Source organism: Neobacillus sp. BF23-41 (assembly GCF_041106275.1).
Map to the genome: position 1 here is coordinate 1 of NZ_JBGBPR010000034.1, position 43,119 is coordinate 43,119.

A 43,119-nucleotide genomic window follows, 5' to 3' on the forward strand; every position below is an offset into this window, starting at 1 on the left:
AGTAACCCAAACACAAGTATTTCATTTTAACATCTCCTTTTTATGGCAGCAGTTTTTGATTCCAATGGTATTTTTTCAATTAAGTAAAATTCAACTAATCTTTATAAAATCCTTCTTCAACTATCCTGACCGTTAGTGGAACAAGAAAAAAAAGCTACCTAAATAGCTACCGATCTTAAACTCTTGCTTCCGTAAGTCGAAGAACCGTTCTTCTGTTTCATATATTATCGTATACAGAGCCAAAATCCTCTTTTGCTTGCTGTATAGCTTCTTCCCAGTATATTATGTCAGCTTGATGTTTTTTTAACTTTACTGTTTGTTTTGTGTACTTGGCTAACACCTTGTGGTAATTAAGTTTTTCTTCCATATTTCTAATAACTTTTTTACAATCTTCGTATGTCATTCCCATTGATAATTTGTCCTTCCATCGAAATAACTACAAATAGTGAGATAGAATTACCTTGCTTTTCTTCAGCTAACCTGCTTCTTTAGTTAAATAAGAGTAATGAAAAAGGACTAGTTAAAACAGTCCAGTTGTTGTCAAAATAAAACTAATCAGTTGATAAAAGGAAAGCGAGTAAATGAAGATCAATGAAGTATCTTCTCATTATTTTTTAAATTTACGGTTTCAGTTTTATCATTCCAAGTTATGGTTGCCGTTATTTTTTCATTTTCTTGGGTAATTGAACAACCACTGCAAGAATCTTCGCCTTCATCCAATTTGTAAGGAGCATAAATCTTATATGAACCAGTTTGCTCTTTTCTAATACCCAAAGCAGTAGCTGTCGTTGGCCAGCTATCTATAGCAGTTTTCAGTGATTTATATGGTTTAATTGAAAAGCCGAACTTTTTCTCATACCATAAATGAACTCCTGCCTCATTTTTCACATCTAGCTTAAATGGAAAATCTCCTAGTTTACATACCAATTCATCCCTATACTTTTGTTCGCTCTCTGGACTCAAATCTTCTCCATCATAGTACACTACGTCCACATCAGAAATACCATATTTAAGAGGAAAACCAGATTGGTAGTTCCATACAGTGTTTGTAATACATCCTGCACCAATATAGTAATCAAAAGGGAGTTCTGAGTGTTGCAGAACCTTAAATACCCTTCTTAAAGGTTCACTTTTATTTACAATCTCTAATAAGGTATCTTCATATTTTTCCATACTTCTAAATATCTCCTTATTGTAAGGAATTATTGTACATTGGTATTTTTATTGATCTAACCTGTCAGTTAGTCAAATAGGAGTTGCTCACTCAGCTCCTGCACCCGTTATCTCAAAAAGAAAATAGTCTTTTCTATTGCGAGATAAGATATTTTTCTTTGAAAATTGGACTTAATTCACTCCATATATGGAAAATACTTTGGTTCGCAAAATTAAGAATTGCTTTGTCTTCGTCTTTATTACTTAACTCTGCCCCCAATTTGTTTACATACCATTCAGAAGAAAAAACTTATTAATTATTGCTCTCCTCTTTTTTTTAACGATTGAGCAGGGTCTTCTTAAGTATTGTCATTTTTCTAATGTTGAAGAAACTTATTTTCATGGTAGATTAACAATGAATTCTTTTAAAAATAGTTAGGAATATTAAAAGATATGGACTCAATATGATTTTCTTTTGAATAATACATACATATACTATCCTTATATTTTTGCTTAGATGCAGGTATTTCTATAAAATTAAATTTTTTATAAAAGTCTGACCCAATTTCACTGTAAAGGAAAAAATTATTACAATTTTCTTTTTGCTCCAAACCGTTTATCACTGCTTTAATTAATAATGAAGCATACCCTTTTTTTCTTAAATGTAAAGGAGTGGCGATAGAACCAATCCCTCTTACTATTAAGTTTTCTGAAGGATTTAGCTCATATACAATTTGTGAACTCAACAACTCTTTTGTATCTGTTTCTTCTAATACATACCATTTTCCCCTCTTGTACTTACTGGAATCTTGACACATAGTTAAATAATCTTTAGAAAGCATATTCTCTCCCCAAACGTCATAACCCATCATATAGACTACTTTCATATCCTCGCTTCTTGCTTCTCTAATTATTCTCAAAGTATCTCTCCTTGGGACTTGTTTAGAATTGCCATTTTTCTAATCTTGAAGAAATTTATTTTCATGGTAGTGAAAGAAGAAATCCAATTAAGATTCCCCTTCCATGTAGTATTCACCTGTCGTTTCTAAATTGTCTTCACGAAACGAATAAACTATTCTTTTTTCGAAAATGAAAACAGCATATGACCATATTCCTGTAATTTCATCAATAGCATCACCAGCAACATAACTTAGAAATTCAAGGGCAAGGCATTAGATAATGTTTCACAGAATATGATTATTAGACAATAGGTATTCTTTATTTAATATGGGTGTAACTTGTATAGTGGGGGATAATATGAAAAATAAAATACTTGTTGTCGATGATGAAGAGTCGATAGTTACTTTGCTTCAATATAATTTGGAGCAAGCTGGTTTTGAAGTTATAACGGCCATGGATGGTGAAAAGGGAAAAAAACTAGCTGAAACCGAGTCACCAGATATTATCGTATTAGATTTAAAGCTTCCACTATTAAATGGAATGGATGTACTCAAGCAGCTTAGACAAAAAAAGATCATGACTCCTATTTTAATGCTTACTGCTAAAGATGATGAACTTGATAAAATATTAGGATTTGAGCTTGGCGCTGATGATTATATGATAAAACCATTTAGCCTGAGAGAACTCCTGGCAAGAGTAAAAGCCCTCCTTAGAAGGACTCAGATTCAAACAGTAGCTGCTAATGACAATGGAAAAGATGAGACGAAAATAATAATTGGTAAATTAAAAATATATCCTGAGAAATTTGAAGCCTACTTTCAAGAAAATCTCCTAGAGTTAACAGTTAAGGAATTTGAATTTCTCCTCTATATGGCTCAAAACAAGAACCGAATATTAACGCGTGAACAATTACTCAACGCTGTTTGGAATTATGATTTTTCTGGCGTTCCTAGAATTGTTGATGTACATATCTCGCGTTTAAGAGAAAAAATTAAAGAGGAAACGAAAAAACCAATTTATATCAAAACACTTCGTGGAATTGGTTATAAATTGGAGGAGCCAAAAGATAATGACAAAATTTCGGATTGAGTTACAAATTTCACAACACCTTAAGTATTTTAAACCAATAATGTTTCAATTCATTTGGTGCTAAATTAACCCCTCAATAAGGCTTCAATCCTTGTAATACTAATCTGCCCCTTTAATTCAATAAGAAAAAAGCCACCAAAGTTACTAATTATTTTATATTGAACTTATTCATATACATTCATAATGGGAATCTAATTGCTTCAAAATGCGTGAGAGATGGGTCAGGATCAGTATTACCATCAGTGATAGCTTGGGCAAAAATTTGTACTCTATCACCCTTAGATAATTGAGTTAAAGTAGAAACACTCACATGATTATTATTTGTCAATGGTGCACCAAAAAAATCATTATCAGCATCTGCTACATTTTCATCGTTAATAATGATAAACATCTTCACACCATAATTTCTACCAACATCAGGAACATAAGCAAGTCTTGCTATTATAAAATATACTCCATCTTGTTTTGGCTCAAATGTCGATGTACCTGGGTTATATTCATTGTTCAAATCAAGTATTTGATCTGGATACATAATTTGTGTAATGTCTGCAGGACCCACTTCTTGTGAAGTGGTGGCAGCAGCCATAAAAACTGACTGTTGTGCTTTATGTGGTTCAACCCCCATTATACTCCTTCCTTTCTTTCATAAAGATTACACTATTTATATTAGTGACATTAGAATTTGTATAGGCATTAACACAAAAGAGTTGAATATCAGTTATAAAAAAATACAATACCTAGTTTGGTATCGCATATTTTTACCCATCCATATTCAAGTAATCTGCTCCGTTAGTGAAAAAAGAAAAAAAGTCGCCGGAGCGACCCTTTGTTTAACATAAGCACCCGTTAGCCATCCATGCATCACAAAATCAGTGCTGCACCACAGAGAATGAAAATGGTTAGGAAGTGTCAAAACTGTTACTGACCTTTATCCAGTCAACCCTAATCCATAGACTTATTAATTATCGCTCTCCTCTTTTTTTTACGATTGAGCAGGGTCTTCTTAAGCATTGTCATTTTTCTAATCTTGAAGATAGTTATTTTCATGGTAGTTTAACAAGAACTTTTTAGTTATTCTATCTCCTATAGGTGTAACTATCCCATCCATACTTATAGAATTTTTCTTTTTACGGTATTCTTCTAAATCTTCTTCGCTTTTATTAGCAGCCCACTGTTGAAGAGTATCTCGTTCACCATTGTATGAATAAAATGGCACACTAAATCCACATGATGTTTTTACCGTTTCTATCTCTACATGAATAATTTGTCGAGTACCAGGAAGGATGTCAAAATGCTTTGACATATCATCCCATTCAGGTGTACCAGGTAATATCACTTTACCTTTTCCATAAAGTCGCAAAATCATCGGGGGACCTTCAAAAGCTATGAACATAAATGTTATTCTACCGTTATCTTTTAAATGTGCACTTGTTTCATTTCCACTACCAGTTAAATCTAAATAAGCGACTTCTGTTGGAGAAAATATCTGCATTACATCATGACCTTTTGGGGAAATGTTAACATGTCCGTCTTCTAAGAGAGGTGCTGTACCAACGAAAAAAATTCGTTGCTTTCTTATAAATTCTACGTGGTTTGGAAGTATCGATGAATAAACTGTTCCCATAAAATATTCCTCCTTGTTGAAACTATTGTTTAAAATAAAAAGCCTACCATCTCATAAGGGACGATAGGCTTTAACTTCGTGGTACCACTCTTTTTGATTTGCTTATTAAACAAATCCACTTTATAACTGATTACGGATGTCAACCGTTAAGACCACATATCAGTCTCACCACTCGTGGTTGAGTTGGGGACTTTATTGACTGTCTTTCACCAACCGACAGCTCTCTAAACAATAAACATTCCTTAAAGCTCCCAGTCACTGCGTTTTAATATTTGAAATTTTCTTAATTTTATTATGTGATCTAAAATATGTCAACCATATTTTTCTATTTCTTCTTTAACTAACCTGCCACGTTACTTTAAGTGCATTTCTTTACAATCTTTTATATGAGAATAGACATTTTCAATTTTCACTCACAAAAAAAATCGTCGAAAGACGATCCTTTATAACTAAAGCTCCGTAATGGTGAAGAAAGTTATTTTCATGGTAGTTCAACAAGAAATTAGTCATTCTTCATTTTAACACCTTTGCTTCATTAAAAATTTGTTAACAGAACCATTTTTTCCGTGGTACCGGGTAGTATTCGCCCTCGACGAGTTCTGTAGGTACGGCTTCTTCAATTCGTAAAAGTTCGTCTGAACTTAAATTCAGGTCAACTGCGCCGATTGAAACATGAAGTTGAGACTGCGTTCTTGCACCAATCAATGGGATAACATCCTCACCCTTGGATAAAACCCATGCGATGGCAATCTGCGCAATGGTTACTTGCTTTTCTTCAGCAATTTCACGCAATGCCTCTACAAGGGCTAAATTCTTTTCAATATTTTCGTTGGCAAACCGCGGACCATTACTGCGTTTATCATCCCAACCTAGAACCCGATCTTTTGACCATGTACCGCTCAATAAACCTCTTGAGAGAACACCATAAGCCGAAAGCGAAATACCTAATTTCCGTAGAGTTGGCAAGATATTTGATTCGATGCTCCGATTAAATAGTGAGTATTCCATTTGCAGCCAACTAATAGGATGTATAGCGTGTGCGCGACGAATTGTATCCACTCCTACTTCAGAAAGACCAATGTAACGCACATATCCCTTCTTTACCATATCGGCAATTGCACCAACCGTTTCTTCAATTGGTACGTTGGGATCGATGCAGGCTGTGCCTGGTTGATAAAGATCGATGTATTCAACACCTAGGCGCAGTAGGGTATCCTCAAGGAAATTCTTTACTGTATGAGGGTGGTTATCACTCTCCCGATGACTCTTGCCCTGAGAGTGTAGCTTGCCATCGAATTTTACTGAAATGAACGCATTTTCCCGTTGGATTCCTTGGAATGCTTCACGTAGAAGTAATTCATTGTGTCCATCGCCATAGAAATCCCCTGTATCAAAGAGTGTAATGCCTCCCTCAAGTGCCGCGTGGATTGTTGCAATGCTTTCGCTTCTATCAGCTTTACCATATAGCCATGACATCCCCATACAACCGAGACCAATCTCAGAAACTAAAGGACCTTTATTACCAATTACTCTTTTTTTCATTGTCAAATCCCCCTTATATTCTTCAATCCAATATTTACTACCCTGCAGTCTGTACTGTTATTCTATTGGAAAATAATACAAATACAGGTCTATAACTATTCAGTAATTTGTAATATAAAAATAGTAGAAATTTTAAGTAAGAAATATATGGATTTAATAAAAGCTTCACTACACCCCTTCATTAACTTACGAGCATAAACTTCTTTTTATTAGCACTATTTCCCTTTAAATTGTCTATCTTTCTTCAACTAATCTGCACTTAAGTTCACAAAAAAAAAGCTGCCTCAATGACAGCTCCGATTTTAAACTCTTGCACCCGTTAGCCTAACAAAGATTAATCATACATAAAACTAAATAATTCTTCTTTCCTTGGAAAATACCCAACTATCTTCGAAATAACACTCTTTAATTTTTTAATTTCAAATATATCCCAAATGCAACTAGTTACGTTACCCCTAACTTAATGGTTACTAGGAACCAGGTGGAACGTAAAAAGGTGGTACTTTAATCCATCCGCGTTTACGCATTAAATGTTTTAATCTAGTTGCGAAAGCAAATTTTTCTGTTTGAAACTGAATAAACAATAAACCAACATCTGTACGAATCGATTCAGAGGCAGCACCAGCTGCACGCATAATTAAGCTTACGATTTTTAATGATAATTCGTTTGCTATCACATCATCCGTTAATTTAACTCCAAGAGGGATACTATTAGGGTCTGATTTAGGCATATCTGCAGGGGCAGGAGGTAGCGGAATTCCTTCCTTAATCATGAAATCATGGAGTCGTTCTCTTTGACTGGTACCTAATTTCATATCTTCTTCAAGTATTGCTTTTAATTCTTCATCTTCCGTGGTATTTATACCTGTTTGCACAGATACTTTAGCTAATTCAAGTCCTGCTAAGTAAATCCAGCATGACATCACTTCTCCAACATGAAGTGGTTGGTCTTCGTCTTGAACTGTCAGTGATTTCATAGTATCAATGACAGTTTCCAATATATTCACCATGCGAAACCCTCCTGAGTTGGTAGTATTCATACATATTGTTTGTACGGTAAGATTTTTTATTCAGATGGGTACCACCAACATTTCAGAAATTATGTATACTTAGTAAATTTCAGCCTAAAAAAGAAAAAAGTTGCCCTACAAATAAGGCATCCTTATCTTCAACTCTTGCACCCGTTAGTGTAAGTACATTCCTTCACAATCTTCCAACCGAAAAATATCAAGAGCTGTCCAAGAATAGGACAGCACCTCGTTTTAAATATTTATTTTCGTGGACGATGCATACTCTAACTCAAATTAATAAAGCGAAGAACTTATGAATAGTGGGGTTTTTGTCTCCTGAATAGACACCGAAGGTGTCTATTTTTATATTAAATGGTTTTATATGTTTTGTGAGAATATTGTCCATAATATATTATATGGGTTTCTTTTAACGACGACAGTATATTGTTATTTTATTGCCTTTTTATCACCACATTTAAGTGTTTATTACCACTTTATTGCTACTTTTAATACGACATCAATTATTTATTACCTAAAAATCAATAAATCCCCTGTCAAAAAACACCAGCGACTCAACCGTACTGATGTTTTTTTGACATTTTATTAAAGTAATTTTCCTAAATAATACGGCATTTGGCGTCGCCACCAAATCCAATCATGCGAAACATCTTCGCCCCACTCATCAAACCATGCTGGAATTTGTTTTTCTTCAAAGGCTTCTTTTAATGTATAGTATGAAGGTAGCCCATCCTGTTCCCAATCACCCAGCCCGGTACAAATAATGATATCTGCTGAACGATATCGATCAATAAACCAGCCGTCATTTTGATTCCATATGTAATCACTCGGTGAATTTTCGTATACAAGCGGATCATTTCCGTAATCCCCAAAAAAGAAACGCACATCGTAAACACCGCTAAGTGCAACGGTTGTTTGGAAGACATCCGGATGTCTCAAGAAAAAGTTCAACGCATGATATGCCCCCATACTACACCCCGTTGTCATCATTGGATCAAACCAACCTGTTTTATGTTTAATAAATGGAATAGCTTCTGAAATCACATAACGGTCATATGCCTCATGAGCTAATGCACGGTCATGCGCCGGTTTTGAGTCGTGCAGCCAACTTTCGCTATCTATACTAGCCAATGTAAAAAATTGAACTTTTCCGGATTCAATAAAGTCATGACACACATCAATCATTCCAAAATCATAGTATTCAGAATGCGTCCCTCCAGATGAAGGAAAAACTACGATTGGCATGCCACTGTGTCCATATCTGTTCAACAGCATTTCACGTCCTAATTCGCCACTCCAATGGTTTAACTGTTCTATATGCATAGAAAAATCTCCTTTCCCAAATTTTTTCGTTCATGTACAAAATGGATAATGTCATCCACTTCTTCATGCGAATCTGCATTAATCGCATAAAATTGATTTCCTTGGAGTTCCGCAAACGCATCTGGCATGCGCTGTTCAAACTTCACACGGTCGCCAAATCGTTCATAAATAGCATTCGTATCATGTTTATACTCATACGCATCACGCTGTGTTACACCGACACAAAACTGGTTTTCGGCATCGGACTCCTTAAATTCTCCTCCTGTCACAAGAGAAGCATACTGAGCAAATAAATCAATGGTGTAAGCGAAATTGTACATATCAATCGTGTAGCCGCCAGCCAAGCGGTTATTGTATTCAAGTGCAACATAATCCCCATTTTCTAATTTAAAAAACTCAATATGGAAAAAGCGTTCTTTCATGCCAAAAGCTTTCACAATCGCCTTTCCATAAGTTTCGAGCTTTGGATCAATTTCTTTTTGAATCACATAAGCTAAATCCAACTGACCATTAACGAGTTCCAGAGTTGGCACATTATATGTAAAGCTTGTTTGGAAAACAATGTTCCCTTTCTGATCCACTAAACCATCAAATGTACAAAGCACGCCTCCTTCGACATATGGTTCTAAGAAGTACACTTGTGCTTCTCCCCATTCTTCTTCAAAATGACGTACAGCCTCTTCTGAACTTAATTTAAAGGTTGCAGCTGATCCAACTCCATTATCCGGTTTAGCGATAACTGGCAGTCCTAATTCATCAATGGCATTAGATAACTCCTTTTTAGTTTTAACGATTCTTCCTTCTACAACAGGCACATCTGCTTTTTTAAACAGCTTCTTCATTTCAGATTTATACTTAACTTTTTTCAAGTCATTCGTTTTATTGCCGTACACGTTAAATTGCTCACGCAACTGCGCATCAAGTTCTAACCAGTATTCGTTATTGGATTCAATGCGGTCAATTGGACCATGTTTATAAAATAAAAATGCAACAGCACGTTTCACTTCATCTACATCTTCTAAATTATTCACACGATAATATTCCGTTAAAGAGTTTTGTAATTCGGAACCTAATTGGTCATATGGCTCTTCGCCAATTCCTAAAACATTGACACCTGCGTCTTTTAAACGATGAGCAAATGACTGAAAATTACCTGGATAATATGGTGATATCAAAATATAATTCATAAAAAAAGCTCCTTTCAGAATCAAAAAATTCATTATTTTCACGACTAAAATAAAATTATTTCAATCTATAATCAATCTAAACTTCCAAAAATATTCAAAAAAAGTGATAGATTCCCCCCATGATCAAATTCAGTCAAATATAATTATTCAGTTCATTCAAGACCACTTCTCACTTAAGAAACGTAAACATTCTGGCAAGTGTTTTGCCCAAGCTTTTTCATTATGTTCTTCATCCGCAAAAATATTTAAACGAATGCTATCAATTGGAACAGAGCCTTTTATCAGTTGTTTATAATACTTAAGCGAGCAATCGATATATGCCTGCTTCATATTACCATACATCAATTGTCGATCGGCATCATCGCCTTCCTGAGTCCCAACTTGAATGTACACGCGTTGTTCAGGATCCAACTCTTTTCTAGCAAAATAATTGTCAAAGGCTTTACTTGTAATCCAATTGGCTAAAGAAAAAATGCCTAAACCACCAATTTGATCTTTATATTCAATACCCATAAAAGCCGAAATATTTCCTCCAAGTGAACTGCCAATCATCGCTGTATGATATTTATCCGATTTAGTTCGGTATTGCTTATCGATAAACGGCTTCACGACTGTCATGACAAACTCAGCAAACTCCGCGCCTCTTCCACCTAGTTCAATATCTTCAGGAAGTGGGCTTTCAGTAATTTTCCAAGGCGTATATTCATTAATTCGATCTTGTTCAGCGTTATCTATCCCAACAACAATCATCTTCGGAAAATCGGGGTTTTGTTTAATTGCCGGAATAACTTTCCATGAATACCCGCTATATGCTTCACTACTGTAGAAAACATTTTGTCCATCATGCATATAGACAACTGGATAATTTTTAGCCTCATCTTTATCATAATTTTTCGGCAATAAAACACGCACGCGACGTTTTTCATTTTTATAAGACATATGTAATTGATGTGTTTCTAGTTTTAAATAAAAATAGGATTGATTCATTTTACCTTCCTCACTCCTTTGATATTACTTACTAAAGGTACTTATCCAGAGTAACAAAGTAATCAATTGAGTGAAGTTCCTTATTCAATTCGTGAAGATAATGTGTTACAGCTTCTACTAATACAGTTGTGGAAATGTATTTGTCTGTTTCAAACTCTTGCCAAATTGAATAAATTCTCCAATTATCTTCACCCTCATATAGAAAGTTGATTATAGCCTCGTCATGGTCAATGGTATCAAAGTCCATATTCTCTCTAACACCACTACGAATCTTTTGTAACCATTTGCCCAGTTTCAATCCTAGTTCTGCTAGGTTGGTAAATGGTTCTTCGAAAAATAATTTTTCATCTATATAAATATTTAAATTACCTGTTATATAACCATTCATAAAAGATCCATAATATTCTGGTCCAGTTGGTACATCTGTGTCTAAAACAAACGAAAATCTTATATCCATAGAATCACTCCTCAGAGAAATATTCTACATTAAAATCACAATTCCTTCTTCCACTAACCTGCTCCACCAGATATAAAAGACCATGGGAGCAAATTTATTGGAGAATGTTTTAAGACTTTATTAAGTTTTCCATGCTATAATTCAACAAAATATTAATGATTGTGAGGGGGAAAAATGAAGAAATGGTTTCCTCATGGGAAATGGACGAAATATTATGTATGGCTACACCATTATTCCATTGTATCCTTTTTAGTTCTCATGGTAACAGGACTTGCTCTTTATATCCCATTTTTTCATGTAAGGCTGATACGGTATCTATTCTTCCTTTATGATGTTCATATTTTCTTTGGAATCGTTTTTTTTCTGTCGTTATTTTCTCCTATTGTGAAGAAGTTGCCAAAGGTGAACCGCATACGAAAAGTCGATTGGTTTATGCCAATATTTTTTGGTACAGCAATCGTTTTAACTGGATTTTCTTTGTGGAAGGTCAATTGGTTTCCCGCAAGCATAAGAGAGGCTGCCTTCGCTTGGCATGGGAATTTGTCTTATCTTTTAGGAATTTGGTTTATCTTGCATGGTTTCTTCAAAGCCACCGGAACACAATATCCCCAAACACACGTGACGAAAAAAATGGATTCAGAACGCAGACAATTTCTGCGATGGGGAGTTTCAGGATTAGTGATTGGTGCAATTTCAATGACTCCTTTCTCGAAGCTTTTCACTACACGCGAGAAATTATCAACAGATTCGAGACCGGGGATACATGTGTTTCCGGAATATTTTACTGTGACAGACAACTATCCAAAGGTCTCGCTCAACAAGTACCAGTTGAAAATTGACGGTCTAGTAACTACTAAAAAATCCATTACCTTGGATCAATTGACGTCTTTACCTGTTACAAAACAGATCAAAAATTTCCAATGCGTTACGGGATGGACGGTAACGGATGTGGAATGGGAAGGAATTCACATCCGCGAGCTTGTTTCATTGGTAAAACCCACTTCAGAAGCTTTATTCATCACCTTCTATTCTGCTGATGGGGTCTATACAGAAAGTTTATCCCTTAAAGAAGCGATGGAATCCGATGTTCTTCTAGCTTATAAGATGGACAATCAGCCGCTTCGCGTCGAACAAGGTTTTCCGCTTCGATTGGTGGTGCCAAAAATGTATGGGTACAAATCTATCAAATGGGTAAATCGTGTTGAATTTGCATCCACTCGTATTCAAGGATACTGGGAACAACGAGGCTATCCTGCTGAGGCAACATTTTGAGCAAGTAAAAAATACAAGGTCTTTTTGGAATTACGGCTTTTACTTATTTAAGCCTTCTCTCCAACTCACTGATAGTAAAGAGGTGGGATAAAAGTTTTTTTTAATTATCCGCTGCGAAATTTGGTTAATACGATATCTGGATAATCGTGAAAAGCGGAAGTATCAGGCAGGAATTATACAGAAAGTATTTTTAAATAAAATAAGCAACGCGATTGCGTTGCTTTATTTCACTCTTGGATCCGTTTGTTTAAGTATATTTTTTCACAATCTTGTCAAGCGCGTCAGACCAGCCGTCGTACACGTACTGATCGCCGGGGTGACCGGCGAATCCGCGCAACCAGTCTTCAGGCTTTGATCGCAGGTGGAAAATCATCTCAGTCCGATCGCCGTGTGCGGTGAGGGTTAGGGTCACGACAGGGGAGTTCTCGATGGGATCATCGGGGTAGCCCCAGGTGAAAACGAGCCGTTCGAATGGTACAACATCGAGAAACACACCTCCTGTGGGATACTCCTCGCCGGTCTCGATGTTGACCATCGTGTAGCGGTAGCGTCCGCCTTCGCGAACATCGAAGGAGATGGTCTCCAGAGGTGTAAATTTTCCTTTTTTTACAAATGTTCGATCATTTTCGTTATGGAACTATGCGAGGAATTTTGTCTGTTTCCTCTTCAAGTACATGAATTCCTCCGATTACTTCATAAGCTGAACCAATTGACACAAGCATATCTCCTGTGATGGCGAGTTTTTGTTCTTGCAGCAGTTTAATTAAATCTGTTTCTCCTATTTGACTTGATACAGAAATAGCCTCTAATATTTGTCCAATCGTCTTAATCCAAACACCAGTTAGTATTTGTTGTTCACCTATTGTATTTGCATCTTCCTCAATATGCAAAAGCCCTGTTAAACCTTTAATTTCAATGATCTGACCTATTACTTGAATCCAAAGCCCTAATGCAACCTCTTTTTCCAGTCCTAAAATTTTATTACTTTTTTTCTCGCTGAAATCTTTTCTGTTATTGCTCATATTTTTTGGAAGTTCCATTATTACCAACCCCAAAACTAAAATTTGCTTTATTTTATGTGAATCAAATGGTATTGTGTAGCCAATTTTGCTCATTCTACGCACTTCCATTGTTGTACCGTCTTGAATAACAATGGATAAATCTCCAAGGTTACTTACAATCCACAGAGTTGCTTAAAGTAATTTTTGCCACATCCTTCGGTAAAGGAGGGATTTCATAAGCCACCTTTCTGTCGAAATATATGTCAAAAGCGACAGAAAGGAGTCATTTCTCTTTCTTCAACTAAATTACTTCTTTAATACAATATGAGAAAGCCGCCAAGTATGGCAGCTGGATCTTCGACTTTTGCACCCGTTAATTTCCAAGTATCTGTTCTTCTATAATAAAGCATCTTCGTACTTTGAATTAATGATTATTTTTCATTCCTATAATCATTGTTTCTATTTGTTGTTGTGAAAGTTGCTCACGTTCAATCTCAACATCTTTCCCGAAGCCAATCAAAACTAGATCATCATGTTTTGATAAAGGTTTTCTTCCTCTTGGTACAGATTCTGTGTATTTTTCCCACACATCATTTATCTTAGCGAGTGATACATCACCTCTTTTCATCGTCAAACCACCTATACTTTTCGGCATCATCAAACCACTTATAAATTGTTTTTTTGAGAAATAAAAATCTTCTTCCATTTATTCATCTCCTTAATAGTTAATAGTATATGTAAATTACGTCATTAATCATTTATGAATTTACATCGTTCTTGTTTAACTAACCTGCCCCGATATTCGAATAAGAAAAAGGATTGCCGCAGCAATCCTTTTTCTTCAACTCTTGCACCCGTTTGTTTAAGTATAATTCTTCACATACTCAATTCAATTCAGTTGATTATCATTTAAATCAAATTTATAAATTGGGTTTATACACTCCAAAATAGATACTATTGCATATCGGATTAACGCATTAAGGCACAAAAAAGCCTGTTTTGATACATCAGGCAGGCTACTTGAGTTTTAGCTTTTTAGGATATCTTCAATACGATTCAATTCTTCTTCAGAGAAAGCTAGGTTATTTAATGCTGCAACGTTTTCTTCAATTTGGCTTACACGGCTTGCACCGATCAGGGCGGATGTAACTTTACCACCTCTTAATACCCATGCTAGGGCCATTTGTGCCAGGTTTTGACCACGTTCTACAGCGATTACATTTAACTGCTGGACACGATTAATTACAACTTCCGTTACTTGATCAGTACCCAATGCGCCTGTTGATTTTGCTGCTCTAGAATCAGTAGGAATTCCATGCAAGTATTTATTGGTTAACAATCCTTGTGCTAATGGACAAAAGGAGATCGATCCAACACCGTTTTCCTGCAAAACATCTTGCAATCCATCTTCAATCCATCTATTCAGCATCGAATAGCTAGGTTGATGAATGACAAGAGGAGTGCCTAATTGATTCAATATTTTGATTGCTTCATCTGTTTGTTCAGCACTGTAGCTTGAAATTCCAACATATAATGCTTTACCCTGGCGAACAATTGAGTCTAATGCCCCCATCGTTTCTTCAAGTGGCGTGTTTGGATCAGGTCTATGTGAATAGAAAATATCAACATAATCCAACCCCATTCGCTTTAGGCTTTGGTCTAGACTTGAAATGAGATATTTCCTTGATCCCCATTCCCCATAAGGGCCTGGCCACATATAATACCCTGCTTTTGATGAAATGATCATTTCATCCCGGTATGGAGCAAAATCTGTTTTTAGCATCCTACCAAACATTTCTTCGGCTGATCCTGCCGGTGGGCCATAATTATTAGCTAAGTCAAAATGTGTAATACCTAAATCGAATGCTCGTCTAAGCATGGCACGGCCATTTTCATATGTATCAACACCACCAAAATTATGCCATAAGCCCAGTGATATGGCTGGGAGCTGAAGACCGGAATGTCCGCTACGATTGTATTTCATATTGTCATATCGAGTTTGATCTGCTTGGTAAACCATGATAGCCCCCTCCTTTTTGATTACATGTAATATTATATACGTTCGATTTTATATGTCTATTAAAAGAAAATCTCCCTAGAAAAAATGTATTCTTCTGCCAACCTTAAATTCCCTTTAATCAACTAACCTGTCCGTTAGTCGAAAAAGAAAAAAGGACCGCCTCAACCAGCAATCCTTCTTAAACTCAATTACCCGTTACGTTTATACATTTATTAATTAATATAAAACGTATTTTTTAAAAAAGTATTTTTATCCGTGCCAAAAATCGGTTCTCTTAAATAAAGTTATGAAAGGATAATTGTCTTTTTCACCTGTATAAGGCAAAGTATCCGTATAAATCCACACTGAATCACCTTTATCAATCATAGTTTCTATTTCGTTACCATCAGCGTAAGGGGTTTTATTCCAGTTTTCTAAAAATAGTTCTTCCCAATTATCTTTTATGGGTGCATTCACAGAAAGGTAACTAGTTTAATCATGAGAAAGAAATTGAAGGAGATAGGTAAAGGGGTTATATACTTAATTTGCTCATAAGTTTTATTGTTCAAAAACCGTTCCTTTGTTGCGTGGAAGAACATATAAATTGCAAAAACACCAACTATAAAGCTGAATATGCCCGCATAGAAGTCTCGCCCCATTGGGAACACCCCATAATAAAATCAAAAATTTTTATGTTGAAGTTATGTATTTTTTTTGAGCCCATAAAAAAACATTCGTAATAAATTTTGCAGTTAATAGGACAAAAAGATAAGCAATAAAAAGGTGTAAATAGTTTATTTACCGTACATTCTAAATAAACCTAGTTCAACAAGTAAGGGCTTAATAATAAACGAAAAAATTACTGCTGTAATAATGGAATACACGTAATAATTCTTTTTATTATTTAAAGTCCATTGATAAACTAGCATAAAAGTAACAGGGACAAGACTCGAATCTATCGCTAAACCTGGCAGTGCAGGAATTATTGGGAATGGATAATTCCACAGTCCAGAATGTTTCCCATATGAATCGACGTAGGCAAATATGACGTGAATGCTATACCCAAAAAAACCAACTAAAAAGATTTTATTCTTATCAATTTTAAAGAATAGTATTAAAAGTGGTACTAGAAAAATTGCCACCATCATCCAGTATTCAAATGAAGAATAGAGTGCAAATTCTTTCCAATAATCGATTAAGGCATCTGTTGATCGCTTAGTCATTTTAACAATTTTATCGAATTTATCCATCTGGGCATTCGCCAACTTTATCATCCTTCATATGGTTGCTGTAAAAGTAATTTAAATTATTATTTCCAATTTTTCGTGAAAAATCCGATATATGTATATTCCTAAATATCTTAATTAAAAAGTATTTTTTTAATGGGCTCTTATTAAGCTAAACTGCTCCGTTAGTAGAATAAGAAAAGCTGCCACAATGACAGCTCCGTTCTTCAACTCTCGCACCCCTTAGTTCAATAAGAACTGTTTTAATCTTGTTTTAATTTACGGTCCGAAAATTCCAAAAATTGAAAACCATAATATTGGGACAAATATAAAAAAATTAAAACATATTCCTACAATGCAACAAACTTTACCTGCTTTTGCAATACCAAACGTTTGGGCATTTTGATTATGAATATCTTTTCCTTTAATACCTACTCGGGCGAAATAAAGACCTATTATTGCAAGAATTAATCCAATACTTAGCCCACCAAAATAAAATAAAGGGTTTGGGTAAAGAAAATTTGCTAGAACTGGCACAACTGGAGTACAAACAATCGATAATATCCCTAATATGAGGGAAATAACGGATTTATTAGCTCTTTGCATTTTAAGCCTCCCATAAGTCTGATTTACTACGCACCTTCACCTTCATATCAGATTAGATGGGGATTGCCGATAAACAATTTACGATGAAGGATATTATTTATTTTATGTAGGTTCTGTTATCTTTCGTTGTTGATTTACTTTATTAAACTATTTGGAAGTTTTGTTGAACAAGTTGTAAAATTAACATATTAAAGTAAGAGCATTTCTTTGTAATGAGAAATGCTTTTTATTTTTGTCAAAATTAAAAGGTTATTTCAATAACAATAATAATATAATAAAAAACAATACGATTTTATTGTAAAACGATAAACAATATGATAAAATCATGTTATCATTAAATAAGCGAGGTGCTTTTTATGAAACAAGTTACGACACTCTTTTTAAAGCTAGCTATTATTTTTATAGGAATCCCAGTTCTTGCATTGTGTATATTTTTGGTGCCTAAGGTCGGGAATTTTGCTGGAAAATTGTATCCAGATATTGCTTATATGAAATCTCTCGTTTTAATCGATATGTATGCGGCAGCGATACCTTTTTACTTTGCTCTGTATCAAGCTTTTAAACTTTTAAGCTATATTGATAAGAACCAAGCGTTCTCGGAATTATCGGTAAAGGCTTTAAAGAAAATAAAATACTGTGCCATCACGATCAGTACCTTGTACCTGCTAGGTATGCCACTCTACTATCTCATGGCGGAAAGAGTTGACCCTCCAAGTTTCATACCAATCGGATTGGTCATTATTTTCTCCTCTTTGGTGATCGCCGTTTTTGCTGCTGTTCTCCAAAGACTTTTACAAGAAGCTATTAATATAAAATCAGAAAATGATTTAACGGTCTGAGGTGGAGGATATGGCAATTATTATTAATATTGATGTGATGTTAGCAAAACGAAAAATGAGCGTAACGGAGCTTTCGGAGAGGGTTGGGATTACGATGGCGAATCTTTCCATTCTGAAAAATGGGAAAGCAAAAGCCGTTCGTTTATCAACATTAGAAGCGATATGTAAGACTTTAGATTGTCAACCAGGTGATATTTTGGAGTACAAAAGCGACGAAGACACTTAATAAAAACAGACAACAACTTTCTTCAACCAACGGGATTAGATAGTGAAATAAAGATGAAGGGATAGCGATTAAGCTATCCCTTCTCTGCGTTTATTATTGTTATTTAATTAGAGAATTCCATTGAGAATTGCATTGATATTAGTGACAAAAAATGTGATGTGATTTGAGTAATTAGATACTCACGTTCAAAATCATCAACTGTGATTACTTCGTTTATAAAATCCTCCATTAAGCTCTTATATTTATAAGCAAACATTTCTTACCCTCTTTTTGAATTTTCTTACAATCCATTCTAATGGTATTCCTTCTTCAAGAACCTGTTAGTCGAATAAGAAAAGGATTGCCGCAGCAACCCCCTTTCTTAAATTCAAGGCACCCGATAATGCAATAACACATTGGGTTAATCCTAAATCATTTCTTTGGACATTTTTTCAAAAAGTTCCACTGGCATTGTGAATTTGGTTGTTTTCTCATTACGCACATATGTAACTATTTCTACCTGATTTCCTTTTCTTTCTACTTCTAACAATGAATTCTCACCTTTATCCCTAATTGAAACATATCGACCATTTTTCTTTTCTTTCTCTTTATATTCATAATTCATAAAACCACTCCCTATTTTTATTCTTTTCTATACATTATTTAGAAAATCCTTCTTGAAGTATCCTGCTCGTTACTTGAAGAAGAAAAAAGTGACCCTTGTTATTGAAGGATCGCACCCTTTAAGAACAATCATTCACAATCGCTTAAAATCACTTAACTCTCCATCTTAAGTACAATATTTATAAGATACGGTAGCTTACGGATTTCATACGTCGGCTTAATTCCTATATTGTTTTCCTTTATATTTGGATTGAACCAGCAGGTGTCAATCCCGTAATTTATCCCCCCCTGAATATCGGAGGTCAGAGAGTCGCCCACGATCAACACTTTAGCTTTATCTGTAACCTGAAGCTTGGAAAACGCATAATCGAAAATACCCTTTTCGGGCTTCTGGAATCCAGCCTCTTCAGAAATAATAATTTGCTCAAAAGTATTACAGAGAGGGGATCTCCCGATTCTTGATGTCTGCACATCCCTGAATCCGTTTGTTATAACGGCCAGCCGACAACTGACAAGATTTTCACATAATTTAACGGCTCCCTGTACAAGATGTGTTTCCTTGCCCAAATATCCAAGATAAACACTGCTAAACGTATCTGCATTGATTTCTAGCTCTTGCGTAAGGAACAACCTTCTAAATCTCTCTACTCTCAGTTCTGATAAAGTGGTAAGCCCCTGTTCCAAATCTCTCCATAATACCTTGCTAATCTCTTTATAATTGTCTTCATATTCCGCCAATCCCGTAGGCAATCCGAACTCTACAAAAGCTTTATGTAGTGCCTTTTTTTCCGACAAACTGAAGTCGAACAATGTATCATCCACATCGAACAATATGATTTCGTATTTCATAACTACCTCCATTAATCGGTACCGACCTAATTTGGACACTTATCTCAATTCTTTACATAATATTATACTGTATAGGTAGGATGCCTTGTGCAACTAACCTGCTTCTTTAGTGCAATAAGAAAAAACTGCCCCGTTAGCCATCCATGCAGCACACAATCAGTGCTGCACTACAAAGAATGAAAATGGTTAGGAAGTGTCAATACTGATTCTGACCTTAATCTAGTCAACCCTAATCCATAGACTTATTAATTAACGCTCTCCTCTTTTTTTAACGATTGAGCAGGTCTTCTTAAGTATTGTTTTTTTCTAATCCTGAGGAAATTTATTTTCATGGTAGTGCAATAAAAAAGGCTGCCGAAGCAGTCCATTGATGTTTAACTAACGTATGCGTTAGTTACATTATACAATTCGCAACTTATAGGACTTTTAATTTTGATTCTTTTTAACACTTTCATTGTAAAAATAAGAATCCTCTAAATCATCAACTTTAGGCGTCGCAAGTATGGTATATTTCCCCTTTTCATCCACCTTGAATAAAGCTAAGGTATCCAAATCTCTCCCTACAAAATGATCAGGATTTGAATCATCTACTAAGATTTCAATGTTATAAATTCCTTTCGTTAATACACCACTTTTTTGAAAATCTGATACTATGTCTTTTGCATTTGGAATAGGGTGCTTATTTTTATTTAGGTCAAATTCAAATAAAAAATTCACCACTCCTAAATGCCTATATTAATTGTTCGTGGGTCCATAGGTTCTAATGTAGGTAAAATGGCAATGGTATCAATCTTGTGACTCTTTTTAAAATTCTCTAATAAGACTTGGGGGGAATTTATATTTAACTGAATGTTATCGTAAGGGAACATACACGTAGGTCCATCTGCATCCATTAGATCGACAAAAAACCGTCCAGACGGTATAGTTAATATATAAAAAATTATGGAGGTCATTATGTCTATTTCAAATCATGCTAATAAGAAAAAAAATATATTGATTGCTGCATCTGAAATTGTACAAGAAGAAGGAGTTGTCAAACTCACATTAGAGGCGGTTGCCCAAAGGGCTGGAGTGAGTAAAGGTGGATTATTATACCATTATCCTAGCAAGGAAGCATTAATTAAAGGAATGGTGGAAGATTGGACAAATAATTATTTTGAAAGCATTATAACGTTGGTTAATAACGATAATAGAGAGATAGGAAAATGGAGTAGGGCTTATGTTAATTCTACATTTTCAGATTTAAATAACAACAATCTAAATTCAGCATTAATGGCTGCAATGTTTATTAATCCAGATTTATTAGATGAATTCCGACAGAAATATGATAGTTTGCATACGAAATTAATAAATGATGGGATTGACCCTGTTAAAATAACAATTGCAAGATTATCAATAGATGGTTTATGGTACTCAGAAATATTTGGAATGGCACCATTAAATGAAGAACTAAAAACGCTAGTTTTTGATAAACTAATAAACATGATTAAGGAGGAACTATAACAATGTCTTATCTATATTTAGCACTTGCAATAGTTGGGGAACTTATTGGCTCTTCTTTAATAAAAGCATCTGAAGGATTTTCAAAACTCTTTCCTACAATAGGGTTAATAATAGCTTTCGTAGGTTGTTTTTTCTTTTTGTCATTGTCACTGAAAACAATCCCCTTAAATACTGCTTATGCAATATGGTCAGGATTGGGTCTTGTTTTTACTACTATCATTTCAGTTTTAATTTGGAAAGAAAAAATTAACATGGCTAGCATTACAGGAATAATACTGATTCTTGTAGGAGTTGTAATATTGAATTTGTTTGGACCAGGACATGGAGAATCTGGTCATGGAGCAGGCGAAACTATTACAATCAATGAAAAAATGGAATGACATAAAAAGTCCTTCTTAATAAAGAGAAGGATTTTTTTACTTATTTAATAGTATTTTAAACAGTCCTTCTTTTACTAACCTTCCCCGTTAGTCAATTAAGATACCGATACCCTTCTTCAAACATCGCACCCTATAGTTTAAGTACATTTATTCACAATCTTGCTTCCACAATAAGAAAAGAAAAAGACTGCCACAGCAACCATTTACTTAAATACAAGCACCCCTTAGTTAAAAATAATCTACTCTATATTCGTATTTTTTTGATATAACTTATACCTTCTTTACATTCTCTAACCAGCGAATAAATTTTAGATTACCTAATAACGCCCCATATAAAAAAGGATAAGAAACAGCAGAAAGCCAGATACTCCAATGATCATGATAAATGTATCCCATTTTCACCATTAACCATTCGTAGAGAGTAGAAAACACGGACCAGCAAATTATATAAGATACCTTACTTATTAATGGACGATTAAAGGGATACCAATTAATAATAAGCATAGTTGCTGCTGGGTATATTCCAAAAAGAATAAGCATAGTTTTTGCATCTATAAAATAGTGTGAGAAAAATCCATACAACTGCTTCGTTAGTGGAACAAGCAAAAAAAGCTGCCGAAGCATCATCTGATCTTTAACTCTTTATCGGAAATTCTTTCTATTAGTTGATTTTGTTTGTCTTGCATTTTAAAATTCATAGTAGGGTTTCCTCCTTAAGACTCTGAGTTAGATTGGACTCTATACTCGTATCTTACTGAGGGGCTCTATTTTTTTCAAACCTGATATTTAAGATCTACAGGAATGCTAACCTGCCACGTTAGCTCAATAAGAAAAGCCGCCATAAATGGCAGCTGGATCTTCAACTCTTGCATCAGTTAGTTTAACAAGGAAATGTAGATTAATAAACAGTTTCTTCCGGATTCGACATAAAAAAAGGCCATCGTAGTTTTGTTGACTTTATCATTTCTTAGTTTCATCAAGGTGTTGCGAATAGTATACAATACCGCGTTTGAAATATTGAAGCTTTTCGTCAGAAGTTGTCTCCATCAAATTGGTCAAAAGGATTTCTATCGCTTCCTTGTAACCCTGCGTATTATACAGGGCGATCGCGAGATGAACTTGGATGGCCCGGTTTTGAGGAAATTCTTTTACACCTCGACGTAATGTTTCCTCAGCTTGATTATAATATCCTAAACAACGATAAGTGCTCCCCAAGCCAAGTAAGGCTCTTTCAAGATCTGATTCAGAAAGCCCCAGCTCAAGAGCACGCACGTAGAAAGGAATAGCCTCTATCTCTAATCCGGAATTGTCAAGAGCCACTGCTGTCTGAAAATTGACCTCAGCGTCATCTGGGTAGGCTGCTGCCAAGTCTAAAAGGAGCGTTCGGGCTTCCTCCAAAATAGCTGGATCTTGCTTGGCCCGTCCATCTTCACGTAGTATAATAGCTTCTGCCAAACGTACTCGCATCATTTGCTTCCAACACCTTTCTTGGTTTGCTGGTATTCTCTTATCATAATCGTGTGTGAAAATAGGTTGTATTAACCGACAAAATGATACTGGGGAATATCCATCCGAACTTGACACACGTATTCTACATTAATTTTCCAGTTACTCATAATCAAATAGACCATTGATTTTTTTGGTGGTGTTGATCAAAGAAAAATGCACTATTAAACTAACTTGACTGTTAGTACAATAAGAAAAGGCTGCATCCACACAGCCCTTGTTCTTTAACTCTTGCACCCGTTAGCTGAATAAAATTGTTGTGCGCTATTTGCACCCCTCCAGAAGTCGGAAATAGGGACAAGTTACATACATTGTTGAAGAACAATAACTTAATTCAATAATCAAAGAGAGCATTACAACCGGAAAGATTCCACATCCTCTTTGAATCCATTCGGAGCCCTTTTCAGCAGTCTAAGTCCTGTAAGCCAAACTGCGACCCCGGTTCCCCACAATATCAGGGCTGAGCCAAATCCGACAGTTGCCCACCATACCTCAATTTGATGATGCCCCAAGGTAACTCTCACAGGTAATGTTAGCAATGTGATTGTAGCAAGCAAGCAAAGGAGTGTACCTGCAATATAATGGATTCTTACCCGAAAAAGATGGGCTAGAGGAAAAAAATGAGCACCGACAATAAGGGCCATCACAGGGACAAACAAATCTAAATGATTGGTAGCACTACATATTGCGCTGGCGGCAGCAATCAACACGCCTTCTAAACCAAAAATAATACCGAACATCATACCCATTCGTTTCGAACGACGGGTAGCATCCCCTTCCATCATCGCGTTTGATAACCTTCTTGAATTCTTTAACAATTTGATTCCGCCTATAAGCAGTAAGACACCAATCAACAGGGATAAGATCAAAAGCCAAAGGAATCCCCAGCCCTGCAATCCTCTTATACCAATTCCCGCCCACAGAGTACCGAAAAACGCCATGAAGAGAACTCCGGATGCTGTCCCACGCACAGCAGCTCTGGGAATTATTGTATGCGACATATCATTACTCCTCCTCTTTCAATTGTATTCTAAAAAATGCACCCACAATAAACTGGTAATCCTCATTCTTTGGAATATCTTCGATAAAATCACCTATTTGTCTATATATTTCGTTAGCTACATCCTTATACCTTTTTCCAAAGGAAAATTTACCATTAGAGAAAGTAATCGCAAATATGTATCCTATTTTTATCTGTTTCTATTTTTAAAGAATCTTAAAATTTTTCCTTTAATTCAAATATTAATTACTTACTCTTATTTCACTAATCTGGCCTATTTTTGTTGATGACTCAGAAAACTATTCTTCAGCTAACCTGCTTACGTTAGCTCAATAAGAAAAAGCCACCAAATGGCAGCTTGATCCTCAACTTTAGCACCCTTTAGTTCAAGTAGGCACTAGTGGAACTTTTATTTATTCATCTTCTCCTGCATCTATTTTCCAGCTATTTTGCAACTTCCGGATATAAATGATCTGACCTATGTGATATGCGTTATGAGTTGACACATTTCCGAGTATTGCCCACCATTTCACGTGTCCAGGAAAACCATTAACTTCACTCTCAACTTTTTCTTCAGATAATAACTCTTGCCAACGTAAAAGCAACTCTAATAGTTGTTTCTTTAAGTCAGCAAAAGTATGGTTTTCAGGAATAATAAAGCTGTTATTATTATTTCCTATGGAAGGCACAGCATCAACGTGAGATTTTTGGTACCTTGTTTGCCATGTTTGATTCCAATATAGTAGATGCTGCACAATTTCAGCAATACTATTACTCTCTTCGTTTGGCTTCCAAAATGCATGTTCCTCAGACAATTTTTCTACTGAATCTGAAAATGGTAGGTACCAACTAGGGTCATTGGCATTTGCCAACAACTGATCCGATAAAACATCTTTTGCATGAACCATAACCAACACTCCTAATTTTTATATACTGTTTTTTCTATATATTTATACAACGTCATCTTATTATATTCTACATAGTATATTGATTGTCCTGTTCTTATTAAACTGCTTCGTTGGCTCAATAAGAAAAGGCTGCTTTTTTGGCAGCCAGATCTTTAAGAAAAGCACCCGTAACTTTAAGTACAATTCTTCACAAACTCAAATTGCTCCTCAAAACTGAATCCCCCGCAGAACAAGGAAAAGTTAATTCTTTTTAAATTAGCACACCCATAAATATACAGAAACCCACTAAATGAATTTCTATTTGAATTATTTATTGGAGTAAGAGGAAAGACCCCGACCAATAAGGTTTGCAGAAACAGGCTTTTTTCCGATTTCCCTTGCCCAAATTGATAATTGACCTATATGGTGAATTTCATGAGCAATGGTATGTCGCATGATTTCCCCCCAAGTATCCGTCACAATTTTTCCATCAGGTAAGGTATCGTAAAATAAACGATTTTCCATACTAGCATCCCAGTTGTTCACAAAGTTTTCCACTTCTAAATGAAATTCAGCGTCTAATTTTCGAACCTTATTCAAGTTTTTATAACCATCAAAACCCTCCTGAAAGTCAGTTTTACCTTGTAAAAGACGTATCCAGCTCCATTCGACATCAACTATATGGAAAAGTGTATGCAATATACTTCCCATTCCACCCGTTCGGTTTTGCAGAAGTTCTTCTTCACTTAACTTTTCACACCAACGATACCAGTCTTCTCTTACCATCCAGTTATATCTAAAAAAAATTTGCAAAAAAGCCCCTCCCCATTTTAGAAAATTATTGAACTGTAAAAATACTATAAGTGCAATACTAAATATTGTTAAATATTACTATTTCTACAAATATAAGTTGAATTCCTTCTTCAACTATCCTGCCACGTTAGTTCAACAAAAAAGGGAGTTGTCTCAACAACCCCTTTTTAAACTCTTGCAACCTTTAGTGTAAGTACAATGTTTCACACTAGTCGGCTTTATTTCAGTTTAATTAATTAGCTACACTAGCCCTCACTTCGTTAGAAGAATGATTTGCTGGCTTCTTCCAGAACAATGTTATAACTATTCCCAGAGCTAGTATCACAGTCGCAAGGTAGTAAGGGCTATTAATATCTATATCAAATAATGTACCCCCTAGAATTGGTCCACTAATGTTCGCTAAACTTGTAAACATAGAGTTCATTCCACCAACGAAACCTTGTTCGTTCCCGGCGATATTTGAAAGGTAAGAAGTAACTGCTGGTCGGAATAAATCGAATCCTACAAAAACAATAAATGTAACAAGTAAAATAGAGAAATATGAATGAACAACTGTCATTAAAAAGACAAGTAAGGCTGATAATATTAAGCTGTATCGAATCAGTTTAATTTCACCCCAAATTCGTGTAAGTCTATCAAATAATATGACTTGTGAAACTGCACCAAAAATTGCACCACCTGTGATAACAATGGCTATATCGGATGGTTTAAATTGAAATTTGTGGTCCACAAATAGACTAAAGAACGATTCAAAAGCTGCTAAACCAAATGAGGCAATAAAAATTAAAATAAACGCAAAGAAATATTTTGGTGCAATAATACGTTTGAGTCCAATCTTACCATCTGAGACTTGTTCATTATTATCCTCTTTACGATTCGGCTCAGATAATAAAATAATAGAAAGTATAGCCGCAATTGTACCAAGTGCTCCTGCAAAGAAGAATGGTATATGTGTTCCATATTCCGCTAAAAATCCACCAATACCAGGACCAATAATAAATCCTGTACTAATTGCAGCTGACATATAACCGAGTGCTTTAGGACGAGTATCAAGATTTGTAATATCAGCAATAAAAGCTGTAACAGCTGGCATAATGAAGGCAGCACTAACTCCTCCTAGAATACGAGAAATAAATAACATTTCGATTTCTCTGCCGATCCCAAATAAAAATTCTGAGATGCCGAAAATAAATAAGCCAATTACTATCATAATTTTTCTGCCGAATTTATCTGCTGCTTTCCCTGCAAATGGTGAAACAATCAATTGAGCAATTGCAAACGCTGCTGTTAAATAACCAACTGTGGTTCCAGTAATGCCTAGTTCATTCATCAGCGTAGGTAAGACTGGGATTACAAGACCAATTCCCAAAAAGGCAATGAATAAATTTATTAATAATAATCCTAGGGTGACTTTATGAGTCTTCATCTTTTACATTCTCCTTAACAAAACTAATTCCCGCAAACTTACTTGTATTGTTTTCATTTGTTTACAATTTTCATCCTAGTGTATATAGTAACTATATAGTCAAGGGTGGAGCTGTAAAAAATGAATAAAAAAAATGGAAAATATTTAACTACAGGTGAATTCGCGAAGCTTTGCAAAGTAAACAAACAAACACTTTTTTTTTACGATCAAATAGGGCTTTTGTCTCCGGTATTGAGAAATGAAAAAGGTTACCGATATTATTCAATTCGCCAGATAGATCTATTCTTTGTTATTGATTTATTAAAGGATCTTGGTATGTCGCTAAACGCTATTCAACAATATACGCAAAATAAATCGCCTGAAAGTTTTTTGTCTTTAATGTATCAAAAAAAAGAAGAGATTATGAAAAAACGTCAGGAGATTGAATCGAAGGAAAAAATTATCGAGGCAAAAATAGCATTAATGGAAGAAGCGTCACACCTTGATTTTCATCAAGTTACGCTTGAACAATTACCAGAAGCAACACTTTATTTAAGTAGAAATATTGAAAATATAACCGATGAAGAATTTGTAGAGGTCGTTTCAGATTTTATTAATGAATTGAACGTATCACAACTTGATACAGGATATCCAATAGGTGTTATAACGAAAAGGGAGCAAGTATTAAAGGGAGAATTCACTAATTATAGCTATTTATATATTGAGCAACCAAATCCCAAGGAAGGATATCCGTATTTTAAAAGTGTTAAGGGTGATTTTCTCAGTGGATATCATATAGGAGATGAGAAAACAATACATAAAACATATAAGCGACTTTTTTCAGAGATGGAACGTTTAAATTTAGGCTTAGGTGATTATGTTTTTGAAGAGTATATTTATGATACAGTTGTAATGAATCATAAGGAACATTACGTCACCAAAATTATGATACAAGTCGATCGAATAGAGAGTTTATTCTACAATAATTCTTGTATAGATGAGCTTAGGAAAATTTAACCCAAGCTTTTTTTATTTTGACATTAAGCAACTCTTGTTAAACTCACTTTGTTGGGGTCCATCCTGATTTCAGGAAACAGAATATATGACTCATTTGATTCGGATTGGGAGAGAAATCCAATAAGAAAACCTACAATTTGCCCATCCTTTTCTGCAATAAAACTTGTATTTGTAAAATGGTCGAAAAACAATTTTGGTAACATATCAGACATATTTCTTCCACCCCACCACTGATTGATTAGTGGAGATATAGTATAATAGTCTGAACCTTTTACTAAACGGATTTTCATTTTATTACCCCCTACTTATGTAAAAATCACATTAATTTAATTTTATCATTTAAGTAATTTCTTGTTGAACTAACCTGACCGTTAGCTCAATAAAAAAGAGCCGCCGCAGCAACCCTTTGTTAAACACAAGCACCCTATAGTTTAAGTAGAAACCTTCACAATCTCTTATACATTTTATATTAAAATTAGCTTATTTTCTTGCACTAATGATTTCCGTTCGTCGAGCTGTATAACCTCGAAAGTTGGCTTGTTTGTTTAAAAAGACTGGGCAAGACGGATTCCAAGGTCTTCAATGCAAAATGACGGATGGCTACGACGACGACACGAAGCCCCACAACCCCTAGCCTCTTCAGCCCAGCTACCACCTCGAAAAATTCGGTAGGAGCCGTACACTTGTTCATCATATAAATCCCAACACCACTCCCAAACATTCCCTAACATATCATACAGACCCCATGCATTCGGTTCCTTTCTTCCTATTTCATGGATTTTCCCACCTGAATTTTCATTATACCAGGCAATCTTATCAAGCTCTCCGTATCTATAACCAGTAGTCCCTGCTTTACATGCATATTGCCACTCTGCTTCTGAAGGAAGTCGATAGCCGTCTGATTCCCAATCACAAATAATGTTTTCACCATCATTACTTATAAAATAACACTCTTTTAGTCCAGCTTTCTGTGAAAGTAGATTACAAAAAGAAATTGCATCATTCCAAGAAATATTCACAACCGGTTTTAGCTCTCCGTCAAAAGAATTAGGTGATTTATTTGTAAAAGCATAGTACAGACTCATAGTTACAGGATACCTGCCAAGAAGAAACGGTCTTATTTCAGCTTTCCATTTGCTTTTTATTCTATCGTCTCTTAAATCTATTTCTCCTCCTGGAATTTTTGCCATTGGATAGTCAATGTAACTCTTTGTTTCATTTGACACTCTACCTTCCTCCTATTGAATTTGATTTTACAAACTTCACCTCGTTTAGAACCATTAAATCAATACAAAAAATACGTTGTTTTTTTTCAGATAACTGCTTCATTAGCTTGAGTACACTTTTTCAAAATCTTTTATATATTTTAACATAAATATCCAATTTCCTTATTGAGTGTTATTCAAGAAAATGGCCCGATTGCTGTACAAAGTTCAATCTGGACTCTTCCACTAAACTGCCTCGTTAACTTAATAAGAAAAACGATACCTCTTTGAAAAGTATCGTATTGTTCAACCAGCCCCCTTAATAAAAAAGCGCCTATATTAATAGAAACGCACAATCTAAACAGAAATAATTATGTTTAAACTCTCAATATTATTAAAGAGCAATATCTTTAAATTCTTTAAAAATTGCTATTTCCTTAGTTAAGGTGTCCTTCATTTTCTTTCCGCATTTCTCACTACATAAAGCAAATATACCATCAGTTCCTTGTAATTTGGCTTCTGATTCTCTCGCTGTTACAATCAAAGGAACACTAGTGTTTCGTGTACGGATTCCTATTTGTATTATTTTCCCTTCACTTTCGGTGTAATCTACACCTTCTACAAACTTAACACTTAACCCAAATACTGGTTTGTTATTACTAATTTTTTTCATGCACCAGGCACATCTCAGCATATAGAACACTCCCATTACCTGAAAATTTTATAATAAATATACCTCATTAATTTATAAGGTTCAAACTATTAATTGCTCAATAGATTTTTTACCAATTAATCAGCAACTGCTCTACTATAAACTGCCACGTTAGATTTATAAAGAAAAAGAGCAGCCGCTGCCGCCTATTGTTTAACTTAATAAAGAAAGCGATCCTTGCTAAAGAATCGCTCCGGCTTGCGGAAGACTAAAAATATTTTTAAAGGGCTTAAGGGCATGTTTGCGCTTAGCTGGCTAAACAGAAAATTGTTCGGATTTTATATGGTTACTGAAAATAGACAGCCTTTTTTGATCGTGTCACTTGTTGGTAGTACCCCTCCAACCAATAAATCCAAATCAATAATCTTTCAGCTCGATGCCGTTAGCAGCTTTGGCTATCATTTTTGAAATCATCTTAAATTGTACGAGCATAATCGGGGGTATATGCAACATTAAATTGCGTAGAAAGATTTTGAAGTTTGATTTTTCAATCATACTCCCGGCAGCTATTAGTCCTATTTTTTGATTTTTCTCGACAAACTTTCTCATTTTTTGTTCGTAGGCAACAAAAGCACGGGCGAAATCGCCATCTGCAGCTTTAAGTTCACCAGCTAATACATAAGCCCCGACAAGCGCCAGGCTAGATCCTTGACCTGATAGAGGAGATGGACCATACGCCGCATCGCCTACCAATGTAATCCGCCCTTTTGACCATGTCGGCATGTGAATCTGGCAAACCTCGTCAAAATAAAAGTCTGTAGCATCTTTCATGGTTTTGAGTAGATGCGAGGTTTCCCAACCTGAATCGCCTAAGAAGGCATTTTCTACTAGTTTCTTTTGAGATTCTGTATCATTGCGGTCGTACTTCAATGCCTCTGATTGGAACAAGAACATACCCCTTGCTTCGGTATTGTCACGAGCGCTATACAAACCTACAGTTTTGCCTGGTATGGTATATAACAGTTGGCGGTGGTCGAGGTTGAGGTAATTCTCGAGAGTGAAAATCGAGATATAACAGCCAAGCGTCCGTTTAAACTGTGCTTCATCTCCAAAAGTTAAGGCGCGTACATTAGAATGAAGCCCGTCTGCACCGATGACAAGGTCAAATGTCTGTGGCTTCCCATGAATAAATTGAACTTCTGCACCAGCTTCAGTCTCATTTATAGCGGTAATCGAATCGCCCCAAATGTAATCAACAGTATCCTTGGTTAAATCGTACAAAATGTTACTTAGATCGTCTCGCATGACTTCGATGTCCAGACCCTGCTGGTTCCCCATACTTGCTTCGCTTATTTGACCTTGGATCTTCCACTTGCTGTTCACAAAGTAAACACCAGTCATGTTCGTGTCAGCTGCACGAACTTGATCGAGTATACCCATCCCCATAAGCACGGAAATGGCTGCACCACGGATATCAACCCCGTAACCACCCGCGCGCAATGCTGGAGCACGTTCTATTACAGTCACGTCGAATCCATGACGATGAAGCCAGTAAGCGAGTGCCGGACCGGCAATGCTTGCACCAGAAATAAGGACGCGCATTGTTTGTTTCATAATTGCCTATTCACTCCTATCCTAATTAAAGTCTTAACATATCCACAGTATATTTACGGACGATTTTACTTATTTAGGACAACAAAATAATAGGAATTTAATTTTAAAAGCTGAGACTAATGTTCAACTATCCTGCCCCGTTAGCCACCCATGCAGCGCAAGCGCTGCACCACAGAGAATGAAAATTGTTTAAAAGTGTCAACAATAATTCTACGGCTGGGAGAGGAAGGTCGATACACTATGGTGCGTTAGAGCTCATCCGTTAGTCTGACTCCAACGACCTCGGTGCATCACAGACTGTCGCTCCCTTACGGGAAGCACTCATAGTAGATTAATCCTATTCTGGTTGTTGCACCAGCCTCTAAAAATAGTAGCCGTGGAAAGGAAATTTTCAATGGATGTAATCATTGAACGAGCATGTGGTATGGATGTCCATAAGGACAATATTACTGCCTGTATTATGACCCCAGAAGGAAAGGAGATCCAAACCTTTTCAACTAAAACTGTTTTTTTATTAAAACTAATTGATTGGATTAAGGAGTACGGGTGTACCCACGTTGCAATGGAGAGTACAAGTGTTTACTGGAAACCAGTTGTTAATTTACTTGAGTCCGAAGGAATTGAGTTTTTAGTCGTAAATGCTCAACATATGAAAGCACTCCCAGGTCGTAAAACAGACGTCAAAGATGCGGAATGGATTGCCCAACTTCTACGTCATGGATTACTCAAAGCTAGTTTCATACCAGATCGAAATCAACGTGAGTTACGAGAACTTGTTCGCTATCGTAGGAGTATTATTGAAGAACGTGCGAGACAACACAATCGTATTCAAAAAGTATTAGAAGGAGCGAATATCAAACTGGGATCGGTTGTTTCTGATATTATGGGAGTTTCTTCGAAAAATATGCTTCGTGCAATTGCAGATGGTGAAGATGATCCTGAGAAACTAGCAAACTTCGCTCAACGGTCATTGAAACGAAAAAAAGATGAACTTGAGATCTCACTTAAAGGGTATGTAAACCCTTATCAACGATTAATGTTAAAAACTATTTTAACGCACATTGATTTCCTAAGTGAACTAATCGAAATGTTAGATCAAGAGGTCGCCCAAAGAGTAAGTTCCTATCAAGAAGATATAGAACGATTAGATTCAATTCCCGGCATCGCTACACGGATGGCTGAGCAAATTCTCGCTGAAATCGGAACAAATATTAAAAAGCAATTTCCTAGTTCTTCACATTTATGTTCTTGGGCAGCACTGGTACCAGGTCATAATGAAAGCGCAGGTAAAAGGAAATCATCTAAAACCAAAAAAGGAAATAAGTATTTAAAATCCGCATTAACAGAAGCAGCTCATTCAGTTGGAGCATCTAAAAACTATCTGGGCGAACTGTATAGACGTACAGCCGCACGAAAAGGTAGAAAACGAGCAGGAATCGTGGTCGCTCACGCCATGTTGAGAATTGTATATTACCTCTTAACTCGAAAAGAGATGTATGTTGATTTAGGTGAAGACTATTTTGATAAACAAAAAGAACGTTCAATTGTTCGGCATTCTGTACAGAGACTAGAAAACTTAGGTTACACCGTGACAATAACGGAAGCCTCCTAATCCATAAATATATTCGGTAAAATATCCTTGGATCAGGCGCTCTCTTAAAAAAAAATGAATTAGCTGCGTCTTCTTTAGTATTGCCATTTTACCGAAATCAAAGAAGTTTATTTTCATAGTAGTGGAACAAGAAAAAGAGCCGCAGCTACGACTCTTTGTTAAACTAAAGCACCCTTTAATTCAATAAGCGAGATGAATAAGTTGCAAAAAGTGACCTGCATTATTAATGCCTTATTTCCTCATAATCTGTACTTAGAGGTGAAGCATATAGATTAATAAATAATATGTAAACTGGATACAGAATGACAGACCCATAAATCAGAAGGCTAAATCTCGGAAATAGTGTTACTCCTACATTAATAGGAAAAACAACAGGGAAAAAAGAGAAAAAAAGAATAAAATATGGTACCCACAAAAGGAGTGACAAATAGCTGTATTTTCTACTTATAGTCCATTTTTTTGTTAAGTAAATGAATAAAATTGTTGAAAGTAGAAGTCCAATAACATTAATAGCAGCAATTACAATGTAAACATTATCCCATTCCCAGCCAGTTAACATACTAATATGAGATACATTTATTATGAGTTCGATTGCTATAAACAACGCTATAGCGTATAAGGCACTAATAATATTTAACTTTATAAAAAACTTCATCATATACCTCCTTAATTAAGAAACAGCAACACCTCTGAGTTAAGTTCTTTATTCAATTATAATCATTCTTAAAGTAACCTGCCACGTTAGCACAATAACAAAAAAATGACCGTCCCTTAGACGATTTTATGATTGGGTTCTCCCTGTTTCATAATTTCACAGTAGCCAAATGCGTACTGAATAAGCATAATATATTCTTTGCCTTCAAAAATTACAGGAATACTTTTCACAATTAACACATCCTAAAAGTTTTTATCTAAAATTATATTATTTTTGCATCCTTGTCTGTAGATGATCTGTGAATAAACCCAGCAAACATCCAGGATTTATTGAACAAAACTTGAACTTAAAATGGAATATATTAGTATATGTATATACATTGTATATGTAAACATTTTAATGTATAATTATACTGGGTTGGATGGTAAGTGTGGCCATCATAGTATTTAGCGTAGGTGGGGCTGATACGAACTAAAGCAAGAGCTAGTTGGCTCTTTTTTTATTGGGTAAAATATTTATTAAGATTTTTTTAAACTATTGGAAATATACCCGTTTTTTGAAATCCACTACAAAAGTAACCTTTGTTTTAGTCTTTGGGTGGTATTGTTCAACTATCGCACCCTTTAGTGTAAGTACATCTTTTCACATTTAATCTAAATCAAACTCAAACTTAAAACCTGCAAGTTTAGCTTATCAAATACGTTTCATGAAGTCCTTTTTCGTTGGGCACATGAAACTAGACATATTTTAAAGAATCCAGTTGCAACAATATATTATGTCTTCTAGTTTGAATACCCTCTTTTTAACTTTAGTAATGAAAATAAGCCAAAAATATGCAACTCTGTATAAAAAGCTGCATAATATCGGCTCTAAGGATTTTATACGTTATAAAAGATTAGCTTTTCGTTACATTAACAGAGCCTTTCTAATTAAAAATTATAGGAAAAGTAAATGTAACGAAAGCTGCCCAAAGACCGTAGACCAGCATATACTTAGTAACGGCATCTTGGATAGTTGAAGGTCCGGATTTGTTTTGTAGAAAACGCATATATGAGAGCATAATCCAAATTAGATTTGCCCAGATAAGTATGTTTACTCCTAAAACAGCAAGTCTATTAGGCGTAATCCCATAAGAAGAAAGTCTGAACACGATGGCTGACAAAGCCACACTGTCAATGATAAGCGCAAGAACAATTAAGGCAAAATTTATAAAATCTGAAATGTTCTTTTTCGCGTCTGAGTCGCTCTCGGTAATGGAAAATATGGTAACAGCCAATACACCAAGGAGTATTCCGTTGAAGGCTATCAGGAAATTGCGGTCCAAGAATGGATTTTTTCCGACCCATATAACCGTTATAAGATAGACCAACAATGTGACCAGGACAAGAGGACTAAAAATTTTAGCTATATATGGTGTAATATTCTTAGCAAGTTTAAGATTCATTGATACCAGGTATGCAGCCACAATAGCGAGAGCGGCAGCACCAAATAAAACGACATTACTAAAATAGAAGTCTTCTATATCCAAGCCAACAAAGCTAAATAACTTCATGGTTAATGCTGCTAGTACCATTCCGCTAACTGCCATGCTGGCGTAGAGAATACAATATTCCAAATTAAATTTAATATAGGCTAATCTTGTACTGCCTTTTGAATATTCATTTCCTGTAAATGCAAGCCCTACCAATACCCATAAGAATATGGGAAGGTGTAAATAAGCAAGGATAATACTGTCTTTATAATTTAATGGCAGCATATTCAGATAAAACCCGGAAATTAGGAACAACGCTGCAAGGGAATAAATAACACTTTTTTTCGGAGTATTATTGTAAACAAAATAGGCAGCAATAAAGGGAAATATACCAAAAGCCAGGTTAATTGGAGCAATTGCTTCCTGTTCGACAAAATGGAAAATGATCCTGGTGCTTATCCCGGCCAGAATGGCTAAAATGCCCATGAATAAGAAACCTTTCTGAAGCAAGGAAGATTTTTCTGTATTTGCCGTCTCCTTGAAATGCAATCTTTCATACCAAACGCCAAGAACCTGAGAATCAGGATTTTGTTCCCATGCGTGTGAGAATGACTTTTTAAAAGTTTTCGGGTCTTTTCTATACATTCTCTCCAGCTCATGAGGGTTAGCAATATTTTCAATAATCAAATTGTTAATGTCCATAGTTTTACCTCCCCTAACAATTGTTATGTTAAGTTTCCTTAATATGTTTAACTGTCTTCGTCACTTTTGTATTCTAAAATATCTCCAGGCTGACATTCTAAAGCCTTACAAATTGCCTCTAAAGTGGATAATCGAATCGCTTTTGCCTTTCCATTTTTCAATATAGAAAGGTTCGCCATTGTTATTCCAACCTTCTCCGAAAGTTCTGTTACGCTCATTTTCCTTTTTGCTAACATCACATCAATATTGATTATAATTGCCATTGTTATTCACCTCAGACCGTTAAATCATTTTCTGATTTGATATTAATTGCTTCTTGTAAAAGTTTTTGGAGAACAGCCGCAAAGACTGCGATAACCATCGAAGCAAAAGGAACAACCAATCCGACAAAGATAACTCCTGGTGCGTCGTCTACTTCCGCAAAGATATAGAAGAGCGGCCAAACTAGCACATGCAAAATACTGATTGTGATGGCACAGTATTTGATTTTCTTTAAAGCTTTTACAGATAAATCGGAGAAAGCTTTATTTTTGTCAATATAGCGTAAGAGTTTGAAAGCCTGATACAAAGCAAAGTAAAAAGGTATCGCCGATGCATCAAAAGCGATGAAAACGAGATATTTTATAAAAGCAAACTCTGGAAGCAATTTTGCTGCAAGATTCGCCATCTCAGGCACCAAAAAGATGCACAGAGCAAGAACTGGGACTCCTAAAAGAATAACAGCTATTTTTAAAAACAACGTTGTTACTTTTTCCATAAAAAGCACCTCACTTATTTATTATGATTTTGATTTTAATATATATTTTATCGATTTACAATAAATTTTTATTAATTTGAATAACATTTTTATTGTAGATTTTTGTTTTAAGCAAAAATAAAAAGTATTCCTCATTCAAAGAAATGCTCTATAACTTTAAACCATTAAATTTATAACTTGTACAGCTAAACTGCTCCTTTAGCTTAATAAGAACCGCCGTTTCAATTTCGTGAAACAGGTCAATAATTCCTGAAAAAAAGAATTTTTTGGGGAGAGATGAACTTGTTATTATCTCAAGCTTGGGAAACGTATGAATCTGATAAACGTATTGAAGGCTTTTCACCGCAAACATTAAAAGCATATAAACTACAGTCCAGCTTACTTATACGCTTTTTTAATGATGTTCAACTTAATACGATCACTACGGATCAATTAAAAGCTTATTTAGCAAAATCAAGTGAAAGCCTTAAGCCTGCAAGTTTGGCTCATCGAATTCGTTTTATGAAATCATTATTTCGATGGTCTCATGAAGAAGGGCATATTCCCAAAAACCCAGCAGCTAAAATAAAAGAACCTAAAACCGGGAAACGAATTCCTAAATTTTTGACCGAAATGGAAATTGAACATTTACGGGATGCCTGTTGTTCCCCAATGGAAAAGGCTCTGTTTGAATTCATGTTCTCCACTGGATGCCGAATAGGTGAAGTTGTTACCTTAGATAGAGGCAGAATTAATTGGTCGAACCGATCCGCCATTATCAGAGGTAAAGGCGATAAGGAACGGGAAGTCTATTTCAATATCCGCTGCGAAATTTGGTTAAAACGATACCTAGATAATCGTGAAGACAGGGACACTGCTATTTTTGTCACGGAACGGGATCCTCATCGAATGAACATTGCCCAGATGCGATACATTATTAAGCGGATTTCAAACCGCGCCAGCTTTAACAAAGACATTCATCCGCACCAACTAAGGCACAGCTATGCAACCCACTTATTGAATAATGGAGCACCTCTAGATGTTATTCAAAGCCTATTAGGTCATGAAAAAAGTGAAACCACCCGGATATATGCCCAGTTAAGCGGAAGCATCAGGCAGGAATTATATAGGTAGTTTTCTTAGAATAAATAAGCAACGCATCTCACTGATGTGACCCCCAAAAGTTAGAGTCTTATATTAAGCAGCTATTTGGCTGGTGTGGATACGGTATTGAACCGGACTCATGCCTGCCAATTTTTGCTTTATACGCTTGTTATTATAATAATTGATATATTCTTCGATTCTCTTTTTTAATTCCTCAAATTACAATCTTATATTTCTTCATAATCCTTCGGATTCGTTTAATATTATATTTAATATCAAACTGCCCTTTTAAAGTCATCTTAATTTGGCGAGCACCTTTATGACGTCGTTTAAAATGAAACGCCTTTAAAATATTCCTTTTAAAATTAAGTCCTCTTTTTCACGGCGTTCTCTATTTTCCTGAGATTTCGGAGAAAAATAATTATAATAACCTGAACGAGAAACTCCAGATATTTCGCATAAGAAACTCACCATATGCTTAAGATCATACTTTTCAATTACTGTACGAATTAAAAGGAACTTCTGTTCAGCAGTTACTTTTACTCGTTTCTCTCCAGCCCCCTTTCCATCATTTCTAACTTTTTTAGTAATTCATTTTCAGCCCTCAACAATTGGATTTGAGCTTCTAATTTTGCATTCTTTTCTTCTAAACTAAGCTCTCTTTTAATCGGTCTCCCAGAATGATCTTTACGTGTATCTCGAAGTCCCAATACTCCCGATTCATTATAAGCTACACGCCATCTATAAGCCGCTCTTTGTACCCTAACGATACCAATGATATCAACATCAAAACCATTCTCCTCAAAAATCTGCCGTGGTAATTTTCCACTCACACTTTCAGATATAAAAATCCTTTTAAATTCATCAGTGTAGGTAATTCCTTTTGTACTTACAGATTTGACATAAGGATTATTAGAAAGGATCTTTATTTCTTTATCAGTGAAGAGTTTTTTTGACATAGGATTATTCTCCGATTCTTACATTTTTTATTCATTATACATAAAAGTACCCGATAGGGCAGACCTTTTTTTAGTGTCTACTCTATCGGGTACAGTTTATATTTCTGGTTGACCAATTTTTATTTGGTTTTATTATAACGGTAGCCGGGGTAGAACGTAAGCACTCGTGGGACTTGGATCCCGTAAACTAAACAGTTCGCCCCCTACTTGTAGAAACATGATTGAGGCTGGTTGGGACTTTGATCTCGTATAACAAGCGAAGCTATGATACTGCAAGAAGGAATTAGGGGTACCGGTGAATTTAATTATTAGAGGAGGAGATTTAGAATGAATCCAGTCATTGGTCTGGATGTAGCAAAAGGTGAAAGTCAGGTACAAGCTTTCTTGGATAAGAAAAAACCTTACAAAAATAGTTTTAAAGTATCACATACCCTTGAGGGATTAGATATGTTACATCAATATTTAAGAGAAATTGAGAACTTAACAGGGGTTAAACCTCCGATTGTTCTGGAAGCTACAGGACATTATCATACACCGGTTGTTCAGTATTTTGAGGACAGAGATTATTTATTAATTATAGTTAATCCTCTCATCTCCTATCGTGCCAAGAGCTCGAGTTTACGGAAAGTAAAAACAGATATAATCGATGCAAATCATCTCTGTGAAATGTACTATAAAGAGGATTTAGAGCCATATAAAAAACGTGGAATTCAACTCTTAAACCTTCGTAATCTAACAAGACAACACGAAAACTTAACAGGAATATTTGTACAAACCAAGCTACAGTTTCAAGCAGTTCTTGATCAGGTTTTCCCTGAGTATAGAGGTGTTTTTGGGGATTTATATTCAGTTGTTTCTTTACTAACTTTATTAGATTATCCTACATCTAACGATGTCTTAGAAGCTGATGAAGAAACCATAGCAACTAGAATCAAGGTTCATTGTAAAAGTCGTTCTCGAAGGTGGGCGGATGTAAAAGCAAAGAAACTTATAGCTGCAGCAGCACGGAATCCTTTTCAGAAAACCTTATATCAAAGCCATATTTTAACCCTTAAAATGTATATCAATATGCTTTTAGAATACCAAAAGCACCTATCTGTGTTTGAAGTTGAGATAGATGCTTTAGCAAAAGAACTTATAGAATATAAGATTATCCAATCCATCCCTGGTATCGGAGAAAAAATCGCGGCAACCATTATTTCTGAAATTGGTGAGATAGATCGGTTTATTCATCCTAAAAAACTTGTAGCATTTGCCGGAATCGACCCTAGTATCTTTGAATCAGGAAGGTTCAAAGGAACAGTGAATAGAATAACAAAAAGAGGGTCTAGTAGGCTTAGGCGTGCCTTATATTTAGCCGTTAAATGTGCCATTCGTGATTGTCGAAAAAAGAAAACAACCAAAGATATCATTCCACGCAACAAGAGGTTACGAGAGTTCTATGATAAGAAACGTAAAGAAGGAAAGCCTTATAAAGTAGCTGTAATTGCCTGTGCGAACAAGCTTTTACAATGGATTTATGCAATATTAAAAAGCAACTCAACTTTCCAAGATCTAGCTTAAATAATAAATAAAACTAAACAATACAAAACCTTCCAAAAGTTGTATTTAGGAAGGTTATTTGGCATGCACATTTTTAGTATATCATAAAAAAATATTAGTTTTTATTGAAAAATGTTGACAAACTATTAGCTGGTTTAGTTTAAGTTAAATATTTCACAATCATTATTCAATACATAGCATTAAATTATTATAAGTAGTGTGAATTACCAACTGTTTCGTTTGCACCACAAGAATATGGCTATTTTACACTTAGTCTTTACTTAGTTGAATTTTTCAAAAGATTCCCTTTTACTAAACCAGTGAGCCAGTAAATAAGATGAAGTTAGAATAAAGAATGAATAAGTATAAGTCCAATCAATTTTCTTGTATAAATCAATCATAGCCAAGACAGGCATTCCTACATATGCACCAAGTCCACCATACAAAATAGCTTTAATTAACGGATTAAACCTTGGCTTAAATTGCAAAAACAACATTAATATCACAGGCAACACGGAAAGTCGAAAGGAAAAATTAATTGTTGCTACAGGTACGACTTTTACTGGGTAAGCCCACTTTCCAAAGCTCACACCAAAAGTATCAAGGATTTCCGATAATACCATTACCATTAAACCAGCAGAAAAAATCCGAGCTGAACTTTCTCTTTTTCGATATATCACCCAAATAGTCCAAGGAACAACTATCAGCGCTACGGCAATCCACCATTGCCACGTAAATAAAAAAGCGTCAGTAATGGCCTCAACAATTAACTTATTTGATTTTGTAAGTTCTTGAGTTGCTCTATCTATTTGATTTAAACCTTCTTGGTAGGTCATCGAATTTCCACCTTCCTAATCCTATAATCATTGTTAGTCTTTGCCCTTCATTATTCCACTATACTGCTTCGTTAATGGAACAAGAAAAGGCTCTACTCCTTATTGAAGTAATGCGCCCTATTACGGAATAACAATAAATAATATTTCGAGCTATAATCCTAAGATTTTAACCGTAAAAATAAGAAAAAATATGAAGATATTTAGCCATACAAAAAATTTAATCATTAAGTTAGCCCATAACTTCCTACGCAAAGCAAAATAGAAGATAATAGAATAAACTAAAAGACTTATGACTATTCGATGCATTGAAACCTTTTCTATTCCCAAGTCGAATAGGTCAATGAATGTACTTATTAGTACAGTGATAATAAATACAAATAGGTAAGCCTTAAATCGCTTTTCTCTTCTTTCAGATTCTTCTTTAAATTCATACATTTTGTTAACCTCATCAAATTATCATTTCTTGACTAATCAATATTTTTATTCAATTAAGGCGCCCGATTGCGGAATATTGAAAAATGCGAAAGAGCAAAAATGGCTCTTAGTTATTAAAAGAAAATCAATAGATAGATAAAGAAATGGTAAACCTTGCAATGGAGATTCCTTAAATATCTCTTTCCTTCCTGTTTATCAATTGCATAAGGAAACGGATAAACATCATTAGAAGAAAGGTGCTTATAAATGTGTATATCCATGTCCATGTATGGTATTTAATTAATTCGGTATATCTTTCAAAAAAAAACTCAATTATCGTTAAAACAGTGGTGTACAAAATACATTGTAGAACAATGTTGAGATATCTTGAACGATAAGTCGTTTGATAAAAGTAAATACAAACAACTGGAAATAGAAGATATTCATAAAGAAGGCTGGAACTAAAATAGTTACTTAAAAATCTCACGGGATATTCGAGCATTTTCTCTTCTACAACAAGAACACCAAAAAACGTTGAAAAACAAGAGGCCAATGAAAAAATTAAAATCCAATTTTTGATTGGTGGTTTTCTTAAACTAGAAAACAATAGGGTGATCCCGATTATGAGCAGTGACCACAATATTATTCTTTCCATAGATAAAATACCCCCCTATCTTTACTTTGCTTATCAATGAGTATAACCAAAGTAAAGATCAAAGATTTTATCAATTGCATAAAACCCATTAAAAAAGACGCTTTCCGGAAAAGCGCCCGATTGCGGAAGATCAAGATATTGATTATAATTGCTGCCTTTAGCTTGTTAAACTAACGCACCGATAGTTTAAGAAGAAATCTTTAAAGTTGAATATCTAAATCATTTAAAGCCCCATTCAATATTTATCTGATTTTCTCCGCCAACTCTAAAATAATTCCCTCAGGACCACGAACGTAGCATAACTTATAACTTTCTTCATATTGCTGTATCTCACTAAAGATTTCTGTGCCCTTCTTTTTCAATTTTGCAACAATAGCTTCAATATCTTCAACAGCAAAGCAAATATGTCGGATACCAAGCATATTTGTAAAAGGTTGCTGAATATCTTTTTCATCTGACGGCGTATAAAATTTGACTAGCTCTATCCATGCCTGACCATCTGGCATCCCCAATCCTACACATGCCGTTTTAACATCATTAA

Annotated in this window: 45 protein-coding genes, 5 pseudogenes and 1 other annotated feature; of the genes and pseudogenes, 10 read left to right on the forward strand and 40 right to left on the reverse strand. The window is 35.2% G+C overall.

Going from position 1 to position 43,119, the window contains the following annotated elements; all coding sequences use genetic code 11:
* Positions 1-217: 217 nt before the first annotated feature.
* The 4 genes and pseudogenes from AB7942_RS27085 to AB7942_RS27095 all read right to left on the reverse strand — a co-directional run bounded on the left by AB7942_RS27085 (position 218) and on the right by AB7942_RS27095 (position 2,072).
* A complete protein-coding gene (locus AB7942_RS27085; RefSeq protein WP_369449251.1) occupies positions 218-409 on the reverse strand; it encodes a hypothetical protein in 192 nt (63 codons plus the stop codon).
* Between the two features lie 179 nt (positions 410-588).
* Entirely contained in the window at positions 589-1,173 is a 585-nt protein-coding gene (locus tag AB7942_RS27090; RefSeq protein WP_369449252.1) for a nucleotidyltransferase family protein, read from the reverse strand.
* A 175-nt stretch (positions 1,174-1,348) separates the two neighbouring features.
* Positions 1,349-1,456 (reverse strand): annotated as a pseudogene (locus AB7942_RS30620) (VOC family protein); the annotation flags it as partial.
* 121 nt (positions 1,457-1,577) lie between these two features.
* Positions 1,578-2,072: a hypothetical protein gene (locus AB7942_RS27095; RefSeq protein ID WP_369449253.1), complete on the reverse strand. Its 495-nt coding sequence runs from the start codon at positions 2,070-2,072 to the stop codon at positions 1,578-1,580.
* 337 nt (positions 2,073-2,409) lie between these two features.
* Here AB7942_RS27095 and AB7942_RS27100 point away from each other — a divergent pair, with 337 nt between their 5' ends.
* Entirely contained in the window at positions 2,410-3,141 is a 732-nt protein-coding gene (locus AB7942_RS27100) for a response regulator transcription factor (protein WP_369449254.1), read from the forward strand.
* Positions 3,142-3,319: 178 nt separating this feature from the next.
* Here AB7942_RS27100 and AB7942_RS27105 read toward each other — a convergent pair whose 3' ends face one another.
* From AB7942_RS27105 to AB7942_RS27140, 8 genes are all read right to left on the reverse strand, one after another.
* Positions 3,320-3,766, reverse strand: a complete 447-nt coding sequence (locus AB7942_RS27105; RefSeq protein WP_369449255.1) for a hypothetical protein — start codon at positions 3,764-3,766, stop codon at positions 3,320-3,322.
* Between the two features lie 396 nt (positions 3,767-4,162).
* Positions 4,163-4,765 (reverse strand): pyridoxamine 5'-phosphate oxidase family protein, encoded by a 603-nt coding sequence (locus AB7942_RS27110; RefSeq protein ID WP_369449256.1) that lies wholly within the window; start codon positions 4,763-4,765, stop codon positions 4,163-4,165.
* A gap of 53 nt (positions 4,766-4,818) precedes the next feature.
* Positions 4,819-5,033: a binding site (T-box leader), on the reverse strand.
* Between the two features lie 278 nt (positions 5,034-5,311).
* Positions 5,312-6,307: an aldo/keto reductase gene (locus AB7942_RS27115; protein ID WP_369449257.1), complete on the reverse strand. Its 996-nt coding sequence runs from the start codon at positions 6,305-6,307 to the stop codon at positions 5,312-5,314.
* 470 nt (positions 6,308-6,777) lie between these two features.
* On the reverse strand, positions 6,778-7,317 hold the full coding sequence (locus tag AB7942_RS27120) for a DUF3231 family protein (protein ID WP_369449258.1): 540 nt from the start codon (positions 7,315-7,317) through the stop codon (positions 6,778-6,780).
* A gap of 603 nt (positions 7,318-7,920) precedes the next feature.
* Positions 7,921-8,658 (reverse strand): esterase family protein, encoded by a 738-nt coding sequence (locus tag AB7942_RS27125; protein WP_168243965.1) that lies wholly within the window; start codon positions 8,656-8,658, stop codon positions 7,921-7,923.
* Positions 8,649-9,845, reverse strand: a complete 1,197-nt coding sequence (locus tag AB7942_RS27130) for an ATP-grasp domain-containing protein (protein WP_369449259.1) — start codon at positions 9,843-9,845, stop codon at positions 8,649-8,651. Before AB7942_RS27130 ends, AB7942_RS27125 begins: the two co-directional genes overlap by 10 nt.
* A 156-nt stretch (positions 9,846-10,001) precedes the next feature.
* The gene (locus tag AB7942_RS27135; RefSeq protein WP_369449260.1) at positions 10,002-10,832 is read right to left on the reverse strand and encodes an alpha/beta hydrolase; all 831 of its coding nucleotides are present in this window, start codon (positions 10,830-10,832) and stop codon (positions 10,002-10,004) included.
* Between the two features lie 31 nt (positions 10,833-10,863).
* A complete protein-coding gene (locus AB7942_RS27140) occupies positions 10,864-11,289 on the reverse strand; it encodes a DUF7878 domain-containing protein (protein ID WP_369449261.1) in 426 nt (141 codons plus the stop codon).
* Positions 11,290-11,463: 174 nt separating this feature from the next.
* Between AB7942_RS27140 and AB7942_RS27145 the strand changes: the two genes are divergently transcribed.
* Positions 11,464-12,561: a molybdopterin-dependent oxidoreductase gene (locus AB7942_RS27145; RefSeq protein ID WP_369449262.1), complete on the forward strand. Its 1,098-nt coding sequence runs from the start codon at positions 11,464-11,466 to the stop codon at positions 12,559-12,561.
* A 247-nt stretch (positions 12,562-12,808) separates the two neighbouring features.
* Here the strand turns inward: AB7942_RS27145 and AB7942_RS27150 are convergent, their stop codons facing one another.
* From AB7942_RS27150 to AB7942_RS27175, 6 genes are all read right to left on the reverse strand, one after another.
* Complete coding sequence (locus tag AB7942_RS27150; RefSeq protein ID WP_369449263.1) at positions 12,809-13,096, reverse strand: SRPBCC family protein; 288 nt, start codon at positions 13,094-13,096, stop codon at positions 12,809-12,811.
* A gap of 94 nt (positions 13,097-13,190) precedes the next feature.
* The gene (locus AB7942_RS27155; protein ID WP_369449264.1) at positions 13,191-13,676 is read right to left on the reverse strand and encodes a hypothetical protein; all 486 of its coding nucleotides are present in this window, start codon (positions 13,674-13,676) and stop codon (positions 13,191-13,193) included.
* A 310-nt stretch (positions 13,677-13,986) separates the two neighbouring features.
* A complete protein-coding gene (locus tag AB7942_RS27160; RefSeq protein ID WP_369449265.1) occupies positions 13,987-14,268 on the reverse strand; it encodes a hypothetical protein in 282 nt (93 codons plus the stop codon).
* Between the two features lie 321 nt (positions 14,269-14,589).
* Positions 14,590-15,582: an L-glyceraldehyde 3-phosphate reductase gene (mgrA, locus tag AB7942_RS27165; RefSeq protein WP_369449266.1), complete on the reverse strand. Its 993-nt coding sequence runs from the start codon at positions 15,580-15,582 to the stop codon at positions 14,590-14,592.
* A gap of 773 nt (positions 15,583-16,355) precedes the next feature.
* Positions 16,356-16,826: a hypothetical protein gene (locus AB7942_RS27170; RefSeq protein ID WP_369449267.1), complete on the reverse strand. Its 471-nt coding sequence runs from the start codon at positions 16,824-16,826 to the stop codon at positions 16,356-16,358.
* 240 nt (positions 16,827-17,066) lie between these two features.
* Positions 17,067-17,393: a hypothetical protein gene (locus AB7942_RS27175; RefSeq protein WP_369449268.1), complete on the reverse strand. Its 327-nt coding sequence runs from the start codon at positions 17,391-17,393 to the stop codon at positions 17,067-17,069.
* Positions 17,394-17,749: 356 nt separating this feature from the next.
* Here AB7942_RS27175 and AB7942_RS27180 point away from each other — a divergent pair, with 356 nt between their 5' ends.
* A complete protein-coding gene (locus AB7942_RS27180) occupies positions 17,750-18,232 on the forward strand; it encodes a DUF2975 domain-containing protein (RefSeq protein WP_369449269.1) in 483 nt (160 codons plus the stop codon).
* A 10-nt stretch (positions 18,233-18,242) separates the two neighbouring features.
* Positions 18,243-18,458: a helix-turn-helix domain-containing protein gene (locus AB7942_RS27185; protein WP_088087392.1), complete on the forward strand. Its 216-nt coding sequence runs from the start codon at positions 18,243-18,245 to the stop codon at positions 18,456-18,458.
* Between the two features lie 406 nt (positions 18,459-18,864).
* Here the strand turns inward: AB7942_RS27185 and AB7942_RS27190 are convergent, their stop codons facing one another.
* From AB7942_RS27190 to AB7942_RS27200, 3 genes and pseudogenes are all read right to left on the reverse strand, one after another.
* Positions 18,865-19,062, reverse strand: coding sequence for a hypothetical protein (locus AB7942_RS27190; RefSeq protein ID WP_369449270.1), 198 nt, complete (start codon positions 19,060-19,062; stop codon positions 18,865-18,867).
* 152 nt (positions 19,063-19,214) lie between these two features.
* Entirely contained in the window at positions 19,215-19,910 is a 696-nt protein-coding gene (locus AB7942_RS27195; protein ID WP_369449271.1) for a YjjG family noncanonical pyrimidine nucleotidase, read from the reverse strand.
* A gap of 426 nt (positions 19,911-20,336) precedes the next feature.
* Positions 20,337-20,800: pseudogene (locus tag AB7942_RS27200) on the reverse strand (hypothetical protein); the annotation flags it as partial.
* 64 nt (positions 20,801-20,864) lie between these two features.
* Between AB7942_RS27200 and AB7942_RS27205 the strand changes: the two are divergent.
* Both AB7942_RS27205 and qacH read left to right on the forward strand, forming a co-directional pair.
* The gene (locus AB7942_RS27205; protein ID WP_369449272.1) at positions 20,865-21,413 is read left to right on the forward strand and encodes a TetR/AcrR family transcriptional regulator; all 549 of its coding nucleotides are present in this window, start codon (positions 20,865-20,867) and stop codon (positions 21,411-21,413) included.
* Positions 21,414-21,415: 2 nt separating this feature from the next.
* Positions 21,416-21,793, forward strand: a complete 378-nt coding sequence (gene qacH / locus AB7942_RS27210) for a quaternary ammonium compound efflux SMR transporter QacH (protein ID WP_369449273.1) — start codon at positions 21,416-21,418, stop codon at positions 21,791-21,793.
* A gap of 270 nt (positions 21,794-22,063) precedes the next feature.
* Here the strand turns inward: qacH and AB7942_RS27215 are convergent, their stop codons facing one another.
* The 7 genes from AB7942_RS27215 to norA all read right to left on the reverse strand — a co-directional run bounded on the left by AB7942_RS27215 (position 22,064) and on the right by norA (position 27,425).
* Positions 22,064-22,420: a CBO0543 family protein gene (locus tag AB7942_RS27215; RefSeq protein WP_369449274.1), complete on the reverse strand. Its 357-nt coding sequence runs from the start codon at positions 22,418-22,420 to the stop codon at positions 22,064-22,066.
* A gap of 146 nt (positions 22,421-22,566) precedes the next feature.
* Positions 22,567-22,665 (reverse strand): hypothetical protein, encoded by a 99-nt coding sequence (locus AB7942_RS30625; protein ID WP_483310930.1) that lies wholly within the window; start codon positions 22,663-22,665, stop codon positions 22,567-22,569.
* Positions 22,666-22,753: 88 nt separating this feature from the next.
* A complete protein-coding gene (locus AB7942_RS27220) occupies positions 22,754-23,263 on the reverse strand; it encodes a tetratricopeptide repeat protein (RefSeq protein WP_369449275.1) in 510 nt (169 codons plus the stop codon).
* A 389-nt stretch (positions 23,264-23,652) separates the two neighbouring features.
* A complete protein-coding gene (locus AB7942_RS27225; protein WP_369449276.1) occupies positions 23,653-24,300 on the reverse strand; it encodes a DUF7010 family protein in 648 nt (215 codons plus the stop codon).
* 412 nt (positions 24,301-24,712) lie between these two features.
* A complete protein-coding gene (locus tag AB7942_RS27230; RefSeq protein WP_335712518.1) occupies positions 24,713-25,207 on the reverse strand; it encodes a DinB family protein in 495 nt (164 codons plus the stop codon).
* Positions 25,208-25,513: 306 nt separating this feature from the next.
* Positions 25,514-25,999, reverse strand: a complete 486-nt coding sequence (locus AB7942_RS27235; protein WP_369449277.1) for a DinB family protein — start codon at positions 25,997-25,999, stop codon at positions 25,514-25,516.
* Positions 26,000-26,231: 232 nt separating this feature from the next.
* Positions 26,232-27,425: a multidrug efflux MFS transporter NorA gene (gene norA / locus AB7942_RS27240; protein ID WP_369449278.1), complete on the reverse strand. Its 1,194-nt coding sequence runs from the start codon at positions 27,423-27,425 to the stop codon at positions 26,232-26,234.
* 120 nt (positions 27,426-27,545) lie between these two features.
* Between norA and AB7942_RS27245 the strand changes: the two genes are divergently transcribed.
* Positions 27,546-28,421, forward strand: a complete 876-nt coding sequence (locus tag AB7942_RS27245; protein WP_369449279.1) for a MerR family transcriptional regulator — start codon at positions 27,546-27,548, stop codon at positions 28,419-28,421.
* A gap of 47 nt (positions 28,422-28,468) precedes the next feature.
* Here the strand turns inward: AB7942_RS27245 and AB7942_RS27250 are convergent.
* The 4 genes and pseudogenes from AB7942_RS27250 to AB7942_RS27265 all read right to left on the reverse strand — a co-directional run.
* Positions 28,469-28,711: pseudogene (locus AB7942_RS27250) on the reverse strand (GNAT family N-acetyltransferase); the annotation flags it as partial.
* Positions 28,712-28,966: 255 nt separating this feature from the next.
* Entirely contained in the window at positions 28,967-29,611 is a 645-nt protein-coding gene (locus AB7942_RS27255; RefSeq protein ID WP_369449289.1) for a formylglycine-generating enzyme family protein, read from the reverse strand.
* Positions 29,612-30,020: 409 nt separating this feature from the next.
* On the reverse strand, positions 30,021-30,299 hold the full coding sequence (locus tag AB7942_RS27260) for a hypothetical protein (RefSeq protein WP_369449280.1): 279 nt from the start codon (positions 30,297-30,299) through the stop codon (positions 30,021-30,023).
* Between the two features lie 396 nt (positions 30,300-30,695).
* Positions 30,696-31,892, reverse strand: coding sequence for an FAD-dependent monooxygenase (locus tag AB7942_RS27265; RefSeq protein WP_369449281.1), 1,197 nt, complete (start codon positions 31,890-31,892; stop codon positions 30,696-30,698).
* Positions 31,893-32,286: 394 nt separating this feature from the next.
* On the opposite strand from AB7942_RS27265, the gene AB7942_RS27270 reads away from it, so the two are divergent.
* Complete coding sequence (locus tag AB7942_RS27270) at positions 32,287-33,504, forward strand: IS110 family RNA-guided transposase (RefSeq protein WP_369449282.1); 1,218 nt, start codon at positions 32,287-32,289, stop codon at positions 33,502-33,504.
* Between the two features lie 1,580 nt (positions 33,505-35,084).
* On the opposite strand, the gene AB7942_RS27275 is transcribed toward AB7942_RS27270, so the two are convergent.
* The 3 genes from AB7942_RS27275 to AB7942_RS27285 are packed head-to-tail and all read right to left on the reverse strand — an operon-like array spanning position 35,085 to position 37,089.
* On the reverse strand, positions 35,085-36,332 hold the full coding sequence (locus tag AB7942_RS27275; RefSeq protein ID WP_369449283.1) for a DUF4153 domain-containing protein: 1,248 nt from the start codon (positions 36,330-36,332) through the stop codon (positions 35,085-35,087).
* A gap of 47 nt (positions 36,333-36,379) precedes the next feature.
* Complete coding sequence (locus tag AB7942_RS27280) at positions 36,380-36,595, reverse strand: helix-turn-helix domain-containing protein (RefSeq protein WP_017153334.1); 216 nt, start codon at positions 36,593-36,595, stop codon at positions 36,380-36,382.
* Between the two features lie 11 nt (positions 36,596-36,606).
* Entirely contained in the window at positions 36,607-37,089 is a 483-nt protein-coding gene (locus AB7942_RS27285; protein WP_018392447.1) for a DUF2975 domain-containing protein, read from the reverse strand.
* 282 nt (positions 37,090-37,371) lie between these two features.
* On the opposite strand from AB7942_RS27285, the gene AB7942_RS27290 reads away from it, so the two are divergent.
* Positions 37,372-38,202 (forward strand): tyrosine-type recombinase/integrase, encoded by an 831-nt coding sequence (locus AB7942_RS27290; protein WP_369449284.1) that lies wholly within the window; start codon positions 37,372-37,374, stop codon positions 38,200-38,202.
* Between the two features lie 63 nt (positions 38,203-38,265).
* Here AB7942_RS27290 and AB7942_RS27295 read toward each other — a convergent pair.
* Positions 38,266-38,388: pseudogene (locus AB7942_RS27295) on the reverse strand (IS3 family transposase); the annotation flags it as partial.
* A 4-nt stretch (positions 38,389-38,392) separates the two neighbouring features.
* Positions 38,393-39,131 (reverse strand): annotated as a pseudogene (locus AB7942_RS27300) (HTH domain-containing protein); the annotation flags it as partial.
* Positions 39,132-39,458: 327 nt separating this feature from the next.
* Between AB7942_RS27300 and AB7942_RS27305 the strand changes: the two are divergent.
* Positions 39,459-40,694, forward strand: a complete 1,236-nt coding sequence (locus tag AB7942_RS27305) for an IS110 family RNA-guided transposase (protein WP_369449285.1) — start codon at positions 39,459-39,461, stop codon at positions 40,692-40,694.
* A 260-nt stretch (positions 40,695-40,954) separates the two neighbouring features.
* On the opposite strand, the gene AB7942_RS27310 is transcribed toward AB7942_RS27305, so the two are convergent.
* The 3 genes from AB7942_RS27310 to AB7942_RS27320 form a co-directional block, all read right to left on the reverse strand.
* Positions 40,955-41,509: a CBO0543 family protein gene (locus tag AB7942_RS27310; protein ID WP_369449286.1), complete on the reverse strand. Its 555-nt coding sequence runs from the start codon at positions 41,507-41,509 to the stop codon at positions 40,955-40,957.
* 604 nt (positions 41,510-42,113) lie between these two features.
* The gene (locus AB7942_RS27315) at positions 42,114-42,578 is read right to left on the reverse strand and encodes a CBO0543 family protein (protein WP_369449287.1); all 465 of its coding nucleotides are present in this window, start codon (positions 42,576-42,578) and stop codon (positions 42,114-42,116) included.
* A 242-nt stretch (positions 42,579-42,820) separates the two neighbouring features.
* Positions 42,821-43,119, reverse strand: a 299-nt coding sequence (locus AB7942_RS27320; protein WP_369449288.1) for a VOC family protein, incomplete at its 5' end; no start/stop codon positions are given.

Excerpts from the sequence above, each read along its gene's own strand:
- AB7942_RS27085 (WP_369449251.1), bottom strand. The coding sequence starts at position 409 with ATGGGAATGACATACGAAGATTGTAAAAAAGTTATTAGAAATATGGAA.
- AB7942_RS27090 (WP_369449252.1), bottom strand. The coding sequence starts at position 1,173 with ATGGAAAAATATGAAGATACCTTATTAGAGATTGTAAATAAAAGTGAA.
- AB7942_RS27100 (WP_369449254.1), top strand. The coding sequence starts at position 2,410 with ATGAAAAATAAAATACTTGTTGTCGATGATGAAGAGTCGATAGTTACT.
- AB7942_RS27105 (WP_369449255.1), bottom strand. The coding sequence starts at position 3,766 with ATGGGGGTTGAACCACATAAAGCACAACAGTCAGTTTTTATGGCTGCT.
- AB7942_RS27110 (WP_369449256.1), bottom strand. The coding sequence starts at position 4,765 with ATGGGAACAGTTTATTCATCGATACTTCCAAACCACGTAGAATTTATA.
- AB7942_RS27115 (WP_369449257.1), bottom strand. The coding sequence starts at position 6,307 with ATGAAAAAAAGAGTAATTGGTAATAAAGGTCCTTTAGTTTCTGAGATT.
- AB7942_RS27120 (WP_369449258.1), bottom strand. The coding sequence starts at position 7,317 with ATGGTGAATATATTGGAAACTGTCATTGATACTATGAAATCACTGACA.
- AB7942_RS27125 (WP_168243965.1), bottom strand. The coding sequence starts at position 8,658 with ATGCATATAGAACAGTTAAACCATTGGAGTGGCGAATTAGGACGTGAA.
- AB7942_RS27130 (WP_369449259.1), bottom strand. The coding sequence starts at position 9,845 with ATGAATTATATTTTGATATCACCATATTATCCAGGTAATTTTCAGTCA.
- AB7942_RS27135 (WP_369449260.1), bottom strand. The coding sequence starts at position 10,832 with ATGAATCAATCCTATTTTTATTTAAAACTAGAAACACATCAATTACAT.
- AB7942_RS27140 (WP_369449261.1), bottom strand. The coding sequence starts at position 11,289 with ATGGATATAAGATTTTCGTTTGTTTTAGACACAGATGTACCAACTGGA.
- AB7942_RS27145 (WP_369449262.1), top strand. The coding sequence starts at position 11,464 with ATGAAGAAATGGTTTCCTCATGGGAAATGGACGAAATATTATGTATGG.
- AB7942_RS27150 (WP_369449263.1), bottom strand. The coding sequence starts at position 13,096 with ATGGTCAACATCGAGACCGGCGAGGAGTATCCCACAGGAGGTGTGTTT.
- AB7942_RS27155 (WP_369449264.1), bottom strand. The coding sequence starts at position 13,676 with ATGAGCAAAATTGGCTACACAATACCATTTGATTCACATAAAATAAAG.
- AB7942_RS27160 (WP_369449265.1), bottom strand. The coding sequence starts at position 14,268 with ATGGAAGAAGATTTTTATTTCTCAAAAAAACAATTTATAAGTGGTTTG.
- mgrA (WP_369449266.1), bottom strand. The coding sequence starts at position 15,582 with ATGGTTTACCAAGCAGATCAAACTCGATATGACAATATGAAATACAAT.
- AB7942_RS27175 (WP_369449268.1), bottom strand. The coding sequence starts at position 17,393 with ATGCAAAGAGCTAATAAATCCGTTATTTCCCTCATATTAGGGATATTA.
- AB7942_RS27180 (WP_369449269.1), top strand. The coding sequence starts at position 17,750 with ATGAAACAAGTTACGACACTCTTTTTAAAGCTAGCTATTATTTTTATA.
- AB7942_RS27185 (WP_088087392.1), top strand. The coding sequence starts at position 18,243 with ATGGCAATTATTATTAATATTGATGTGATGTTAGCAAAACGAAAAATG.
- AB7942_RS27190 (WP_369449270.1), bottom strand. The coding sequence starts at position 19,062 with ATGAATTATGAATATAAAGAGAAAGAAAAGAAAAATGGTCGATATGTT.
- AB7942_RS27195 (WP_369449271.1), bottom strand. The coding sequence starts at position 19,910 with ATGAAATACGAAATCATATTGTTCGATGTGGATGATACATTGTTCGAC.
- AB7942_RS27205 (WP_369449272.1), top strand. The coding sequence starts at position 20,865 with ATGTCTATTTCAAATCATGCTAATAAGAAAAAAAATATATTGATTGCT.
- qacH (WP_369449273.1), top strand. The coding sequence starts at position 21,416 with ATGTCTTATCTATATTTAGCACTTGCAATAGTTGGGGAACTTATTGGC.
- AB7942_RS27215 (WP_369449274.1), bottom strand. The coding sequence starts at position 22,420 with ATGATGCTTCGGCAGCTTTTTTTGCTTGTTCCACTAACGAAGCAGTTG.
- AB7942_RS30625 (WP_483310930.1), bottom strand. The coding sequence starts at position 22,665 with ATGCAAGAGTTGAAGATCCAGCTGCCATTTATGGCGGCTTTTCTTATT.
- AB7942_RS27220 (WP_369449275.1), bottom strand. The coding sequence starts at position 23,263 with ATGATGCGAGTACGTTTGGCAGAAGCTATTATACTACGTGAAGATGGA.
- AB7942_RS27225 (WP_369449276.1), bottom strand. The coding sequence starts at position 24,300 with ATGTCGCATACAATAATTCCCAGAGCTGCTGTGCGTGGGACAGCATCC.
- AB7942_RS27230 (WP_335712518.1), bottom strand. The coding sequence starts at position 25,207 with ATGGTTCATGCAAAAGATGTTTTATCGGATCAGTTGTTGGCAAATGCC.
- norA (WP_369449278.1), bottom strand. The coding sequence starts at position 27,425 with ATGAAGACTCATAAAGTCACCCTAGGATTATTATTAATAAATTTATTC.
- AB7942_RS27245 (WP_369449279.1), top strand. The coding sequence starts at position 27,546 with ATGAATAAAAAAAATGGAAAATATTTAACTACAGGTGAATTCGCGAAG.
- AB7942_RS27255 (WP_369449289.1), bottom strand. The coding sequence starts at position 29,611 with ATGGCAAAAATTCCAGGAGGAGAAATAGATTTAAGAGACGATAGAATA.
- AB7942_RS27260 (WP_369449280.1), bottom strand. The coding sequence starts at position 30,299 with ATGAAAAAAATTAGTAATAACAAACCAGTATTTGGGTTAAGTGTTAAG.
- AB7942_RS27265 (WP_369449281.1), bottom strand. The coding sequence starts at position 31,892 with ATGAAACAAACAATGCGCGTCCTTATTTCTGGTGCAAGCATTGCCGGT.
- AB7942_RS27270 (WP_369449282.1), top strand. The coding sequence starts at position 32,287 with ATGGATGTAATCATTGAACGAGCATGTGGTATGGATGTCCATAAGGAC.
- AB7942_RS27275 (WP_369449283.1), bottom strand. The coding sequence starts at position 36,332 with ATGGACATTAACAATTTGATTATTGAAAATATTGCTAACCCTCATGAG.
- AB7942_RS27280 (WP_017153334.1), bottom strand. The coding sequence starts at position 36,595 with ATGGCAATTATAATCAATATTGATGTGATGTTAGCAAAAAGGAAAATG.
- AB7942_RS27285 (WP_018392447.1), bottom strand. The coding sequence starts at position 37,089 with ATGGAAAAAGTAACAACGTTGTTTTTAAAAATAGCTGTTATTCTTTTA.
- AB7942_RS27305 (WP_369449285.1), top strand. The coding sequence starts at position 39,459 with ATGAATCCAGTCATTGGTCTGGATGTAGCAAAAGGTGAAAGTCAGGTA.
- AB7942_RS27310 (WP_369449286.1), bottom strand. The coding sequence starts at position 41,509 with ATGACCTACCAAGAAGGTTTAAATCAAATAGATAGAGCAACTCAAGAA.
- AB7942_RS27315 (WP_369449287.1), bottom strand. The coding sequence starts at position 42,578 with ATGGAAAGAATAATATTGTGGTCACTGCTCATAATCGGGATCACCCTA.